Source organism: Rathayibacter sp. AY2B3, assembly GCF_002931755.1.
Lineage (GTDB): Bacteria > Actinomycetota > Actinomycetes > Actinomycetales > Microbacteriaceae > Rathayibacter.
Map to the genome: position 1 here is coordinate 1 of NZ_PSUG01000022.1, position 53,905 is coordinate 53,905.

A 53,905-nucleotide genomic window follows, 5' to 3' on the forward strand; every position below is an offset into this window, starting at 1 on the left:
GCCGGCGGTGCCGTCCCGTGATGGGCCGACCCCTCACGGGTCTGCACCGCCGGCCCTCCCCCACCTCCCGACCGCGACATGCTGACTTGTAAACATGCCTACAAGTCAGCACGCGCGGCCGGTGTGGGTCACAGGCACCAGTCCTCGGACCAACCGGAGGGCGGGACTACAGCGTGCGCCTCGCCGGTCCAGTGGAGGTAGTAGAGCGTGCTGCCGTAGTCGTGATCCCCCGCGGTGACGTCCATCTGGCGGTTCTCCACGTCCGGCTCCGCGCTGTTCCACCGGGTCGAGACGTCCACCGCGCGGAGTTCCCCGGAGTCGGTCACGAGCGTCTGGCAGACGGGGCACCGGAGCGCTTCGTACGTCTCGCCGTCGTCGGTCACCGTCTCGATCAGCAGCTCGGGGGCCGCTGCCCACACCTGCTGGTGCAGCTCCTCGATCGTGGCGAGCAGCGCCTCCGCGCGGCTCCCCGGCGTCTCCTGCGTGGTGGTGGCGTCGAGTTCGGTATCGACAGTCATCGGCGTGGACTGCATGATGTGGCGCTCCCTTGTCTGATCGTTTTTTTGTGCCTCTCCGGCGGGAAGAACCGTTTGAGTGGAGGCGTCGCAGTGACGCCTATTCCGGGCGAGATAAGGGAGCCTGCGACCGCGCCCGGAATAGGTTGCACGGAGACGACGGAGCGAAATAGGTTTGTACCGCGGAGAGGAACAAAAAACCTCGAAGCAGTGCCGCGCAGCGGCTCCCGGTCGCCGCAGGCGATGTGCGCGAAGCGCACCCCGCGCCTCGAGCGGAACACCGGGGAGGGTGAGGGGCCGGCCCCTCACGGGACGGCACCGCCGGCCCTCCCCCGCCGAGAGCTGAGAGCCGCTGTCGGCGCCGGATGGGACGATGGAGGCATGTGGGAGCTGGCACACCGGACGCGCGCGGAATCGGCATCAACGGTGGTGCGCAGTAGCGCGGCGACGAGCGCCGCGGCGATCGTGGAAGTGCGCGCAGCGATCCCGGAGGATCACGTCATCCTCTACGTGCTCCGCGTCAAGAACTGAGCGGGCGCTCTACTCCGCGGCGCTGCGGCGGGGTGCGCGTTGGGTGGTTGTGGTGACGACGGCGGTCGCGCGGGTGAGGTTGGGGCCGATGGCGTCGGCTTCGAGGACGCGGCCGGTGCGGCGGTTCTCTCCTTCGCCCCAGGCGACGGTGCGCTCGTAGCCGACGACGATCACGGCGTCTCCCTTGTGGAGGGAGGCGAGGACGTGCTCGCCGAGTTCGAACTTCGCTTCCACGTAGTGCGTGGTCGGGGCGTCGTGCGGGGTCCACTCCCCCGCGCGGTATTCGCCGGTGTTCTCGATGACGCGCAGCTTCACGATCTGGACGCGGCCCGCCTGCACGGCCTCGGGGTCGGCGGCGAGGTTGCCGGTGATCGTCCTGGTGCTCATCTGTCGTCTCCTGCTCGTTCGGTTCGTGGGTCGTCCCGTCGACGTCGACGGGGATGCGCTTGGGGTGTTCTGCTCTGGTGCTTCGGTCTCGATACCCCAGGACGTGAGAGCGTCGCGTCGGGTGACCTCGACGGACGGCTCGGACAGCGCCCTGCGCTGTTCGAGCTCGGCGCGCGTCACGGCGTAGGCCGGGAGACGCCGCTCGTCGCCGTAGGCGAGGCGGTAGTACCGATCGGCCTCGTTCTCCGCCCAGTCGACCTCGCCCTGCCGGTCCGCGCGCCCGGCGAGATACCCTGCCCGGTACTCGTCGCTCTCGACGTTCGGGCCGGTCACGCTGCGTGCTTCTCGATGAGGTCCGGGCGGAAGCCCGACCAGTGGTCCTCGTCGCTCGCGACGACCACCGGGGCGGCGGAGTAGCCCAGCTCCTCCGTGACGTAGGCGAGCGCTGCGGGGTTCGTCGTGACGTCGACAGTCGTGTACTCGATGCCCTTCGCGTCGAGGGCTCGGTAGGTCGCGGTGCACTGCACGCACGAGGGCTTCGAGTAGACGGTCAGAGCCATGAGGAATCTTCCAGATAGAACTCCATGTGCGCTTCGAACTCCTCGCGCTTCTCCTCGGCGCAGTGCGCGTGGATCCACCACCCGGCCGCGTCGCGGTCACCGGCCTTGTCGAGCATCTGCGCGATCACGTTGACCTTCTCGCAGGAGAGAGTGGGCGAGACGGTCATCGCCACGCGGAAATTCGCGAGGGCCGCGGTGTAGGTAGCGCCCGCGGTGAGGAACGCGGTCACCGCCTCGTCGTAGGCGGCCGCAGCCGCGAGATAGATTGTCACGGCGTCGGCCTTCGGCTGCTCGGTCATCGCTTCGCTCCTTCCGGGGTGTGCGCGTCGCCCTCGTCGTCGTCGGTCGCGTGCTCCGCGATCCACAGGTCGGCGGCCTCGTCTCGTCCGAATGCTCGCAGGAGTCCGGCCAACGCGTCGACCTCGCAGCAGCTCATCCGGACGGCCAGATCGTCGGCGGTGTCCCCGTGGGAGAACACGGACACGAACTCGGCCACCGCCTCCGGGAGGGTCGGTGTCTGCGGTTCGGTGGTGGCGGTGTCGGTCATGGTGAAGTCCTCTCGTCGTCGGGTCCCGGGCGGTGGTCCTGCCCTGCCCCTCCCCCTCGTTTTTTTGCCGTGATTCTCAATCAGATTTGTCAAGCCAGCGGGGGTGGTCTGGCCGGATCGTTCTTCCTTCTCTCCCAGCGTTTTTTTGCCTGGAAGGCACGTAGTGCCGAGCAGGGTCGGAGGTGGGAGCGCAACCCGGAGGGCGGCGGAGGAGAGGTTGTCGGCGCGATGGGAGGGAGCGCAGCGACCGCGTGCCGAGAACCTCGGAGGAGCCGGCCGCGCAGCGGCTTGCGTGGACGCCGGAGGCCCGTACGCTGCCGAAGGCTTCCAGGCAAAAATTCGCGCAGCGCACGACACCGCGCCGGCCTGAGGTCGGCGTCCGCTTGTTCGCGATCTGATGCGCGGAATTGCGGCCGCTCGAAACGGTCCCGACGCTGGACGTCCTAGCGACCGCTCTGCAAGGCAGAGTACAGTTGCTCTACACCACAGAGTGATCGGAGCATCATGTCGCTGACTCGCACGCCCTTAGAAGAACGGGTCCGAGACGCGCGGCACGTGTCATCACTTCCGCTGATCGTCTCCGGCGTCGGAGTGGTAACAGCCGGACTGCTGCCCCTGGCCGGTTCGACGCTGTTCACCGTCGGCTTCCTGATTCCTGCCTTCACGAGCATCGCTCTCTGGATCGTGCTGAGGGCTACTGCTGCTCACGCAGGTGTGGGAATGGGGCGCGAGCGCATGGGGCCGATCGCGGCCGTCATCGCCGCAATCTCGATCTTGACGTTTCTGCCCACGATGTTCGCCGGTCCGGCCTTTCTTGTTGAGTTCGTCGGTCCGGCGTTTCTTGTCGGGGTGCTCCTGTTCGCGATCGGTTGGCGACTCGAAAATCGCAGCCAGTGGCTTGCTGGCCTCGGGGTGGCAGTAGTTTCCCCCTTCCTCTTCAACAGCTTCTTGCAGGACGCTGCCCCCGAGAGCGGGTTGATCCTGGGTGCTTCCTACGGTTCCACGCCTTTGTCAATCGATGGCGTCGTTCTCACGATCGCCGGCATCACCCTCGTCGTTCTGGGTATTACTGCTTTCCGGCAGGAGACGGGACGTGCCCGTGGCACCAGGCGCTGAGGAGTCGACCGACGACGAGTTCGCGTCCTTGGACGATGCCGTCCACCAACGAACGCGTCTTGCGATTTTGACCATCCTTCACGAGGCCGGCGAAGCCGACTTCCGGTTCCTGCGCACCACCCTCGACCTCACCGACGGCAACCTTGGACGACACCTCGAAGTCCTACTCAGGGCCGGTCACATCACCACACGACGGGGCTACGACGGCCGCCGAGCCAAGAACTGGGTCGCTCTCACTCCTCAGGGCACCGCCGCCCTCAGCATCGAAGTCGAAGCACTGCGCGCGATTGTCGCGCGCGTCGATCGCGCGCAGAATCCCTGACCAGGATTACCCCGCAGCGAGGTGGTTCACCACGAGTGACGGTTGCCGATGCCCTCCCACGGATTCCCGCCAGCACCGAGACCACGAGCCGCCGACCCATCTGCGATCGTCCCTGACGCGAACGCGGCGGGCTCTGCGCCTGTGGGGTGATAGCTGGTCTGGTCGCGGAAAATTGCCCAGATGACGTTGATGCGGCGTCGGGCGAGTGCGATCAGTGCCTGCTTGTGCGACTTGCCCTCGCCACGTTTTCGCTCGTAAAACGAGCGAGAGACCGGGCAGTTCCTCGACGCGATGAACGCCGCTTGGAAGCAGGCGTTCAACAGCCGCCGGTCGTAGCGCCGTGGCCGGTGGTGGTTGCCGGAGATCTTCCCGGAGTCGCGCGGCACGGGAGCGAGGCCCGCGAAGCTGGCCAGCCGGTCGGGCGTCTCGAATGCGGCGAGGTCAGTACCGGTTGCGGCGAGGAAGTCCGCGGCGAGCCTGCGCCCGAATCCGGGGAGCGACACGAGCAGATCCGCAGAACTGCTGTCCTGTAGAACGGCGTCGATCTCGGCCTCGAGCTCGGCGAGTTCGTCGCGGATGCGGAGCAGATCGCGGGCGGACCGGCTCACCAGCCGGGCCGCGGCATCCTCCCCCGCGACGACCGAGGTCTGCTCGCGCGCGGCTTCCACCGCCGTCTTAGCGACGGCCGCGGACTTCCAACAGCCCTGCCCCTTCAACCACGACGCCAGACGGCTCTCCCCCGTCCGCCTGATCGCGGACGGCGTCGCGTACCGGGTGAGCAGCACCAGAGGTCCCCTGGTCGTCGCGTAGTTGAACGCTCCCTCGAGTGACGGGAAGTAGTGGACCAGGATGGCGCGTAGCCGATTTACGGCGCGGGTGCGGTCGTGCACCAGGTCCTCGCGCCGGGCTGAGAGCAGGCGCAGCTCCGCGGTGACGTCGTCGGCCTGCCGCATCAGCGTCACGTCTCGTCGGGTCCGGGCCTGGTCGGCGATGATGACCGCGTCCTTCGCGTCCGTCTTTGCCTCGCCTCGGTAGGCGCCCGAGGCGTGATGAACGACCCGGCCCGAGATGTAGAACAGCGGCTGCGCGTGGGAGCTGAGCAGCGTCTGCAGCAGCCCCGTTCCGCCGTGGTTGAGGTCCGTCGCCCACGCGACGTCGGTGCCACCCGGCAAGGAGGCGACGTCGCCCATCAGGGTCAGGATCGCTGACTCTCGGTTCTTGAAGCGCTGCGAGAGCAGCTTGGTTCCGTTGCCGTCGATGACGACGCAGTGGTGTTCGGTCTTGCCGGCGTCGATACCGGCCCAGAGTTGGGGCACGCAGGGTCCTTCCGTTGAGGGGTGCGGTGCGCCGTGAACGACCGTGCCGGCATGTCCTTACGGGGCGATCTGGTCGCGTTTCTCAATGAGCGGTCCTGCCGTTGCGGGGTCCCGGGCGGCCAATCACGGCATGCCATCAGGCGGCTGAAGGCGGTCAGCCATACCCAGGACCCCTGGCGCGTTCCGGAGCCTACAACTGCCCCGCATCCACGGAAATAACGGTAAGGAAGGCGGTTCTCCGCCTTAGCAACCGGAGGGCGCAGTGCAACCCGGAGGGCGGCGGTGGAGAGAGTTTCGGCGCGATGTGAGGGAGCGCAGCGACCGCGTGCCGAAAGTCTCGGAGGAGCCGGTGGCGCAGCCACTTGAACGGAGCCCGTAGGTAGCTACGACCGCAGCGAAGCGGAGGGAGCCGCCGAAGGCTTCACGGCAAAGAAACGTGAGCCCAACGGGCGAACATCAGCGGCCGGCACAGCCGGCCGAACCTCTGGGCGGCGCTCCGTCGCTGCTGCGCGAGTGCAGCTCGCGCCCCGGAACGGGATACCGGGGAGCGTGAGGGGTTATCCCTCACGGGGCGGCAACGCCGACCCTCCCCCACCGTCGACCGCGACATGCTGACTTGTAAACATGCCTACAAGTCAGCACGTGCTGTGGGGACTCGAACCTCCGTCACCAGAGTTGCCGAGCCGTGGGTTCGAACAGCGCCGCCGCCACCGCGCAGGTCCCCCGGAAGATAGCGGCGCCGACGCGCAGTAGCTCGTGGGTCATCCGATCCCGCGTCTGCCGGCTGCTCCCAATCACGGGGTCACCGCGGATGGCGAGTGACGGCCTGGGAGGGCCGGACGGCCCGGTATGCATGTAGGGAAGTTGACTTGATTACATGCTTACTTGTCATCAGCTTTGCGTCCCTCGTACTGGGCGAGGAGGAGTTGAAAGGCTTCCGCAGCGAGCACCTGTACGGGGACGCCCTGCTCGGCCGCCAGGATCTTCACCGCTCGGATCGACTCCTGGGGGAGTCGAACGGAGAACACGGCGAGCTGGGTCGGCGGCACGAAGGTGCCTTCGCCCACCTGGGCTCTCTTCGGTCGAGCTGCGCGGCCCGCGGCCGCAAAGCGGTTCTCGCTCACTTGACGATTCCCTTCAACTCCGCGAGCACGTTTCGGTACTGGCCAGGATCGGTGATCGGCAGGCCGTACGCCATCGCGAGAGCCTGCGCCTGCGGGATCTCGCTCGTCAGGACGGGGACGCCGAACGGTTCGAGCGCGTCGCGGATCTGCCCAGCGGCGACCGTGCGCTTGACCACTCGGGTGAGGAGGGTGAAGGCCGGCGCGTCCGTGAGAGCTTGAACCTGCTCGATGAGGTTGACCGTCTCCGCGTACTGGGAGAAGTCGCCGCTGGTGGGTTGGATCGGGATCAGGATCAGGTCAGCGGCTCGAGCTGCTGACGTCGTGATACCCAGATCGCCCGGGGGAGTGTCGATGAGCACGTTCTGGTGGCTGCTGCTCAACCAGGGCTGCTTGTGGATCGTGTTGCGAGGCAGCCCGGTCGCGTCCCAACCGAGGGTGTTGGCCCAGTCGAGCGCGCTGCCCTGCGGGTCGCCGTCGACAATGAGCACGCTCTCCCCGGTTTCGCGAAGCGCTGCTGCGAGATGGATGACGGTCGAGGTCTTGCCCGACCCGCCTTTCAGGTTCACTACCGCTGTAATCATGTTGACAAGACTACCAGTCTGCATGCTGACATGTAAACATGCTGACGTACTGACTTGGGGGATGTGCGGTTACTGGGGCCGTCGCTCGACGGCGGACGCCCAGACCCACAGTCGGCGGCTGGCGTCGCGGTCCTGCCACTCGACCATGACGGCTCGGGCGGTCCAGGCGATGGCGTAACCCTCGACGCGAACGGGGTTGCCGGGGTAGCGGACCCAAGCCCAGACGGGCAGGGGAGTGGCGGCCCAGGTGGGCCGCTGCCGGGTCTTGTCTAGCTCGTCGTCGGTCAGGCCGATGGGGTGGCCGCGGCCGGCCGTCTCTTCGATGCGTCGATCGATCTGGGCGCCGACATGGCGCTCGTAGCGTCGGTTCGTTCCCACGCCGCCAGTAGAACATATGTTCGAACGCGCGTGCGGTCGACGTCATGCGGCGGTCGAGGACCACCAGAGCGAGCCGGGGGCGAGCATGCCGGTGCGTCCCCAGTGCAGCGCCTCGCGGTGATCGCCGCGGCCGGCGGCGTCGCGGGGGTAGAGCGGCCAGACGCGCTCGCCAGCGGTGCTGTCCTCGAACAGGGGTCGGCTCGACACGTGTCGGCGTCGCGGTCGTTGCCTGGGGGAGGAGGACCGGTGAGCGAGCTCGGCTTGCCACCAGGCCCAGACTTCGCGCTCGACGTCGTAGCGGTGCGCTCGATCCGTCAAGACTCCGTCGACACCGATCGCGCGAGCGGCGGCGGTTCGGAGGTCGCGCTTGGCCTGGGTCCAGCCGTTGGTGTGCTTGACGATCAGGCGGTGGGTGCGCAGGCGGGAGAGGGCTGTGGCGGCGGTGCGGGTGGTCACTCCCAGCAGTGTGGCGGCGGCGTCGACGGCGAGGGTTCCTTCTCGGCGCAGCAGCGCGTACGCCTTCCCTGCCAGGTGTCCGAGGCCGGCGCGGGTGAAGAGGTCGTGCCGAGTGTCCGTGAGGTCCGCCTCGAGCGTGGTGAGCAGCATGGTTCGTTCAGTGAAAAGCGGCCCGGGGGGGCGGGGGTTATTAGTGGTTGTGACCGGACCTTGCAGTGAGCCTGTGGAAAAGTGCTCGGACAGTCGCCATTCGCTGGCGTTCGATCCGTCAGCGCGGACGACGAGCTGCACGTAGCCGTCCTCGCGCAGGCTCCGCAGGGCGCTGGCGGCCGTGGTGCGTCCCAGGCCCGCCAGGAGGGCCAGGTCGCGGATGGACGCGGCGACGGTGCGCTTGCCGGTGTGCAGGGTGAGGTAGGCCAGGGCGGTGAGGATCGTCTTCTCCGACGTCGCTCGCTCGGTCCTGCCCCACCGGCCCGGGCTCACCCGGAACCGGTCGAGGAGGCCGCTGACGGCGCCGACGATGCTGCCCAGCTCCGCCAGGTCGCTCATTTCGCGCTCGGGCGGGAGAACGGCGTGCAGCGCCGCGTACTGGCGGGCCTTCTCCCACTGCCGCGCCAGTCGCTCCGCGGCCTCGTCGCGGGCGCGGGGCCGGCGGTGGCCGCGGCCGGTGTTCTTGGTCCGGTAGTGCTCCATCCCGGGCGCGCTTCGGGCGGCGTGCTCGACGTCGGTCAGGGACCAGCCGGCGTGAGCAGCGGAGAGCAGGCACATGAACGCGGTCCACGATGGATTCGCGCCGCCGCCGGCCGTGGCCATGTGGGCGGCGCCGGCAGCGCTCAGCGTCCGGTGCGTGTGGTGTGCGGTGGCGGTGGGTACTGGGGGAGTGGCGTCGACGCGCTGCGGCGGACGGGACGCTTCCAGCGCGACCGTGACGGCATCGATGGCGGCCGCGGTGACGTTCGTGTCCAGCAGCTCCTCTGCGCGGCCGCGGAGGACCCTCGAGAAGCTGCCGTCGCGGTGCGGGGAGAGCGGCGGCCGGGCGGCGCCGGTGCGCGGGTTGCGGAGCATCCCGTGGTCGAGGGTGCGGAAGTTTGCTCGAGCGGCGATCGCCAATCGGGCCACCTGCTCGGCTGGGGCGGCTTCCGCGAGAGCGACCCACAGGTGGCGACCTCCGGTGCCGGAGGACTGGCAGACGACGTGAGCGACCTGGTGCGCGTCGAGGACGGCGGAAAGCGCGTCGCAGTCGTCCGCGGCCTGCTCCATGAGGTCGGCGTCGACGCCGCGGGAGTCCTTGCCGTCGAAGTCGAAGCACAGCAGCCGGAACGCTCCGGCGTCGTCGGTGAGGTAGATCGCCCACGGGGCGGCCGGCGCGACGGGGGAGACGGGGAACGCGGCCGGATAGGCGTTCTCGTCCAGGCGCCCGTAGGCATCCGGGCGCATCGTGCGCACCGCGGCACGGGGGCTCAGTCGGCGCGTCAGTGCCCAGGGCGCCGAGAAGGAGTCAACTTCGGCATTTTGGGCGTGCGCAGACACAGCAATGTGGCTTACGATGAGGTCACTTCTCCTCCCTCGGGGGGGATGGATGAGGCCCGGCCTGAGAAACCGGTCCTGATCAACTGCTTCACACCTGTCGCCCTGGTAAGCCTTTGGTGTGAAGCGAGAGCTTCTAGGCCCGTCGCGTGAGCGGCGGGCCTAATGCGTTAAGTGGTGGTGATCGGCGGCTCCGATCGGGACGCGGTGACCCGCGGGAGCGCGCCGTACTTCGCGAGCAGCTCGCTGTAGAGCATGTCGACGTAGAGCGAGACGGTCACGCCGCTGGCGGCGGCAGCCTCGGAGACGGCATCACGGTTGGTGGGCAGCACGCGGGCGTTGAGTTGCACCGCCGCCGCTCCATCGTTCCGTCGTCTTCTTCCCATGCGGCTCATCATGGTGTGAGTGCTAGCAGTATTCGGGGAGTGGTGCGGCGTGTCGAGTGTCATGGTCGTGGTCGCTGTCCCCTCTGCCTGCATCCAACGTGGGTGAGGCTGCCCGCTGGTCTGCGGCACTCTCGACCTCTGACTAACGTAATCGATACTTCACCGTAGCCGTTAACACCTGTCAGCCGGCCGCGGGGCGAGCGATGCTGGCGATTGCGTTGGAGACGGCCGTCATGTGGCGGGCGCCATCCGAAGCGACCGTGTTGGTTAGGTAGGCCACGACGAGCTGCGTGTCCGGGTCGGCCCAGGCGACGCAGACGTTGGACCCGTTGTGTCCGAACGTTCGCGGGCCGGCTATCGATCCGAGCGGCGGGTAGAGGTTGGGGGTGCGACCGCCGAGCTGGAATCCATGCGCCCAGAGGATCGGCGTGTGGGCGAAGCCGTCGACGTCGGCCTCGGTGGAGCTGGCGATCGTCGCCTGGGACAGGATCTCCGGTGAGACAACCTGCGTGTCATCGCGGCCCCGGCCATCGTTGAGCAGCATTTCGTAGAACCTGGCGACGTCGCGAGCGGTCGTTGAGATTCCGGCGCTCGGGATCACGGCCATGCGGACGGCACGGCTGTTCAAGGCCCCCATGGCGAGAGGTACGGAGCTGCGGATGGAGACGCATCGGGAGAGGTCGTGTTCAGCGACGCCCAGCATGGTGTTGGTGGCGCCGAGCGGAGTGAGCAGCACGTCGTTCATGACGTCGCGGAGAGGACGCCTGGTCACTCGTTGAATCACCTCGCCCAGGATGAAGCCGTAGGTGAACACCTGGTAGGAGGGAACGGTGCCCGGCACCGTCCTGAGGCGAGCGCTCTCGAGGTTACGGATCGAGCTGCGCCAGTCGGTCATCGCCAGGGCGTCCCCGATCAGTCCGCGCGAGGTCGAGAACCCCGCACGATGGTGGAGGACCTGGCGGAGAGTGATCGATCCTTTCCCGTGACGAGCGAACTCCGGCCAGTAGTAAGAGACTGCGGCGTCGATGTCGAGGAGCCCGTCTGCGGCCAACTGGTGCACGAGGATGCTCAGGTAGGGCTTGCTGACTGACCAGGACCAGAAGAGTCCATCGGGTGCGTACCCCTGGGAGTGGTCGAGAAGGACGTCACCGCCCCTGAGGACGACGAGCTGCGCGGACCCTCCTCGCTGACGAACGAGGTTGACCACGGGGGACAGCGACTGATTCACCCACACCCCCGGTTCTCGTGCCCGGAACTGGTCGGGGCCTGCTGAAACTAACAGTGCTCTCTACGAGCGGCTACCGTGGTCAGCATGGCTGCGAGAACAGGTAACGGCGCGTCCGAGTATTCGATGCGCGTTCACGCAGCGATCAAGACCTTGATGGCCAGAGCCGGTCTTTCGAACGTCGACTTCGCGACGCGCACGGGAATGACGCTGACCTACTTCTACGCGCGGATGCGCGGCGACGCGATGTTCGACACGAACGATCTGGAGCGCTTCGCGCAGGTTTTGGGAGTCAAGGTCGCCACCATCTTCACGATGGCGGAGGAGTTCGGCGAGCCCACCGCGGACGTTGACGAGGTGGTCGTGCTCACGAACGGTGTCGAGTTCGCCCGACGACTGAGCGTCCTCCTCCCGGCCGGCACGAGTGCGAGTGATGACGTCGCGGGGATCCCGGCGGCACGGCTGTCCGAGATGCTCGGCGCCACCGCGCGGTTCGGCGTGACTCGGAGCGAGCTCACTCGCCTCACCACTCACTTCCAGGTCCCTGAGGCGTTCTTGACGGAGCTGACGACCTCGGAGGACACCGCAATGATCGAAGCTGACCTCGAGCTGCGCCGAGCGCTCGCATCCAAGGGTGTCGAGCCGCTGGCGGCCCGGTCCCTCGGGGGAAACCTTTCCCCTGCTGCCATCCGCGGCATCGCCGCGTCGATCCGCGAGCTACGCGAATAGTGGCTGTATCTGGGAGGGGGAACTGTGGACGATCCGTGGCTCGTAACTGAGCAGATTCGCCAGACCGCCGAACGCGCCTTCAAGGAAATTTTCACTGAGAATTACCCCGGTGAACTGTCGACCGAAGAAGCCATCATCCGTCGCGCTCAAGAAGTGCTTGGTGCTGATATTGAGGTGTATCAGGGCGGAGACGAGTCGTGGGAGAACTATCTCGCCCTGACTCTTACCGAGACAATCGCCGCGCTGCTTCCTACCAAGTACATGATCCTCATCCGCAGCGACAAGAAAGCCTACTATCGGCTGTTCAATGTGTTCCACGAACTGGCTCACATCCTGTTGGGGCATCCTCCGAGTGAAGTCGAGCTCCCTCACGGTCTTAGCCTCGACAGCATGGGGCTGACGAGCGCAACGAACGCGGTACGTCACGCTAAGCAGTTTGTTTTCGATGGCGACGATTCCTCTCGGACGCATCGGATCCGCGAAGGCGAAGCTGAAGAATTCGCGCGTCTCATGGTGTCGCTCGTCATGTACCCGCGATACCGGTCGGGTGAGAGGAAGTTCGGCTAAGTGAGTCCGATCGAGAGCTTCTTCTTCACCGCCTCCTTCCTCGCCGTCACCGCCTACTTCTTGGGCTGGTTCATCGCCATCCTCGCCCGCCGACGTCCGCCGACGCGCCCATGGGTGGCAGCAGGCTTCGGGTCGGTGGGGCTGCTCGCACTGGGCGGCTTCCCGTGGCTGACGCTCGATGAGGCAGACAGCCTGTTCGGAGGAACGAACGTCTACTACTGCGTGATGCTCGTCGCCGCCTGCACGGCGATGTGGCTTCTCGTGGAGGCCGTGATCGACGTCGGCCGAGTGCGCCTCTGGTCGGTCGTCCTGCTCGTGGCGTGGATCGCGGCGTACGTGGCCGCGTTCATCGCGATCGACCGCCCGGCCACCTCGCCCAAGTTCTCGCATGAAGAAGTCGATCAGCTCCCGATGATTCTGTGCAGCGGGATCTACTTCCTCGGGCTGATGGTGCTGTTCGTGCGACTGATCGTGAAAGTCGCGAGGTTCCCCCGTCGCGCGTACTGGCCGTTCACTGTCGGCGGCGCGCTCATCATCGCCGGAGCCGCGGGCGAACTGGCCGGAATGCTGGTAGCGCGATACGTGCCCGACTCTGCCGCGACGACGAATGTCCTCTATCTCGCCTTCACCCCGGGATTCTTCGGTGGGATCCTGCTCTTCACCGCCGGCCTGTGCAGCTTCCCCGCTCGGCGTACGATTAGGGACGTCGCCGTCGACCTGAGCTCCCGAAAGCTCGTCACGATGCTGGCAGAGCGAGAAATCGCCGCCCCGCCCGTCTCATATGTGAGAGAAGGAACCGCGAGCGAGAAGAAGCTCGTGCGACTGATGACGCTACAGGTGCGCGTCACCGACGCGGTGATGGTCGGCGCAATGAAATTGAGCAACAACGAGAACGGTGTCGTTCGTCGCGCAGAGCGACTGATCGACGGTGAATTGCTAGCAGCAGGTATGGGATGGAACGAATGAACAAGTTGATCGTTGGAGCAGCAGCAGCAGGAGGCGTCGCCGTGGCCGGCGCTATCGGCTCGATCTTCGCCGCTCGCCAGGTCGTGCTTCCCGTCGATCCGCCTCAGATCCCGATCCTGCGCCAGGACGGGAAGACGATGACGCTGGCCGTTGACGGCAAGACCATCGCCCCCGGCATCCTCGGAATCTTCCGCACCGACCGCACGGGTCACGCGACACTCAGCCGCCCGATCCACACCGACCCGGTGACCGGTGCGACCACCCGGCGCATCGAATCGACCTGGGGCGCAAGCTTCGCCGGAGAGAAGGCCGTCATCTGCGAGGGCGACGTCTTCGCCGGACCGGAGGCGGTCGACCCTGACTTCGTGGAGGTCCTGGTCCCCGGGCCTCTAGGTGACTGCCCCGCCTGGCAGTTCGGGCCGGACGAGAACCCGGAGGGCACGTGGGCGATCCACGTGCACGGCATCCGCACCAAGCGGATCCACGCGCTGCGCAGCGTGCCGGCGATGACCGCGCTCGGCTACACGTCCCTCGTCGTCTCCTTCCGCGGCGACGGCGACGGCCCCGCGGTGCCTCACAGCGCGTCCATGCTCGGTCAGCGCGAGTGGGCCGACGTCGCCGCGGCGATCGACTACGCAGCCGCCCACGGCGCGCGGAAGATCGTCCTCATCGGCTGGTCCCTCGGTGGCGGTGTGGCGCTGCTCGCAGCGGAGCGCACGAGCCGCCGGGATCTGCTCTCCGGCCTCGTGCTCGTCGGGCCGGCGCTGAACTGGAAGACGGCGATCGAGCAAGGCGCCGTCGAGATGGGATTGCCTCGTCAGGTCGCGATCCTCGGCCTCGTGGGCCTGCGCAGCAAGCTCGCGAGCCGTCTCGTCGGTCTTCCGGAGCCGGTGGACTTCGACGCGCTGGACTGGGTGCGCGAGCCGCGAGCCGCCGCGCTGGGCTGCCCGATCCTCCTGTTCCACTCGGCCGGCGACACGACCTTGCCGATGGATGTCTCCCAGCGGTTCGCGAAGCTGAATGCGCCGGCCGTGGAAGTGGTCGAGACCGCAGCGACCGCCCACAACACGGAGTACAACGTCGACCCGGAGGTCTTCGACTCGACCATCGCTCGGTGGATTTCCGAGCACCAGTAACGAAACCGCTAGCACTGACATAGTGTTAACGCCATGGAAGCCCTTCCTGGCGTATCGCGAGCGGACCGTGCACTCACTGACGATGGCCGCACCGCTGATCGACGGTGGTCGGCCGTTGTCCACTTCTTCCACCTGGGCAACAGCCACCCCGTCGACTGCGCGTGCCAGCGGTGCGTGGCGACTCGCGAGCCGTCCATGGCCGATGAGGAGCTGGACGCGCGAACAGGGCTGGTGCGGCACTACCCGGTAGTGGAAATCGAGCAAGCCGCCGATGACGCGATCCTGCGGGCGGTGGCCTTGGAGACGTACTGGTTCGGCCGAGACGTCATCGCCGCCGGCTACGGGCTTCGCGCCGCGGAACGGTTCGAGGACGTCGCGGTGACCTCTCCTGACGGGGATCAGTTCGGCGTCGAAGGATGGCTCGCGGGGGATGCCTTCGAGCTCCAGTTCGCGACAGGGCTACGGGCGGTCGCGGACGAAAGCAAACTTCTGGCCCACAGATGCGTGGCGCTTCTTGAGCGCATCCCAGCAGGAACAGGGAACGCCGCGTGCGTCAGATAGCCCGCGGCGGCTCCGCGAGGTCGATCTGGCCCTTCTGATATGCCCGACTGACCTCGTGCAGGCGGTCGATCGCGTCCCAGTCGACCTTGTACGTCACGGTCTTGCGGTGTCGAACACCCGGCGCTGGCCTTCCAACGATCGCGCCAGCCTCCTCCAGGAGGTTGAGGTGACCGAAGAGGGTCACCTTGTTACGGGCCTCGGGAACCGCCTCAAGAATCTCCGACACCGTGGCCCCGTGAAGGCGCGCCGTCTCCTGCGACAGGAAGTGCAGCACGCGATTGCCGATTTCACTGGTCGTGGCACGCATGTGCATCACCTCCCTGGACGGCGGAGGGATCGGAGACGACATGAGTTCCATTGTGGCGCACTGGCCGTTTCCCCTTCACGCACGGGAGCCCGGTCGGCTTGAACCAAGCAAACTCATAAAGCTACCTAAGTTTACGTTACAGGAAACCAAAAAAACCTTATAGTGGTCGTAGCGCGCAACCGGGACGACCGGTTGCGGCACGAGCCGTAGGGGACACACATGAGGACGCCGAGTAAGGCAGCGCTGGTCGTCGCGTTCGCGCTCATCACCACCGGCTGCACCAGCTCGAGCACCGATGCCGCGTCACCCTCCACCGAGTCGGCAGCTCCCGAGACGCGCTCCGCTGAGGCACCGACCTCACCCGAGACGGCGCCGGCCGAGAGCACACCGCCGGCCGCCGCCGAACTCTCCGACGTGGAGCCGCAGCCGGAGCCGACTGTCGAGGGCGACACTGTGGCGATCGCGGTGGCAGCGACTACCGCCTTCTGCCGCCCCGCCCTGGACTACGACACCTGGATCGCTGAGCTGTACCCGTTCCTCAGCCAGCAGGCCGCGGTGGCCTACGAGACCGTCGACCCGGCCAACGTGCCCTGCACGACCCTCACCGGCGCAGCATCGGTCCGGGACGGGGACGGCGCCTTCACGATGCGCATCCTGGTTCCCACGGATGCGGGGGAGTACTCCGTGTACGTCCACCGCACCGTCGAGACCGGTCCATGGGCTGTCGAGCAGATCACCCCCCTGGCGTCGGAGTAGCCCGGTGGCGAAGGGGGGAATGGGGGTTCTCGCGGCGGTCCTGGCACCGCTTCTCGCGATCGCACTGCTGCTGTGGCTGCTGTTCTTCGGCGCCGCTGAGGACGCGGCCGCGGCGTGCCTGCCTGGCGGCGGGCCGGTGAACGTGTCCGCGATCCCCGCGGACGCGAAGGTCGGCGCCTACGGGCACGACCAGCTCGTGAACGCGGCACTCATCGTCAACGCGGGAGCCGCGAAGGGCCTCGGCGCCGATGGGCAGACCCTCGGCGTGCAGACGGCGATCGGGGAGTCCTCCTTGGTGAACATCAACTACGGGGACGGTGCTATCAACCCGGACGGGTCGGTCGCTGACTCGATCGGCCTGTTCCAGCAGCAGTCGAGCTGGGGCACCGTCGAGCAGCGCATGGACCCGACGACCTCGGCCGGCTTCTTCTACGACCGCCTCGTAGCCGTCGAGGGCTGGCAGTCGATGGAGCCCTCCATCGCGATCAACAAGGTCCAGCGCAACGCCGACCCGAACCACTACACGAAGTACCGCGCCGACGCCGTAGCGATCATGACCTACCTCAACAGCCTCGGCAGCAGCACGACCGCACCCACGACGTCGGCGGCGCCGGTGAGTGCCCCGTCGACGCCGATCGGCACTGCGCCCGCCTCCCCGGCGCCGGTCGGTGGATGCGTCGCCGTGTCCGGCGATGCGCAGGCTCTCGCAGCGAACCTCGTCGCGGCGATGGACGCAGGCAACCTGACCCTTCTCGAGGACCGGTACGCGCAGCAGATCCGCGACATGGCCGCGGGCACCCCGAAGGAGAACTGCGCGATCGACGTCCGCATTCTCCAGATCATCACGATCGCCCTGAACACGTTCGGGAAGATCGGCGTCTCCGACCTCAACCGCCAGTGCACGGGCTCGCTCCTGGGCGCCGGCACGGGTTCCTCGCACTGGATGAACGGCGGCGGCAACGCCGTGGACTTCTACAGCTTCGCCGGCACCGCCACGACCGGCTGCGACCCCAACGCCCTCCAGCTCCTTGACGTCCTGGACCCGCAGGTGCCGCAGGGCTCGCGTGCGGGCCAGATCCAGTGCCGGTCGAGCACCTATCAGCACATCACCCAGTTCGGTGACACCCCGAACCACCTGCACTTCGACGTCGCCTACGCCGACGGCCCCCTCACCACCGGATAACCGGACCCTTTCGACGTCGCGACCGCGGCGCCGATCACCCCGCACCACCCAACACAGAAAACGGAGCACACCATGTCTGCACTGCTCGCAGCAACGACCGACATCCTCACCACCGCGGGCGCGCTCGGCGCGGTCGTGCCGGACCCGGGCCCCGGCGGCATGCCCCCCGGATTCGAGGCCTTCACCACAGTCATGGGCTGGGCCAAGTGGGTCGGCCTCGGCGTCGCCGTCGTCGGCCTCATCATCCTCGGCGTCACCATGACCGTCTCCGCCCGCCGCGGCGAGGGCGGCGAAATCGGCGGCTGGCTCGGCCGGCTCCTCGTGGGTGTGATCGTCATCTCCGCCGCGTTCACGATCGTCGGGTTCCTGATGGGCGCGTAGCGTCCCCGGGAAACCGACACCACCAACAGAAAGGCAAGGGACGTCATGAACGACTCCGAACCGCGTAACCCGTTCACCAAGAAGGGCTTCATCGTCGGAGCCGTCATCGTCGGCGCACTCGCCCTCTCGGCCATCGTGCTCGGCGTGACGTCCCTCGGGACCGGGGGAGGCGGCACCACGACCGCCGCCCCCGGGACCCCCACCCCGACCTCCACCGTCTCGGCCGACGCCGAAAGCGTGTGCGGACTCTCCGGCTACGAGGAGAGCGGCACCCTCACCGCACCGCCGACGACGGAGTGGACCATCGTCGGCACCATGGCCGCTCCCAGCTCCGCTGAGGCCGGCCCCGGGGAGACCGACAGTGACGGGGTACGCACCTGCTACGCGCACACCGTCGAAGGCGCTCTCTTCGCTGTCTCGAACCTGTGGGCGATGGGCTCGGATGCTCGACTCGCGCCGCTCGCAGTGGAGCAGCTCACGGCACCGGGACCCGGCCGCGATGCCGCTATCGCCGCCGACACGCAGCAGAGCAACACCGGCACCAGCGTGCAGATCGCGGGATTCAAGGTGCTGTCCTACGACGGAGAGAACGCAACGATCGACACCGCATTCGAGCTGAACACGGGCTCGCTGATCAGCTTCCCGTCCGCGGTGAAGTGGATCGACGGCGACTGGAAGCTCGTCGTCACCGACGAAGGACAGCCGCCCTTCCGCCCCACCACGCTGCAGAACCTCGGCGGCTACATCGTCTGGGCGGGTGTCCAGTGATCGCAACCGCCACAACCGGCGGTGGAGAGGCATGCCTCCCCATCGACGTTCCCTGCTGGACCGGCGTCGCTGTCGGCAACGTCGTCTCGAAGGCGTCGAACGATGCCTTGCAGCAGTTCGTCAACAACATCTTGGAGGGCTACGGCAAGGCCATCGCCTCTCTCGGTACCGTCTGGATGAACGTCCCCTCCCCGGTCACGGTCGTGGACCAGGGCGGCGGCGTCAACGGTGGCGGCACTCCGCCGCTGCCGGAGGCGTTCGAGACGATTCTCGGCTACGTGACGTGGGTCTCTGCGGGCCTGGCAGTCATGTCCCTGATCGTTGCTGGCGTGATGATGGCGAGCCGTCGCCGGCACGGCGACGGTGAAGCTCACATGGGCCGCATCGGCGTCATCCTCTTGGCCGTACTGCTCCTCTCCTCCGCGTCGGCGCTCGTGACCGGGTTCCTGCCGCTGGCGATGCACCTGAACGAGTCCTCGAGCGTCGTCGGCTGGGTGCAGGGGCAGTTGCAGTGGTACACCGGCGGACTCGCGATCCTCGCGATCCTCGTCGCCGCCGCCCGGATGGTGTGGACGCAACGCGCGATGCCGCTGCGCGAGCTCGCCGGCTCCGTGCTGACTCTGATCGCCGTGGCCGGCGCAGGGCTGGTCGTCATCCGCCTGGCGACCCAGGCGGGCGATGCGTTCTCGATCTGGATCCTCAACAACTCGACCGACTGCGACGTGTCCCAGCAGGGCGAGAGCAACTGCTTCGGCACCAACGTCTTCGCGATGATCAGCCTCACTGCGACCTCCGGCATCGGCCTGATCGGTCTCTTCCTGCTGGGCATGCTCGCCGTGTTCATGACCTACGTGCAGATCGCGCTGATGGTGTTCCGCGGCGCGATGCTCGTCGTCCTCGCCGGCATCTTCCCGCTCGCCGCGTCGTTCACGAACACCGAGATGGGTCGGCAGTGGTTCAAGAAGGCGATGGCCTGGACTATCGCCTTCATCCTCTACAAGCCCGCCGCGGCGATCGTCTACGCGATCGCCTTCCGGATGACCGGCACCGACCTGTTCAAGTCGGACGGCACCGGGCTCTTCCAGATCGTCACCGGCCTGGCCCTGATGCTCATCGCTCTCGTGGCTCTGCCTGCGCTGATGCGCTTCCTCGTCCCGGCCGTCTCCTCGGTCGGCGGCGGAGGCGCGGCAGGTCTGCTCCTGGGCGCTGCGGCAGTCTCGGCCGCTGGTGACGTCGCGACGGGTGCGATCCGCGCGAGCAGCAACGGAGGCGGCGGCGGCGGGAACGGCGGCGGTGGAGGCGGCAACAGTTCGTCCACGGACGGACCGTCCGGCAGCACGTCGACGCCGGGCTCGCCGACGTCGTCGCCGGCCGCTGACCCGTCTGGGTCGGCGTCGACGGCCGGCAGCGGCGCAGGTGCTGGTGCCGGAAGCGCGGCGACCAGCGGCGCGGGAGCCGCTGCGTCGAGCGGCGCCGGGGCCGGGGCAGCCGCGAGCGGCGCCGCGGCCGCGGCCGGATCGATCGGCGCCGGTATCGCCGTCGCAACGAAGGCCGCGGAGGGCGCGAAGCACGCCGCGCAGGCCGTGAAGGCCGGCACCGACGAGGCGACCGGCAGCAACGAGAGCGGGAGCTAACCCATGACCAGCACAGCAACCGATCCGATCAAGGCCCGCACCTACGGCAACTGGCGAAAGCCTCAGACCGCCGGCCTCGGCGGGCTGGGACAGCTCGCCACCCTCGTGATGTTCGTGGGCATCGTCGCCTCGATCATCGCGTCCATGTTCTCCGGCCTAGGTCCCGCACTCATCGTCGCCGCCATCTTCGGCGGCATCCTCCTGACCGTCTCGGTCAAGGACAAGCACGGGCAGAGCGCCCTCGGAAGGATGGTGGTCCGCGTGAACTGGTGGCGTACCAAGAGCAAGGGAGCAAACATCTACCGCTCCGGCCCGATCGGCCGCGCGAAGTGGGGCACCTTCCAGCTCCCAGGCCTGGCCGCGCCCTCGCAGCTCACCGAGCACGAGGACTCCCACGGTCGCCGGTTCGCTCTGATCAGCACCCCGATGACGAAGCACTTCACCGTCGTGCTGGCGACGGAGCCGGACGGCGCCGCGCTGGTGGATCAGGAGCAGATCAACAACCAGGTCGCGGAATACGGCATCTGGCTCGCCAACCTCGGAGACGAGCCCGGCATCGAAGCCGCGTCGGTCACCGTCGAGACGGCGCCCGACACGGGCACGCGCTTGCGCGGTGAGGTCGAGGGGTCGATGGACCCGGACGCGCCGCTGTTCGCGCGAGCGATGCTCCAGGAGGTCGTTGAGACCTACCCGGTCGGGTCGGCCACGATCCACGCCTACATCGCGCTCACGTTCACGGCGACCGCGCGGATCAACGGGAAGCGCCGCAATGCCAAGGAGGTCGCCGCGGACCTCTCCGCCCGCATCCCCGGCCTGACGTCTTCTCTCGCGGCGACGGGGGCGGGCGCGGCGCGGCCCCTGAGCGCGCAGGAGTTGTGCGAAGTCATCCGCACCGCGTACGACCCCGCCGCGGCGCTCCTGATCGATCAGGCGCGCGCAGAGGGCGAGACGGCGGACCTGTCCTGGACCGACGTCGGCCCTGCGGGTGCCGAAGCGCACTGGGACTCCTACCGTCACGACGGAGCGGTGTCGACGTCGTGGACCATGACCGCGCCCCCGCGCGGCGTCGTCCAGTCGAACATCCTCGCTCGCCTGCTCGCGCCGCACCGTGACATCGCCCGTAAGCGCGTCACCCTGCTCTACCGGCCCATCGATCCCGCCCGCGCCGCAGCGCTCGTGGAGGCGGACCTGAACGCCGCCCAGTTCAACTCCTCCGCGTCCACCAAGCCCACGGCCCGCTCGACGCTCTCGACCCGCTCGGCGCAGGCCACGGCCGCGGAGGAAGCCTCCGGCGCCGGGCTGATGAACTTCGGCCTGATCGTCACCGCGACCACGCTGCAGCGTGGTCAGGAGCCCGAAGCGCGCGCCGCGATCGACTCCCTCACCTCGGCCGCCCGCCTGCGGATGCGGCCGGCGTTCGGCTCGCAGGACTCCGCCTTCGCCGCCGCGCTCCCGCTGGGGCTGGTCCTGCCTCGGCACCTGCGCATTCCCAACGAGATGCGGGAAATCCTGTGACGCACCCCGCCACCACCAGGACGGCACTGGACACACGTCCGGTGCCGTCCCGGGTTAACCCTCAGCCCTCACCCGTCTTTGTCGCCGTTCCGACCCTTCTTGGAGGCCCCCAGTGAGCAGCACCACCAAGTTCTTCTCCCGCCACCGCGACACCGAGCCCGTCGACGTCCCCGCCGACGTCGACGGGGACGAGCTGCCGACCGGTGCCGTCGACGTCGACCAGAGCGAAGAGGCCGGCGACGTCGACGCGCTCGACTCCGCCACGCCCACGGGCGCGGTCGGAGCCCCGACGACGGCGCAGGCCGCGGCGACGTCGACGGACGCTCGCGCCCGTTCACGCCGCGTGCGGAAGGCTGAGGAGGAGGCCGCCGCAGCTCGCGCCGCCAGCTCTCCTCTCGCCCGCGAGAAGCCCTCGAAGCGGTCGCGGAAGAAGCGGGCGATCCCGCACCAGGGCGGCAGACAGAACATTGAGAAGGAGTCGGCGCCGAAGCGCCCGATGCGGCCGACGTCGACGGGATGGCTCGGCCGCGGCGGCGGACAGGCCGTCTCGATTCAGCCCGCCGATGAGTTCCGCGCAACGACCGTTCAGGTGTGCGGGCTGTACCCGTTCTCGGTCGGAACGGGCACGCCCATGATCGGCGTGCCGCTGGGGAAGAACCTCACCACCGGGGCCTCCGTGTTGTGCGACCCGATCAGCTGGTTCCAGCGGGCGCAGCTCATCTCCAACCCGTCGATGTTCGTCCTCGGCAAGCCGGGTCTGGGAAAGTCCTCGCTGACCCGCCGCATGGCGACCGGGCTCGCCGGGTACGGCACGATTCCGCTGGTCCTCGGGGATTTGAAGCCTGACTACGTGGATCTGATCCGCGCGATGGAGGGACAGGTCATCACCCTCGGCCGTGACCGCGGCTACCTGAACATCCTCGACCCCGGCGAGGCGACCAGCGCGGCGAAGCGCCTGCGCGACGACGCCGACCAGGCGCTCGAGCAAGCCGCGGAGCTCGACGCGCGCGGCGGCGACTCCAAGGAGCTGCGCCTGCGTGCGGTGAAGGCGCAGCGCCTCGCTGCTCAGGTGCTCGCGGACGCTCACGGCCGCCGGCACACGATGATCGCAGCGCTCCTGACGATCCTCCGCTCTCAGCCGCCCACGGACCGGGAGGAGACGATCATCGACCGGGCGCTCAAGTACCTGGACGAGCACCACGAGGGCATCCCCGTCCTCGCGGACCTGCTCGCCGTGATCCAGGCCGCGCCGGACGAGATTCGACAGGTCGCGCTCGACCGCAACGACCTCAAGCGGTACAAGGAAATCACCGAGAACCTCGAAGCGTCGCTCATCGGCCTCACCTCCGGTGGCCGGCTGGGCGAGATCTTCTCCCGCCAGACCACCACCCCGATGCGGCGGGACCGGCCCGTGGTCTACGACGTGTCCTCGATCGATGACTCCGAAGGTGACCTCCAGGCGGCGATCCTCCTCGCGTGCTGGTCCGCCGGGTTCGGGACGGTCAACGTCGCCGCGGCGCTGGCCGATGCGGGGATCGAGCCCCGCCGGCACTACTTCGTGATCCTGGACGAGCTGTGGCGGGCGCTGCGCGCGGGAAAGGGCATGGTCGATCGCGTCGACGCGCTCACCCGCCTCAACCGTGCCCGCGGTGTCGGCCTCGCGATGATCAGCCACACCATGTCCGACCTCCTCGCGCTCTCCAGCGAAGAGGACCGGATGAAGGCCCGCGGATTCGTGGAGCGCTCCGGCATGGTCATCTGCGGCGGCCTTCCCGGTGCGGAGATGCCTCTGCTCACGTCGGCGGTGCCGCTGTCCGCGAAGGAGCAGGAGATGCTCACGAGCTGGCAGGACCCGCCCGCCTGGGATGGCGTCTCCGGGAAGGAAGCGGACCCGCCCGGCCGTGGCCTGTTCCTGATCAAGGTGGGCGGCCGTCCCGGCATCCCCGTCCGCGTCCACCTGACCGCGGCGGAGAAGGACGTCAACGACACCAACAAGCTCTGGCACACCACGAGCCGCGCAGGCCGCGCGAACGAGCCCCTGGCGACCGATCCGGTCATGGTGGAGATTCTGCCGTGAGCGTCCTCGTCGCCCTCGGTGCGAGCTGCGTCGCGCTCGGCGCGGCCGGCGCCGCGATCGTCAGCGTGATCGCCGCCCGCCGCCGGGGGGGCGGCGGAGCGCGATCGGTTTCTACTCACGGGCTGTTGGACCGGGGTCGCCCTCATGGCGGGCTTCGTCGCCTGGGACAGTGGGACCGGGTGATCGCATGAGCTGCGCGTCGACGGTCGTCTACGACGGCTACCTCTGGGGCTGCTCGATGACGACGACGCTCCCGCACACCGACCACATGACGGACCTGCCGGTCGAGTACGCCGACAACGGCCAGGCCCTCCTCACCTGGGGCACCAGCCGGCAGGCGACCAGCGACGACACGACGGCCCCCTACGACGGGCCGATCTACGAGCGGTGCGAGCCGCGCCGGTTCCTGCCGGTATCCGTTCCGCTGCTCGAGCGGGCGACGTCGTGATCGCCGCCCGCACCGGGGGCGCGCTGCTGCGGGGTCCGCTCGGCCAGATCGGCGCGGTCGCCGGGCTGCTGGCGGTCGCGGTCCTCGTGGCCACGGCCGCCACCCTCGCGTTCACCGCACAGGTGCAGCACGCGATCCCCGCTCAGACCACTCTCACCAGCCCCGCACCGACCGAAGGAGCCGCACCATGAGCCTCACGAACAACCGCCGGAAAGAGCCCGGGAAGGCCAGTAACGGCTTCGGAGTCGCGTTCGCGGCCGGCGGTGTCCTGATCATCGCTCTGACCATCTACATCGCGGTCCGCGTCGGGTCCCAGGTCGACGGCGTGAATCCCGACATGGACACCGACCCGTCGAACTTTTTCTCCGTCGTGGTCGACGTGTTCTGCGGCCGACTCGTCTGGCCAGGCACCGCGACGCTCATCGTCGCCGGGATCGGCGCCGTGGTCGTGTTCTTCGGCACCCTGTTCCTGATCGCGAAGAACGGCGGGAAGAAGAACCGGACCCCGATCGACTGGACCGCCCGCCACACCGCGACCTCCGCGGAGATGAGCCACATGCGCGGGAAGGAGGCGAAGGAGAAGTCGGCCCGACTGGGCGTGACCGACTCGTTCGGTGTCCCTCTGGGTGACCTGCTCAGCGACGGTCGACCTCTCTACGCCTCGTTCGAGGACATGGTGCTGCTGCTCGCCGGCCCCCGCGTGGGCAAGTCGACCTCGTTCGTCATCCCCGCGATCACGGGCGCTCCCGGGTCCGTGGTCACGACCTCGAACAAGCGCGACGTGCTCGACGCGACCCGCGACCTCCGCGCAGCACGGGGGCAGGTGTGGGTGTTCGACCCGCAGCGCGTCGCGGTTGAGCCGCCGTCGTGGTGGTGGAACCCGCTCTCCTACGTCACCGACGACACCAAGGCCGCGAAGCTCGCGCAGCACTTCGCGTCCGGATCCAGCGAGGTCGGCGCCCGCTCGGATGCGCACTTCGAGCCGTCCGGTCGCGAGCTGCTGGCAGGCTTCTTGCTCGCCGCGGCCCTCGATGGCCGACCGATCACGGACGTCTACGAGTGGACGACGAAACCCGGCGACGAGACGGCCGGAGACATCCTGGCCTCGAGCGATTTCCCGCTGATGGCCAAGAGCTTGCAGGGCGCGACGCGGTTGGAGCACCGGGAGCGCGGATCGGTGTACTCCACTGCCCGGCGCATGGCGTCCTGCTTGAAGGACTCCGGCACCCGCCAGTGGGTGAACCGCACCAGCGAGAACGACACCCGGCCGGAATTCGATCCGGCCGCCTTCGTCCGCTCCACCGGGACGCTCTACAGCCTGTCCAAGGAGGGCGCCGGCAGCGCAGGCCCCCTCGTCCTCGCCCTCACCGCCGCAACGGTCGAGGCCGCGGAGGAGCTGGCCGCGGTGTCGCCCGGCGGCCGGATGCAGACCCCGATGCTCGGCGTCCTCGACGAGGCGGCGAACGTCTGCCGCTGGCGCGACCTCCCCGACCTCTACAGCCACTACGGCTCGCGGGGGATCCCGATCATGTCGGTGTTCCAGTCCTGGTCACAGGGCGTAAGCGTGTTCGGGAAGGAGGGCATGGACAAGCTGTGGTCGGCCGCGAACGCGAAGATCTACGCCGGCGGAATCTCGGAGACGGGGTTCCTGCGGATGGTGTCGGAGCTGATCGGCACCTACGACCGCGAGACGACCTCCGCGAGCATGAACAAGGGCGTGCGCTCGACCACCAGCGCGTTGAAGCGCGAACTGATCCTCGACGTCGCGGAGCTCGCGAACCTCCCCACGCCCAAGAAGGGGCGCAAGATCGGGCGGGCGATCCTGATGTCCTCGGGCTCGCGTGCCGCGATCCTGCGCACGGTGCCGTGGTTCGACGGCCCCAAGCCGCTCGTGGCCGCGATCAACGCCTCCATCGCGAACCACCGACCTGGCGCAGCGCCGACACCGACGCCGCCGCCGGCCCCGGAGCAGGGACACGGCTTCACGCCGGTGACGGACTCATGAGCGATGACTTCTACGGGGGCGTGGACGACGAGGCCGCGCCTGCGTCAGCGGCCGACGAGGCGACGAGTGCCCCGGAGAGCGAAGAGCCCACGACGCATTTCGGGTCGGCGGATGAGTTCGTGCGCAAGCAGCTCATCGGCACCTACCGGCGCCGAGTGATGGCGCAGGGCTCCGGTGCAGGTCTGCGGTGGAAAGCAGCCTGGTGGGAGTCCAAGGAAGCACAACAGCGCATCGAGGCGCTGTGGCGGGCCTGGGAGGCCGCACGCGCCGACCCGAAAGCCGGGATGAGTGCGTGGTGGATCAACCACTGCGATCCGCACATGAGCGTCCTACTCTCTGCGGACGGGCCGTTCGCTGACTCGACGGACGAGAACCGGCTCGGTGAACCGCTGCCTTACACGGCACCGGTAGAAGGCACTTTCCCGTCCGATCTACAACCGCCGCTGTACACGCAGCGCCCATCCAGAGAAAACGCCTGAGAGGCGCTCTGAGGACGTAAGAAGGGGAGCACCGTCCGGTGCTCCCCTTCTTCGTTCTCGACGCTCCGGCTAGCGGCTCAGGTCCGCGCGATCGGCGCCCTGCCCCTGGCCACGACCGCGCCGCGTCTGAGGGACGGTGCTCATCGGAGCCTTCGACGTCACCGCGGCGCTGGGCGGGGTGGCGTGCGCGCTGTCGGCGCTCATCCGCGCCTCGATGACGTGCGGGGGGACTCCCTTGGCTTCCATCGCCTGAATGGTCGACTGTCGACGCTCGGCACTGTCGTAAGCGATCTCTCCGGCCTCACGCGACGCTGACGCGCGCGGATCCGTCGCGGGCGGCGCCGACTCCGTGGACGGGCCTCCGGTGCCCTGTGCGGCCTCCTGGCGCTCTGCGGGGGCGTCGTCGCGGAAGAGCTGTGCCTGAGCGCGCGCGTCGGAGGCCAGCTCGCGCAGCTCGTCAGGAGTCGCGTTGGCGGTGCCACCGGCGGCCGCGTCGCGGTCGTAGTCGCTCGCGCGCGCTTCGAGCTGCGCAGCCATCTCCGCGCGCCCGTTGTCGACGTCGGACGCACCGGGGGTTTCTCGAGCGGCCTCCTGGTTGCGGGCGTCGTTCGCGCGGTCGAGGCGGTCGGCTTCCGCGATCAGTAGTTGTGCCTCCGTAACCTCCGCTCCCGCTCGAGCACGCTCGGGAGCTACCGTGTCCTTCCACTCCTCGACCAGCGCGGCTCGTGCAGCAGCGACGGCCGCGGGGTCCGCAGTGCGGAACTCTCCGTCGTTCCAGTCGATCGACGTCTGCACGCGGTAGTCCTGGAACCCGGCCGGGTCGGTGTCGCGCTTCCACTCCTCGGCCGCGGAGAGTTCGAGGGTGCCGGCGTCGCCCGCGAGCGCCGCGCGGTAGTCGGTGATCAGAGCGCGCTCCGCGTTCACGTCCGGCTCTGCGCGGCCGCGTATGTCCATGGTGAGACGGTCGTCGTCGTGGCGGTGGTAGTGCTCCGGCGCGGAGTTGGTGGCCCATTCCCTCGCCCGGTCCAGCTCCGACTTCGCCTGACCGGCGGCGTCGCGCAGCACGGCGGTGTCGACGCCGTAGCGCTCGAACACTTCGCGCTGAACGACGGCCGACGCGCGCTCCGCGATCGGGTCGTGGTTCTTCCACGCCTGCGCCGTCTCCGCGACCTTCGAGATGTCTTGGATGCTCGCCTTCTCCCACCAGTCGGGCCGGTCCACGACCTGCAACGTTGCGCGTGCAGCGCCGCGCTCGGCGTCGAAACGGGCCGACAGCTCGCGCGCCTGCGCGGCGGAGCGTGCCTGCGCGTCGCGGGCCAGCTCCTCGCGCAGCCGGGCGAACTTCTCGCCCATCTGCATCGCGATCGTCAACGCGATCCGGACGTTCTGACCGACCTCCTGGCCTACCTCGTCGTCGTCACTCATGACTTCCTCCCCTTGCCTTGGTGAATCGTCTATCGGCCACGGTCGCCGCGGTCCTGGTCAGGTCCCTGCCGAGACTGTCGGGCGCGGTCCGCGAGCATCGCTTCCTCGCGCTCCCGGTCAGCCTTGGTGAGCTTCGTGGGCACGGGACTGCCCGACCCGAAGTTGGTCTGGGACAGCCGGCGAACGTCTTTGAGCTCCTCCGGGAGCGCCTGCCAGGCCCGCTCGTTCTCCGCGACCTTCTCGGCCTTCACGACGCCCTGGTAGCCATCGCGAACAGCGGACAACTGACCCCGCAACGTCTGTGACAGCTCGCGCATCCGTCGCGCATCACCGGCTGCCTTGTGAGCCGACGCGACCGCGTGCGTCAAGCGCGCGAACTGGTTCAGCAGCAGCAGCTCCGCGGCTGCATTCTTCTTGTTCCCCGCCGCGGCCATGATCAGTGCGGAGTACGCCGCCGTCGAGGGCATCATCGCGGGCCGCGGGCGCGTCTCGTGCGCCCGAAGGTGCGCCGAGCGGGCGAGCGATCGCGCAGCGTCAGCGAGCGGTCCCGGGGTGGGCTCCATTCGACGGGACCACGCCGCGTAGGCGCCGGCCGTCTCGCGAGCGACGTGCGCCCACGTGGCCTTGTCGGAGGGGTCCACGGACCTGATGTAGTCGTGCAGACGGTCCATGTCCGCGGCGTACGCCTCGAACAGCTCGGGGGCCGGCTCTGCCGTCTCCCGGCCAGGGTTGACCGGCGTGTACTTCCAGGGATTCTTTGCTGTCGCGCGCCATTCGGACGCCGCATCCGACGCCGACTCCGGCTGGTCCGGCCAGCCCTTCCGTAGCTCCGGCAACGTCAGGTCGCGCGCGAGCCGGCCGCCGCCGTGCCAGATCGCCTTCTCACCGTTCGTCGGCCGCAGCGCGACCGAATAGCCGGCGATCACATCATCACGGCCCGTCGCGAAACGAGGCCGCACCAGCACCCCGCCCTGACGCAGACGGCGAACGAACTCGCTCTCATCCTGCGACGCGGACGAGGCCGCGCGCACCGCGCGCTCGAGGCGCTGCATGTCCGGCTCGACGTGCCCGCGACGTGCAGCGGACTCACGCGCTCCCGGCCGCACACCGCGCTCCGGGAACTCGCGCTCCGGCGCCTGGTAGACCTGCAACCCGTACTCGCGCTCCAGCTCACGGCTGATCGTCTGCGACCGCTCGTAGTCCTTGTGCACCGACGCTTTCGTGCCGTCCTCGCGCACCAGCGACACGGCGATGTGCACGTGGTCGTTGCCGTGCTTCGACAGGCCATGACGCACCGCGACCCACCGGCAATCGGCCTTGCCGATGTCCTCGCCAGCGAAGCCCATCCGCTGCACGAAGTCGGTCGAGATTCGGCCCCACTGCTCGTCTGTGAGCTGGCCCTCCTCCGCCGCCAGCGACAGCGAGCAATGCCACACATCCGCCGCCACGCGATCCTTCACGATCGCACCGGCCGAGTCCCGAACCGCCTCGCCGTTCTCGTCGGTGCGCACCTTGTTGCGCGTCACCTCGACGCCGAACAGCTCCCGCGGTCGGTCCAGATCCGCAGCGATCGCCGCAGCCGCAGCGCCATCCAGAATCTCATGCCCGTACTCAGCCATGATCGCGGAATCCCCCGCGATCAGGTGCTGCTCCTCGTGCTCGTTCGTCTTACCGGGACCAACGAGGTAGCCCATCAGTCCACGCATGCGCGTGCCGCGCGTGATGTTCGTTCTCACCGTCCACCGAGCCGGTCTGCCGTCGCCTCGATCAGGCGTCGCACCCGCCGGTACTCCTCCGCAGCCTCAACAGCCTCGGCCGGGAACTGGCCCGTGCTGTTCGCGAACCGCGCGAGCTGGTTCATGTTGTCCGACGTCTTCTGCAACAGCTTCGACGCCCGGAACAGCTCAGCAACCACCAACCGCCACTCCGTGTCCGTGCGCACCTGGGCGTTCATCGCGGACTCGAACAGCAGCCGCGGCACCGTCACTTCCAGCACCTCGGCACGGGCGCGCAGGTGCGCGTCCTCCTCGGGCGTGACCGACACCTCGTACCGCTTCGACCGCGCAGCGACACCCGGCACGTTCGCGCGGCGGCGCCGGCCGAACAACCGACCCTCTCGTGACGACTCCGACACGACCCTCACCGTCCTTCCGGCCCAGCGCAGCGAACCCGCCCCCAGGCGGGGACCATACGACCAGTATGCGCCGACCCGGCCGCGCAGCGGAAGGGGCGCGAGCGGTTTACCACGGGTAAACCTATAGCTTGCTCCACAAACCATCTTCGCACCGAGCGCGACTTGGGTGTAACTCGGGTCCGAAGGACACCCGAGCGTCTCGGCTGGCGAAGCCGAACCCGAGACGCTTGAGTCCGCGCCTTCCGCATGACGGCGGCGGCGGCTAGCCTTTCCGCATGAGCGACCACACGAGGAACCCTGACGACGCCGCCGACGCCGCCCGCCGACTGCTCGAACAGAGCGTCGAGAAGCGCGTCGAGGCGGTCCGCACGATCGTCTCCGCAGCCAACGACACCGACACCGCACGCGCCGCCCTCAGCGACGCGCAGAACCGACACAGCAAGGCGTGGGCGGACGCCCTCGCCGCCGGATGGTCGGAGAAGGAACTCCGCGCAGCAGGAGTGCCGCGACCCGAGCAGACTCGCGCTCGCGTCACCCGCGCGCGACGCACAACGTCGGCGGAGGGAATTCCCGCCGATTCGACCGAGAGCGACAGCTCTGCGTCCATCGAGAACGCTGCATGACCGACGACGAGTCCTCCGCGCTCCACGGTCAGGTCCGCGCCTGGGCGGAAGGGTCCAACCCGCTCGCGGCCGCCGTCGAACTGCTGATCCGATCGGGCCTCGTGTACGCCGGAGCACCGTGGGTGAAGACCGACAACGCCTGGCACACGAGCGCAATCGACTTCGACCGCCTCGGCTACGAAATCGGAGCGCTCAGCGGAGGCGAACAGCGCGTCGCGCGGATCGCGTCGTCGCTCGGTCAGGGTGTCCCTGTCGACCTCCGCGAGGACGTCGCCGGGCTCGACCTCGAACACACGCGACTGGTCCTCGCGGCGATCGCGCACGCCGCCGGACTCGGAGAGCCCGGCACGACGATCCAGACCGTCGACGGAGTGCCGACAATCGTCCCCCATGACGCTCTGGCGTCGTGGCCGAACGAGTAGGTCGATCGCGCACGACGACCGCCCTCGTCGAGTAGCAAGCCCCCGCTCGAGCAGTCACGCTCGCGGGGGCTTCTGCCTTCCCGCGACGTGCGCGCAGGCTGCGGTCCGGCCGTCCATCCGACGCTTCACTCTTGCCTGCGCCGGCCGACCGTCAAGAGCGCTGCGCGTCCCTCCGGGATGCCCCTCCGGGGCACTCCTGACGGCCACCCGCCTCCGGCATCGCGCCGCTTATCGGATGGATGGCCTCAGAGAATGCTCCCCTCGGGAAGAGTTCCGATCAGCGGCCCCTGCCGGACGCTCACCGGAGCGCTACATCGCGTAGGTGATGACGACGGATGAGAGCTTCCGCGACGTTCACGTCCACCGACGACGTGTGCACGGCCCTCCTCGCCTTCGTCGGTTCGATCGCCGCCGGCGGACACTCCGAGTCGATCGCTATTCCCGCGCTGCGCGTGGATGGGCAGGTCATGGAAGTACGGATGACGGTGAACGCCAACAGCGCGTTCGTCGTCGTCCCAGTCGATGCCGACGCGCAAGACGAGCGCGCCCTTCTGGCAGCCTCAAAGTCGGTAGTCAGCGAGCTGCGCAAGCGAAGCGCGGCCAGCCGTCAGGATGCCGAGCGGCGCTGACAGGAGTTGCTCGACTCGCTCCGCTCACGCTCACCGTCTCGGCACTTCGTGTCTAAAGTGGCGGTGCGGTTGAGAAGTGGGGACCTCGACGCCGCGCGCGGCAGACCGACGAGGGGTCGTCGGTGTCGCTCTGCTCTCGGCCGCGTCACACAGCGCGGCCGAGAGCACCACTCGCCGGCTGCTGCTCAGGGCCGTCAACCCTCCTCCCGTGGGCACAGTCGGCACCTATGGTCGGGCATGTACGGAGTGCCGTTCGCTCCGGCCCCAGTGCTCCCGGCTCGGATGCGGCTCGGCCCCTGAGCCGGGAGTAGCGGCCCGGCCCCGCGTCGGGGGATGCCGGGTCGGGCCGCTTCCCAGGGGAAGAAGCCGCACCCGAGCGAAACGACACCAGGCGTAACGTGCGGTGGTTATGCTCCGCGCATGATCGACTTCAGCTCCGCCGAGATGGCGACAGTCGAGTACGTCGAGGACCAGTGGCGCCTCACGATTCTCGACGGGACCGGCACCACGTTGGCCGAGACCGGGCTTCCGCTTTTCGGCCCCGAGAACTTCTTCGTTCGCGCCAGCTCTGACCGGCCGGCGGGCCTGGATTACGTGGGGCCGTTCTTGAACAAGCGCGGCCTGTACTACACCCAGTGGACCGGTCGCGGCCGAGACGGATGGAGCACACAGCTCCACTACTGACGAGCACACGTTGCGCGGGCAGACGTCCAGGATGATGAGCACATGTCGCGCAACACTGAGCCGTTGGCCGGTCAAATGGTCTGGCTCGTCCGCTGGATCCAATCGCGTGACGGCTGGTCGCACGAGACCATCAGCGGCGCTTTTCAGGAGCGCACCGACACGTGCTGGCGCGTCTGGGTGAACGAGGAGCTGCGCGAACTTCCCTCACAGGACTGGTCCCCCTACAAGCCGTGACGCCGACGGTGGTCCACGCTCAGCTGTGGTCAGTGACGGATCGCGGAAGCGCGCCAGCCTTCGTCCTTGACCCAGCGGAACCCAATCCAGCAAGTCTGCGGCTCCGGCGCGTCTGCGGCCGCGTCCAGGGCGACCCGAAACGTGGCAGGTGTCGCGCCGTCGATGATCGTGAACTCCGAATCGCGGTCCGCGAGCGCCCCGCACGCATCGCGCAAGCCTGCACTGTCTGACTCGGTGTTCGCGGGAAGAAGCTTCGCGATCGCCGGATCATCGTTCAACACGGGCACGAGCTCGTACACCAGCTCCTGGCCACTCCCCGACGGCGGCACCGCTCCCGACGTCGAGTCATCGAGCGACCCGACCGCAAACATGAAGACAGCGACGACGCCGGCCAGCACCGACGTCAGCAGAACGAGTAGGACCACGGTGACGCCACGATGGTGCCGCGGCGGTGAAGGAAGATCCTCCGCCTCGTCGTACGCCCCCACCGCTTCCCCTCCGCCGACAGGTCCTCCCGACCCCGGCTCACCAGAGATACCAGACCTGAACGACCAACCATCACGCACTATCCCCATCGCCCTCCCCCGTTTGGCTGATGCTCGGCAGATCACTCAGGAACCGATGTGTATGATTCCGCATGGATTGAGCGGGGACCTGGACCGCCGATCTTTGGCTTGTGACGCGAGAGCGCCAAGCCCGCCGGCGGGGGTGCGCCGACCCGAACGGCGCGCCCTCAGCCGCGCCACGATGCCAAGCTCGGTTCATCAGCTCGATGGCGTGGCGTCCGATCGGCGTCAGGTCGACCACGACTCGTCTTGGCGTGGCCGTGCCGGCCTGCCAGGGTCATGGCCATGGAGATCACAGATGATGTCGAGCGGGCCGAATGGCTTGGGCTGCGCATGCAGCGAGAGCGAAGCTGGGCACGAGTCGGCTCGGTCGCCGGATACGGGTTCGAGGCGTACGCCCGTGTCCTTCACCCTCGACCTGACGGCGATGACATTTGGGAACGCCAGCGGTGGGCGGACGTTGCTGCTACTGCCGGCAAGGTCATGCACCCGCTCGTCCAGTGGGAACGGCTCCTAGGCAGGGACGAGCCGCGCGGCGGCACAAGTGACGTCGGACGACTCGATCCGCAAGTACTCGCCGCCCTCGCACCCATCCTCAGTTCGGCGACCACTACGCCCGGCGATGCGCTCGCGGCGTACTGGGTCGGTGGGACCGGCCAGAACCTCCTCGGCAGGCCGGTCAGCATTGACCGATACGACTACATACTGGCCGCCACGAGCATGGCGGAGCTTGCCGAACCCGGATGGGGTCCCGAGATTGGCCTCCGCGGCGAGGAAGCGCCGCAACTACTCTGGCCTGAAGATCACGCCTGGGTGCTCGCCACCGAGATCGACTGGGACTCCACCATCGTCGCCGGCTCGCACACGCTCGTAAGCGCGATCCTCACTGACGGCCGATTCGAGGCCTTCCCCGTCGATGAGGACTCCGACCTGTCGTGGAACGGTGACACGATCAACCGTCCCAAAGTCCAGGAACCGTCCTAGGAGAGCGCGAAGGACAGCGATCGCGACGTCAGTGAGTGATTGAGGCCGCCTGCCATCCGCTCCGAGTTCGAGTCGTCGCATCGTTCTACGGTGCAAGCGACGCCTACCGATCGGGAGGCCGAAGGTACGCGGACAGGGTGAAGGCGGGCGGCCCATGGGTCACCCGCCTTCACCCTCGCGGACGCGGAGCGCCTCTTGCGGTGACCCTACGGAGCCAGGATGTAGGACATGCCCACGACGTCCTGCACAGTTCGCGTGTTGTAGACGCCAGGTCCGGCGGCACCGTTCATCTCGGTGATGTTGATGTAGAGGCCGTCAGCGCGCTGCTCGACGGAATCGACCCAGGCGACGTGACCGTAGGTGGGGTCCGCCCCCTGCACGCCGGGCTCGAAGACGACGATGCTGCGAGCCTGAGCATCCAGGACGGTAGTCCAGCCGTTCGCGGCGGCGCTGGTGTCCCAGTCGAGGGCGTTGCCGTAGATGGCGGGACGCAGCCCGGTCGCCTCGAAGAACTTTTCCTTCGCACCCCATGTGCACTGACCGGCAGCGCCGCTGTTCGCTCCCTCGGTAACGCCAGTGGCGCGGCCGGAGTCAGCGACGGCGGTGGTTGTCTGAGTTGTGGTGTCCGCGAAGGCCGGCGCGGCGCCCACGATCGGGACTGCGACGGTGAGTGATGCTGCGAGCAGGCCCGCAGCGATGCGGGACCGGCGGAAGCCGTGTCCCGGGTGGTTCTGACGGTTGGCCGAGCTGGTGTCGAATTCGTTGCTCGTGCTGGTGCGCATGATGTACTCCTTCGTCTCTTCTTGCTTCCCTTGAACACCCTCCACGCTGCCACTCATACGGCTCCCATCACCGAAATGGAGGAAGCGGCCACGTAGCGCCCACCTCCCACCCAGGCGCGAAGCAGCGCCCGCCACGCACTGCGAGCGACCGCACCGGAGGGTGACGGGGGCTCCGTCTAGCTGAGGTACACCCCAACCGGACGTCAGGCACCATGGCCGAAGCGCGTCCGAATAGGGCCGTGTCGGACCTTGTCTGACACTTGCCCCTGCGGCTCTTAGACTTCAACTGGACAAGTAGGGGTCGGAGGCGGCATGTCGGGTCAGAGGGTCGGGTACGTGCGGGTGAGCACGTTGGATCAGAGCACGGTGCGCCAGCTCGACGGCCTGACGCTGGATCGGGTGTTCGAGGACAAGGCCTCCGGCAAGGACGTGAACCGTCCGCAGCTCGAAGAGATGATCGGGTTCGTCCGCGACGGAGACACGGTGCTCGTGCACTCGATGGACCGGCTCGCAAGGAACCTAGAAGACCTCCGCCGGCTCGTGCGCCGACTGACGGACAAGAAGGTCCGGGTCGAGTTCGTCAAGGAACAGCTCACCTTCACTGGTGAGGACAGCGCGATGGCGAACCTGCTGCTGAACATGATGGGCGCGTTCGCAGAGTTCGAACGCGAACTCATTCGGGAGCGTCAACGCGAGGGCATCGCTTTGGCCAAGCAGCGCGGCGTCTACCGAGGCCGCGCCCGCTCGCTTACCCTCGCGCAGGTCGCGGAGCTGCGCGAGCGGGCTGGTGCCGGCGTGCCGAAGACGACGTTGGCAAAGAAATATGGCATCAGCCGGGAGACGGTGTACGCCTACCTTCGCGCCTCGACATCGGCGCTACAAGCGTCTGAAGAGTGACGGGGCGCTGACATGGTGAGCACTGTCGGAGTCGTTCATGGCGCGGGAGGAAGCTGATGACAACACAGATGTTCCCTGGCGAGATCGGGTCGATGCCGGAATTGGGTTCGTCCGCGATTGCGACGTTCCGGCCCGCAACAGAGCTTCCGACTCCTGTGCGGTTTGTCGACGGCTTCGATCTCTTCGTTCAGTTCCTGCAACGCCATGGCGTGGACCCAGAGAGCCTTGCTGGTGACGTGTCGGGAGTGTGGCTCTTCCTGGCCAAGCATCCGACCGCCTTGACGACGCCAGAGATTGCCGACGCCGCAGCCCGGTTCGTCGGGAACGTGATCGCGGTGGTGCATCCCGCGGCGACCTGGCGAGTCACCAACGAGCCGGAAATCGGGACGAACGTCCGCTCCATTCCGGTCGCCGCCCTCGTGCGAACCATGGTGCAGCGTCCCGAGCAGCGGGAACCGTTCCTCGAGATGCTGTCCACCTGGGATCAAGAAGACCTCGACGACCGCGAAATCACCGCGCTCGCTCACGATGTCACTCCACCGCCGTTCACGGTTCCACCGGTTCCGTTCCAACGCGCCGCCTTCCCTCCCATCGAGTTCCGCGACGACAACGGCCACGTCATCGAATACGGGCAGCGCTGGCCCGACCACCACCCACCTGACGACGCGTACTCCCGCGTCTCCCACCCAGAACGCTTCGCACCCCTACGCCATGACGTCGACGCCCTGGCCGACTACCTCCACCGCTGGTACTCCGTCGACGTCCGCCACCTCGACCACGACGGGACACAGCAGATCCGGTTGCAGCCTCGCGCCGGAACCCCGATCACCGTCACTGCAACCGACGAATCAGTCCAAGTGGAAGCAGGCGTCTTCTTCCGCGCCACCCTGCCGAACTGCTCCTGCGATGCCTGCGACGAATCAGCAGAAACCGCCGCCGACCGCCTCGAAGAAGCCGTCCTTTCCATCGCCGCGGGCGGCTTCCGCGAGACGTACCCCCTCGGAAGTCGCCGGTGGCTGCACACCCAGCTCCACGCCGTTGACGGCAGCGGCTACACCGGCAGCAGTGGCGCCCCCGACAGAGACCTCACCACCGACGACCTCGAACACGCCACCACGACCCTGCGCCAACTCGACAACGGCTGGTGGCCCGCCTGGCCCCTCCGCACCCCCAACTCGCCAGACCGAACAGGCGACGACGAAACGACGAACGACCGAACCTGACGAGCGGCTCCAACTGCTTCGTTAGACGCCCCGCCACCTGGCTCCCCACCGGACGGGTCGCCACCACCCGTCCTCTGAACCCACGTTCGCGTACGAATCGCATGGCTAGCCTGGCTGAGTGGACTTCATCGGGTTGGCGCCCCAGCACTTTGACACCGCGCTCGGCACGGTACTGACCACAGCCGTGCAGGCGCAGGGCTGGAGCGCACAGAAGGTAGCCGTGTTCGCACGGCTCCGACCGCGCACCGTCCGACGCATCCTGACCGGCAAAACCTCGGCCGGCACCGTACAACTGCACCGCCTCCTGCAAGTCCTGCAACTCGACCATGACGCCACGATGCGCACCGTCTACATCGAAGCGCGAGTCGCGCAGCTGGCCGCGGACACCGAAGCAGCCGAGGACCGCGACCGCCCCCGGGACATGCTCGGATGATGACCGGCAACGACCTCGCCGTTCTTCTCAACCCCTTCGTCATCACCGGGGTCGTCGTCCTCGTCGCGATGATCCTCGGTGGGCCGTGGCTGCGCGAGCGGTACATCTTCCGCGAGCTCAACCGCGACACCGGCGTCACCCGACACCAGCCCACCGCCCTTTTCACCCCAGGCCGGGCCGGCAATCCGCCGCTGGTGTATTTCCTGGAACTGCACTACGCCGAACGCCTCGACACAGTGCTGATGCTGCACCGCGTCGGCGCCATCGCGAGCCTCCACGACGGCTCCATGACCATGCACGACCGCGCCGGACGCCTCCTCACCCACCTCAGCGCGCTCGACGTCGCCTACTATCGCCGCCTCAACGACACAGCCCCGCAACCACCCAACCCGGGATAGACAAGCCGGCCTGGCGCTCGGCCTTCCCTGCCCCGTTTCACGCCCCCTCAGCGGAATCACCACCGGACAGGTCTAACGAGACGGCCCCGCCCGCGCCACGCCGCGGCGGCGCACGCAACTCGCGTGCGACCGGTTGACGACCCCCTACCGGACGCTGGATAGCAGTGGGTAGTTTTACCGTCCGGACGACGATCCCCATATGGGACGCCGTTCTACCTTGCGTTGCGCAACCGCAGACGATCGACGGTGACGCCGACCGCGACGGTGACTGCGGCGGCGACCAAGCCCCATCCGAGCCCGAGCGTGTATGTTCCCCTGCTCGGGTCAGCCCAGTTCTCGATCTCCGGGCGTCTGGCGAAAGCAGCAGCGTTGAGCTGGGTTGCCACGAAGGCGACAACAAGAGTCACCAGCGCAAACACCACCAGCGAAGCCAGAACCCACATCAGGAGCTGCCGACGTCGACTCCGCGCGTTCCCCGGAACAGTCATGTGCTGAGCGTACGAACTGGACCGCCGTGGCGCACTAGCCGCGGTGCAAAACGTCAACGATCAACCGGTCATCCTCCGTCTCTCGACGAAGGAGCAGGGCGTCCGGTGGTCGATCCCGATACGGGACGCGCGCCAGCACTGTGATACCTCGCGCCACGGTGACCGAACGACGTCGGAACCGACGAGGATCCGAGGCGTGAAGAACAGCAGTGACGGTGAGCACTACCTCCTCCTCAGGACAGCCCTCTGGGCAGACGCCACCGACGTCGTTGGAATCTATGGCAGCGAGCAGCGCGCTCGGGAAGCAGCAGGTTCCTCTACGGGACCCGATCAGTGGACGCTCGAGGAGTGGAGAGGAGACGTGCGCCGCAGCAGTCTCCAGCTCCAGGCCGCTACGCGCTCACGCTGACGCAATGGAGTTGCACGGCTACAGTCACGAAGGAGGGTCGCGATGCGGCGACCGCTGGGGAGGTCGCTGTGGGCGAATCGAATGATGGCCGCTTCAAGAAGCTGCCCGATCGGATCGAGCCGGCTCAGCAGACCGTGAGCGTCCCGGCCAGCGAAGACGACTCCACGACGCCACCGCAACCGCCGGCCGGCGTTCCTGACCTCGTGATCGCGACTCGCGTGGCGGACGCCGCCACGATGACCGGCCTTCTCCGCCGTACGGCGGGGCGCGTTGCACTGACGGTCGTCGTCGTCGCGGCCGGCCTCGTCACCGTCCTCGCCGCGCTCAACCTGCGCCTGTAACCAGACCGATCAGCCGTGAGCGAGGACGGCGCGTCCGACAGCGGCGCCTCTCGACTCGCCCACCGAACATTCCGGGGATCCCATGCTCAGAGCACTTTCGTCCACTTCCATGTTCTGGATCGGTGTCGCCGGGATTCTCCTGGGCATCGTCTTCGGCACGATCGTGCCGTTCTGGATCGCCCCCTACCAAGCCAACGGATCACCCACCGTCGAACAGATCATCAGCACCATCCCGGTCCTCACACGAATCGCGGAGGGCATCGGCTACTCGTTCGTCGCAGGAGCCTTCGTCGTTCGCCACTTCGAGAAGCGCGAACTCGTCGACGCTCGACGGTCCGTGCACTTCGTCGGCCGAGCAGCCCGGAAAGACGAGCAGTAGCCCCTCCGAGCAGTCCGCTGAAAGCGTCCCGCGGATCGATCCCCTTACAGGACACTCTCGGTCGCGAGTCGGTAGCTCCTCGTGGTGAGAGCCGCGTCACGCCTACTTTTCTCCCGTGGGAGAACTCAAGGTAACGAGCTCGGCGGCGGTCGAGGCCGCTTCACGTCGCGCCGAGGGGTGGATACGCCGTGGTTGAACGCCTGGACAGTTGGGACCCGAGCAGACTCTCGCCGGACCGGCAGACACCACCCCGCCAACGACGGTTGGTGAGACTGTCGATCGCGCTGGGAGCTCTAGCCGTCGTGGCGGCCGCGGTTCTGTGGGTGGGTGATCTGCTGTTCGGAGTGCATGGCCCTTCCCACTACGTCAGCATCACCAACGACACCGGAGCCTCACTCACCTGGTCCTGCTCCTGGTCCGATCTTCACCTCGCCGCCGGGGAGACAGGTCAGCTGCGAATCCTCGACCAGCCCGACCAGGACTACGGCTGCGTCCCACAAGCAGCGACCCCCTTCGTAGCGGCGGCGCACAACAACGACATCTGCCCGTCACTGACCTCTATGACCGAGGGAAGGCAGTTCACGGCAACCGACTTCGCGAAGACCTACCGCTGCCCGTAGCTGGATACGCGACCGGTGAACGATCCCCTAACGGGACGACCCAAGTCCGATCGAAGGTCAGTAGGCGACGTCAGCGGGCGCTGGCTTCCCGACTCGGCTGTGATCGGGCCGACGGGCTCGGTAGGAAGATCCGGCCAGGAGGACACCTGCAGTCACAGCAGCTAGCGACGTGGCGACGCCGGTAAAGGGCAAGGTGTCCGCGACATCCCACGGGAGAAAGAACGCTCCAGGGTCGGTGAGGGGGTTGATGACCATGAGGAGCCCAACACCAATCAGCGTGACGGGTCGTCCTGGCGAGAGTACGAAGGCGCCGAATATCACGAGCGGGAAGGCGACGGCCCAGACGATCGTTGTGGCGATCCACGTGAAGTCTGACTGTGTGGCGCTGTAGCAACCCTCGTTCAGGCCACCGAGGCACGAGCTCCAGTGCACCAGGAACGCGGCGGCACCAGCAGCCCCGAGCAAGGCGATTGTCCATCCAACCAACTGGCCTGACGTCGCGAGTCGCTTCATGGGCTCAACATAGAACTCGAAGGTGAACCTGAGCTAGATCCACACGGTCGAAGCGAAGGCCACCGCCCCCTCGCCCCGATGAACGATCTCCATACGGAACAAGCGGTCGTTCGACCGTGCCGTGGGCTGCTCAACCGATGATCATGGCGGTACGCAGAGCGAGAACCCAGCTGGTGACGGCGCCGACCACGCCCAAGGCGAGCAACAGCCACCTCCATCGAGCGTGAGAGCGCCTGCTGGCGCGCATCGCTACGACCAGGAGAACAAGGGTCGCGAGGGCGACAGAGCACAGAGCCGGCCACGCGACGTCAAACCCCGTGCACTGAGCCGGAAGGGACTCGTTGCACGCGAACGAGAATCCGTCGAGGAAGACGCCCGCGACGAGGGCGAGGAGAGTGATTGCGCCCGCGATCGCTGCGGAAGCCTTGAGCGACAGCGTCTGCACAACATCACTATCGGACCAACGGGTGAACGGCAGGAGCGCGCTGGACCACTCGGGTCAGATCCGCATCGGTGAACGATCCTCTTACGGGACGGCCATTGCGCTGACCGGGAGACTCTCCGGCTAACGTGGCTACATGCGGCAAATCGTCCATCTTCATCGGAGGGCCGCTCTCTGTGCTGTACCCGTCGGCGTGGTGCTGGGTGCGCTGCTCGGTCTGGGATTGGTCCTTACGGGTAACTCCGACTTCCGCGAACAGGGCGGGTGGGGCGCCTTCGCCTACTTGATTATGGTGGGCGCCATTATCGGTGGGGTCAGTGCCCTGGCTGCCGTCGCCGGAGGATTCGTGGCGATTCTGATCACTCTGCGGTCGGGACGAGCCACCGAGTCGTCCCCGCTGATCAGCCCTATTGGGCCGGCCGTAGGGTCGAGCGTTCCGTGGGTTGTTGCGGCCGGCGTAGCTGCCGTCGTGGGTGATCCGATGACGGCGGGGATCGCTGTCGGTCTCGGTGTCGTGGCGGCTGTAGTCGGCGGGGTGAGTGCTGCACTACTTCTTCGAGGGGTGAAGTACTCGAGCATCACTACTGCGGCTGACGATTCCGGCGCGCTCACGTCGGTTGTGCAGACGAACTCGAAGACCTGAACGTTCACGGTCATCTGCACGAGGTTTGGGACGCAGCGACGAGCTGTGCAGGCGACCGTGAGGAACGACAGGCGCTCGGTGTCGCGTCTGCGTGCACCGATGAACGATCGTCCACCGGGACGGTCGGCGGACTAGCATTTTCAGCATGGGGCGACGCCAGCACACTAAGGCTCTAGTCCGGTTGGCGTGCGCAGCTACGCTCATGGGCGTCGCGCTGTGGGTGACCTGGGCGACGTCGTCCTACTGGCAGCCATGCACGGGCGCTAGATGGAATGAAATGAACCCGTCCTGCGCTGAGGCCATGTCGTCGTACGACCTCATGCCCCTTCTGTATCTCTGGGGTGCCCTCGCTCTCGTCGTTGTAGCTCTGGTGGTCGCACGCCTCGTTCCCTAGGTTCCCGCAGGGGTAGCGACGGTTGCAGCAGTTGTTCTCGCCTGCCCTGTGGCAGACCCCGGATTCTTCTGGGTCGAATGGGGCAGCGCCGACGGCACTCCCGGACACGGCCTCTGGACGGCGTGCTGGATTGCAGCTGCCGGTCTAGCCCTCGTCTACCCGTCACGCACCCGGAACCCGAGTATTCGCACAAACACGCCGGATGGAGCAGCTACTACACCGTCCGTCGCTATCTGATCGTTCGGCCCGGTGCACTCCGGGCTGAACACTGCGACGCGATTCGCTTGCGGTGACGCGCTTGCCAGTGGGTCAGGGCAGGCAGCGGAAGGGACGGCGACGGCGCGCGAGAACGAGCAGTGGCCCAAAACGTCGGACCGTCGAACGATTCCCGCACGAGACGTCTCCCGTAGCGATGCCGGTGAGAGCGGCACACCTAGACTCCTGCGCATGACCGCTTCGTCATCCGTGGACGTGTCGCGGCGCCGACGCCGTTCGGCTCGTCGCCGCCTGTCCTTCTTCGGCGTCCTCGGCGAGCTGCTGATGACCGCAGGGGTCCTCGTTCTGCTGTTCCTCGCCTGGCAGCTGTGGTGGAACGACGCCGTGATCGCGGGCCGGCAGGAAGATCAAGCGGCCGAGCTGCGCCAGAGCTGGGGTGATGACGCCCCGTCCGCTGAGGCGCCGTCCGAGCCGAGTGCTGAGCCGGCCGCCCCCGGCGACCCAGTGATCGCGCCAGTCGCAGCTCTAGACACCACGTTCGGCAACCTCTATATCCCCCGGTACGGCGAGGGGTGGGTGCGCACGATCGCTGAGGGCGTCGACGCGGAGAACGTGCTCGACGTGGGCAGTATCGGCCACTACCCGGGAACGCAGATGCCCGGCGAAGTGGGGAACTTCGCGATCGCCGCGCACCGCTCCGCCGCCGGCGGAGGAATGCACCTCATCGATGAGCTGCAACTGGGTGATGCGATCTACATCGAGACCGCCGACGGCTGGTACACCTACCGGTTCCGGAACCTCGAATACGTGCAGCCCTCCGAAGTGCAGGTCATCGATCCGGTCCCCTGGACGAGCGACGTCGCTCCGACCGACCGCCTCATCACGATGACGAGCTGCAATCCGCTGCTGTCGACCGCGGAGCGGATCATCGCCTACGGCGTCTTCGAGTCGTGGCAGCCCCGCTCCGCCGGAGCGCCCGCCGAGCTCGCCGCGTCCCTCGCGACCTGACGTCCGGCGTGGTCGCCGGCGCCCTGACGAGGGCGGCGAGCCGATTTCGTGCTGCGGCAGACGTTTGCGGGTCGGGTGGACATGTACAGGATGAACCCGCTTTCGAAGGAGCCCGTCATGACTGCCGCCCCTGACCGAGACCCCCTGGACGTCCTGCTGAATGAGTCCAGCCCCCGCACATCGACAGTGACGGACGACGTCGCCGCCGAGCTGGCCGAGCTGCAACAGCTCGCGGCGGCAGAGGCCCGCGTCAGCCGCCACCGCTGGGCCCGTCCTGCGGTCGCCGGAGTCGCTTCGCTGGTACTACTCGGTGGCATGGCGACAGCGGCCGCCGCGGCGACGGGCGCGTGGTCGCCGTGGGCGGAGACGCCGGACGCCTCGATCACCTATTCGCTGCCCAGCGGTGTCCAATGCGAGGAGCGCATGGGAGACGTTCAAGGGACCGATCCGGCGGCCGTCGCCGTAGTCGAGAACTTCTACCAGACGACCGACATCGACGCTCTCCTCAGCGACGGTGCGCTCGAGGAGACCGTCGCGCAACTGCGCACCGAGGACCAATCCTTCATCAACGCTGACGGATCCCGCACGTCGGCCGGCTACGGCACCGAGTTCTACAACGCCGACCGGGAGTACTCGACCGCGGTTGGACGCATCATCAGCAACGCCCTCGACGCCGAACTCACTGCGCAGAACGTCGACGTCGACGCCGCGAACATCAGCATCGCCGGCGAAGCCCACTGCCCCGGAGCGACCTGGTGACCCGCAGGAAGATCGATGAGGCGGAGCAACTCACCGAGGCCCTGCGCGTCGCCTCGCCCGACCTGCTCAAGTACCTACAACGCCGCCTCCCTCTCGAGGACGCCGCCGACGCGCTCGCGGACGTCATGCTCACCGCATGCGCCGTGTCAGCGCCCTCCCCCGCACCGCGGAGGAGTCGAGGATGTGGCTGTTCGGCATCGCCCGGAACGTCCTCTCGAACAGCACTCGCACCGAGAGCAGACGAGCTGACCTCTCCGGCCGGCTCCGCGGCGTCCTCGCGACCGCTCCCACGGAGGGACGCCCAGCCGACGAAGGAGTCGACGTGCGCGACGCGATCGACAGGCTCGCGCCAGAACAGGCCGAACTCGTCCACCTCATCCACTGGGACGGCTTCTCCATCACCGAAGCAGGACACCTCCTCGGCGTCCCCGCGTCCACCGCACGTACCCGCTACCAACGAGCACGAGAAGACCTGCGGTCGACCCTGGCGACATCACCAGCACGCGATGACGACGCCAAGCCCCTCCGAGCGGTCCGCTGAAAGCGTCCCGCAGATCGATCCCCTTACGGGACGCGCGCCATCGAAGTGGCACTTTGTGCCGGACCCATCGCGGGGCTCTGCGGCCAGCGAGGATCCGTGGTGTGAGCATCAGCATCGACGGGGAGCACTACCTACTTCTGCGAAGCGCCTTTTGGGCCGAGACGCCGGATGTCATCGGGATCTACGGCTGCGCCGAGCGGGCCCGGGAAGCGGCCGGGGAAGCAGTGGGCGCGTCGCCCGGTCCCGATCGATGGGTTCTTGAGACGTGGAGCGGAGGTGAGCTGCGCAGCAGCGTTCGGCTCGGATGACGTTCGGGCAGCACGCTGGTGGCTCTACTGTGGCGGTGCGGTCGAGAAGTGGGGACTTCGCCGTGAGCAGCACCCGCAGGCTCAGCGGTGCTGCACCCAGATGTTCGGCTCCACATAGATCCCCTCGTCCGCGTCGCGGTCGACGCGCAGCGTCGAGAGGCCGCCGGGGATGACGTACTCCCCTGACGCCGGCAGGGCGATTCCGGTCCACTCCTCCCACTGGGCGACCGTGCCGGTCATCACCTGCGATCGCGGGGCGACGTCGAGGATGGTCGCTCCCATTCGCACGTGTGTGCGCAGCCACGGGTCCAGCGGCAGCCCGTCCTCTCGGGTCCAGGCCGCGTAGACGTCGATCGGGGTCAGCGGGTAGCGCGGCTTCATCGTCGGGCGCAGCGGCACGATCACGTGGTCGTAGCCGACGGTGATGCTGAGGTCGCGGAACGCGCCGAGCAGCGTCCCGGCGAGGCCGGCGCCGGTGCGGTCCGGGTGCACCTGCGCGGCGCAGACGACGAGGGTCGTCGCCTCGCCCTCCTCCTCGAGTGACCGGCGGAGGGAGTCGCCGTACCCGGCAGGCAGACCCTCCCGGGTGACGTCCCACCGGATCGGCACCGCCCAGCCCGCAGCGACCGGCACGTCTTCATCGAGGACCACGAGCTCGAACCGGGTGAACTGTTCGCGCACCTGCGGCAGGTGCTCCTCCGCGAGGCGGTCGGCAGAGATGAACGCCAGCCACCCCGAGCTGAACAGCGCCTCTACCTGCGCGTCGTCGCGCGCTCGCGCGCTCAACACCTCTGTCGACGTCATGGGCTCAGTCTGCGCGCAGGACGGCCGGCAGAAGATTCCCAAGCGGACGCGACGCGATCACGTCCTACATTCAGCACCCGAAGGCTGCAGAGGGTGAGAGCGAGCCCACCTAGAGTGATCAACGTGCCCTCGCTGACAGACCATGACGCCGAATACCGAGAGGTGCTCATGTCTCCCTTGCGCACCAGTTCCGGCTACCTCCCCAAGATGGGTGGAGGGGTTGAGGTTGACCTTGACGGATTCACGAGCCTCTACGGGTCCGACCCGCTGTACCACTGGATGGGTTTTGACTCGCCACTCATGTTCGCCGCACACAAGGCCGCTGGCGGGATGACCTCGCTCTACCGGCAACTCGGCATTGGAAGCGAGCGATTGGTCCGCCACGTACTCCGCGACCAGCTCGCCCTGTCCGAGGAACAAGTTCGATGGAGCTACGAGTTTCCATACGGGGGTGCAGTACGACTGATCACATTGGATGGCCGTATCGAAATTGACGCCGTGAAGGACACAGCGGCAGCCGAGCGTCTTAGAAATTGGATTACTGAACAGCAAAAGGCCCTCAAGATTTCGGTACCTCTCCGTGGTGCCGTATTAGAAGTCCGTCAAGGCTACAAGAGCGCCGACAGTAAGCGTCAAAATGGAGATTTGGCTTCCTCCGTACAGGCCGTAGCTCACGGATATCTCCCGGTACTTGCCATCATGAGCACGCAAATCAATCAGACTGTTCGAAATCGATATACGTTGGGTCGATGGGCTGTCCTCGCTGGCACGACCGGCACCGCCGACACAATGACATCGACTTTTGCCTTTTTCAAGAATGTTGTGGGTTATGACCTCGCGGCATTTTTTGAGCGCAACGCCTCGGTACTACGCACAGAAACGCACGTGGTCCTCAAACACCTTTTGGAAGCAAAATGACTATTCTTGAACGAGTTGCGCGAGATAGTGTTGCGCGTAACGAGTACATGACTTTTCGCGCCAACGCCGGGGTGGGTCGACATGGTTGGCTGCGTCTTACCCCCGCCTACGGTGTCAAGGTAGTGCGCGAACGGCTCGAGCTACTCGAACCAGGGTCCGTTGTAACAGACCCGTTTAGTGGCACTGGAACCACTCCCCTTGCAGCAGCGGAGTACGGCCACCTGGGGCAATCAGTCGATGTGAATCCATTTCTTGTATGGCTTGGAAATGCGAAAACTCGCGACTATCAAGAGGATATTGAGGCGACTCTTCTTGGGGCAGTTTCAGACGTAGTTGATACCGCTCAGTCTTTTCCTGCACGAGACCGCCTTTGGCAGCCTGATATCTTTCGAATCGAGCGCTGGTGGAGCCCTGGATCCCTCCACGGTCTGCGCACGCTTCGGGCGAGCATCGACACCTACAATGGCGACATTCGCGACCTACTAGAGATATTGCTGTGCCGCACACTCATCGCAAGCAGCTCAGCCGCATTCAATCATCAAAGCATGAGCTTCAAGGATATAGCGCCTGGGACCCGCTTCAAGGCAACTGATGACGATGCAACAATTGCGCTTTTCCTCGCCGGTGCCGCTGACCTAGCTTCATCGGCCTCTTCCACCCTTGCCGGAAGTGCCGCAGTGCGACTTGGAGATTCCCGCACAGGCCTAGCCGACCTTGAACCAGCCGACCTTGTGCTCACGTCACCACCGTATTGCAATCGCATGTCGTATATTCGAGAGCTCAGACCTTATATGTATTGGACGCGCTATCTCGACGCACCCAGTGACGCGGGTGACTTGGACTGGCGCGCCATCGGTGGCACCTGGGGAACGGCGACGAGCAAGCTCGCTTCCTGGGCTGCTGAGCATCCGACGCCGATCGACTCGCAGCTTCTCGCGGTTTGCGAGAACATCTCCCGCGATGGTGGCAAAAGCGGACCCGTCCTCGCGGCGTATGTCCATAAGTACCACTACGACATGTGGCTTCACTTCCAAGCCGCCGCCGGCCACGTCAAGCCTGGTGGAAGCGTCTCCTATATCGTAGGAAACAGCACTTTTTCCGGTCACGAGGTACCTGTGCAGAAATGGTACGCGGACATGCTCTCTGCGCTAGGTTATGTCGATGTAACAGTGCAGACGATTCGAAAGCGCAACAGCAACAAAGCCCTTTACGAATACGACGTTTCTGGACGTCGGCCAAGCTTCAGCTAATGAGCCGTGAAGGCGCGTACAGCGTCATTGGGATCACAGCAGGACAGCAGAACGGCTTGATGGCACCAATCACGAAGTTAATGGAGGTCCTGGCTTGACTTGGCACAGCAGCAATTCCGATGCGCTAGAAAAACAATTGGGCATGCTGATCGACGCGACGCGACGCGAGCGAGATTTGACCTCCGCCCGATCTTCGGCAACTCAGACGCGCGCGGGAGTTTTAGTCGGCGCTGCCGGTTTAGTTGGAACTGCAAGCACCCTATCAACAGATCTTATGTGGATTCCATTGCTCGGTTTTGGAGTTGCGGTTGCCCTAGGGATTTGGGCCTTAGTACCGGACAAAGGCCACGCCGTCCCCACTCAAAATTACCTAGACAATGCTACCTCTTACACTCCTGTTGATCTATTGGAAACTATTCTGCGTAAGGAAATTGAGGCAAACGAAGCTAGTGCGAAAGTTGTTTCAGAACGCTCCTGGCTAACGATCGTTGGCTTTATTGTCTTGGTTTTGGCCTTCGGAATAGCAATCTTGTTTAATATCAACGATGCGTTAACCGAACCTAGTCCGCTAAAAGTTATGATTGTTGAGGAATGATGCCAAAGTCCACCGAGCCTTGCCCGCCTGGCTTTTACAGAACAATCTCTGGGAACTGTGTGCCAAATCCCCCCTTGGTGACCAGACTTGGAGAAAGTAAAAAACCCTCAGACTCGAAGTGATGCGGGCGTAACGGTCTACGCACCTGGGCAATCGCTACGATTCACACAGAACACTGTCGACAAAGCTTCGGGTGACCCACCAGTCGTGGTTTCAGTGTGCGGAGTCCGATGAGCATCAAGGTCAACAGTGAGGGCCAGGTGTTCCTTACTCCGCGTGCCTCGATGCGCTGACTGGCCTCGCACCGTCGACCCCAGTACGGGCGGCGCCGTCCGTAAGCTAGGCGCATGTGCGGTCGTTTCGTCGTTAAGGACAACACCGAGGGCTTGCTCCCGGACCTCTTCACGGGCGGCTTCGCCGGAATGCGGCCGAACTTCAACGTGGCGCCGACGTCGCCAGTGACCGTCGTGCGTGAGCGCGACGGGGAGCGGTCGGCGCCGACCGTGCACTGGGGGTTCGTGCCGGTTTGGGCGAAGGACTTCAAGAAGCAGCGGCCGCAGCCGATCAACGCGCGGATCGAGACGGTCGCGAGCTCGCCCATGTTCCGGAAGGCGTTCGCGACGTCGCGGGTGCTGATCCCGGCGGCCGGCTACTACGAGTGGACGGTCACGGAGACGGGGAAGCAGCCGCACTTCATCTACGAGCCCGACGCGGCCCTCGCGATGGCGGGCATCGTGTCGGCGTGGCCGGATCCGTCGAAGGCGGAGGACGATCCGGAGAAGTGGCGCCTGTCGACGGCGATCATCACCCGCGACTCGCATGTAGCGCCGGGTGAGGTCCACGACCGGATGCCGGCATGCATCACGCCGGACGGGTACGACGACTGGCTCGGCGGACACCTCGACGTCGACGCTCTGATGCAGCTGCTCGACCGGGAGTCGTACGCGGTCGCGCACGACCTCGAGCACTACGAGGTGTCCCGCGACGTGAACAGCGTCCGTAACAACGGACCGCATCTGCTCGATCCGCTCCCTCCCGTAGCGGGAGGCTAGGCGGATGACTCTCGACCCGTCGACGGATGCGCCGGCCGCGGCTGACGGTCACCCGCAGCTCGGGTCCATGCACAAGAACGGTGATCGCCGGTTCGGGATCGCAGGGGCGCGCTCCCAGACTCTTGCGGACCGCGGGACCCCGATGCTGTCGAGCCTGTACCACTCGACGGTCACTGAGCATGTGGGGGCGGTGCGGGTCGGAGACGAGCTGCGGGTGGAGTGGAACGGCACTCAATGGTGGGCGTCGTCACCGGCCGGCGTCGTCGGCCGGCTCTCCTGGTCGAAGAGCCTCCGGATCGACGCGACCCACGTCCTCGAAGGGCGAAGTCCGTACGACGACTCCGGCACTCTGCTGGTGCAGAGCGTCACGGTCGACCGGGAGGGCGCCGTGGTCGACTGTGGCGGCTACGTCGTCCCGGACGGTCACGATCCGGCCGAGTGGTCGACGTCGACGCCGGATGAGTCGGCGCGGGAGCTGCGCATCACGCTGACCCCGAGCGCGCCCGATGCGGTGGCGGCGCAGCCGCCGGCGCCGCGATCCTTTCTCCGTAGGCTCCTCGGGCGCGATCACTGGCGGGCTGCCAGCGGTCGCGGCGGGCGCCGCTGTTGGCGTCGAGCTGGCGTTCGACGTCGGCCAGGATCGCGCGGGCCGCGCTGCACCGGTGCTGGTTAGAGTGCGTCCGTGGTGTTGGTGCTGATGGACGCAGTTGTGATGACCGACTACGGGCAGTTCACGGTGACGCAGACAGGCATGTGGGACGGGGACGCGGACCGGTTCTTCGCCGGTCAGGTCAACGGCTGGGTCGCTGCGGCCGTTCCGGGCGTTGTGCATGTCGTGATGGCGCGACGGTCGGGTGGTTCTGGGGTGCGGGTCGAGCTGTGGGAGCGGGAGCCGGCGCCGAGTGATTGGGACGATGTTGTCGAGGTGTCGGCCGCGTTCCAGGACGGTGATGCCGTCCGGTGGGAAGGGTGGGGCGGCATGTCGGGCGGAGACCTCGCTCTGCCGGCGGGCAGCTATCGCGTGCGGGTGAGCGCTCAGGGCCGTGACGCCGGGAATGCTGACGAGTTCGCGGAGGGGGTGGTCGATCGGTACCTTCTTCAATTCTGGCCAGCTTCGGCAGCGCCCGATGAGGTACTCCGCACACTCAGCGAAAACGCCGAGTACTGGAACGGCGCGTGGGGGCAACGGCAATAGGGAATGCGTGACTGCTAGACATGAGGCGACTACCTTTACCTGCTTGGAGAAACCCTGATGGCGCAGAAGCTCACTCTTATCGATGACCTGGACGGCTCTCCGATCGAGGGTGACGGTGGAACCGTCACGTTCTCGATTGACGGCGCGAACTACGAAATCGATCTGTCGGCAGAGAACACCGCCGAGCTGCGCCGCGTGTTCGAGAAGTACGTCGATGCCGGCCGCCGCGTGCGGCGTGACGGCAACGCCGGCTCCTCGGCTCCTTCGCGCGGGAAGAGTGACCCGGAGCGGTTGAAGGCGATCCGGGAGTGGGCGGCGAAGAACGGCCGCAACGTCTCCGAGCGTGGCCGCATCTCTGCTGAGGTCCAGAAGGCGTACGACGACGCCCACTAGGGCGGCGTTACCGTTGACGCTCGGATGAGCGTCGGACGGGAGGAGTGCCGGTGAGTGTCGTGCGGGAGATGTCGGCCCTGTATCGCGGACCGTGGGGACGCCTGGGCGGCCTGATCACAGCGAACGCGGACGGCAGCGATCGCCAGCGCGTGCGCTCGGCGGTCGCTCGGTCGGTGTTCTCGCGCGGCGGGAAGATGATCCACTACTCTCCCGCCGCCTCGATCTTCGGGGACGGCGACGAGCGCGTCGAGCCGTCGCACGAGCTGCTGGCGTTCGCCGCGCATCAGTACGCGGTGCCAGAGGGGTATCTCACCGGCGCCGATGACAACGAGCTGCGCGACGTCGCCTTGCATCGCGCTCTGAACGCGAAGCACTTGCACGGGACGCCCGTCCCGGATTCGTTCACGGTGACGACGCGCTGCCCGACGCTCGGAGGCGAGTTGGGCGAGGCCGGCCACGCGGCGACGGCGCTGCGCACAGCGGAGCGCCGATCGCTACTTACCGCGATTCCTTACGCGCTGGTCGGTGTCGCGTTCCCTGGCCTGCTGACCTGGGCCATCTTCGCGAACGGCAACGACGGGCAGCACTGGTTCCTCGGACTCTTCTTCCTCGCGTTGACGGTGGCGAGCGTGTCGGCGGTGGCGCGGCGTGTGATCGCCGCTGTGAGGTTCTTCCGCCTGCCGCCGGCTACGGCGGAGCTGTGGTCGGACCTGCTGCTGAAAGAAGCGATCGCGACCTACTTCCACGACCTCTACTCGGAGGGGTACCTCCCGCGGGCGTGGTTTCACGACACCTTCTGCCGAAACCGGCCGATCACTCGACGGGCCTATGAGCGGCTGGGGACAGAGACTCTGACCCGCTCGATCATCACGTTCGAGGCGCTGAACGGCTTCCCGAAGCTGCGTCGAGCTCGACGGCGCCGGGACGGCGACGGGCAGCCGGCGAACTGACTTGTCTACTTGTCATCAAGTAAGCAAGTCGCCCTGGTCCCGCTGCTCGGCGGCACTCCATCGGGGTCAGTCCCAGCCTCAACTGCGAGGGTGAGGGCATGGCGAATCCCCGCACTCCCCTGGCTCGTGCCGCGCTGGTCAGCAACGGCATGGTCTGGTTCGGCCTGTCGCTGATGTTCGCCAGCATCGCGGGCGAGCAGACGTTCGCGGCGTTCGCCGGCCAGTGGTTCAACGTCCTCGGCTGGGTGCTCCTCGTCGCAGTCGCGATCGGGCTGGCCGTCGTCGGTGTGATCGAGAACCGGAACATCCGGGCGGGGAAGACGCACAAGGCGCGTCCCCGCCGCTGACCACCGCTCGAGCGCGGGTGGCCGTTCCACGCGCGTGACGGGGGGTCGAGGGGGCTCTCCCCCTCGTGCGGGCCGGCCCGTTCCGGGTCGGCCCGCACGCACGCTCAGAGCATGTAGAGGTGGTATCCGACCGCCACGCCCTCGCTGAGGGGTCCGAAGGTGTCGGCGTAGTCCTGTGTCTCGTGGCTGTTGGTGATGAGGTCGAGCGCGACGCGCTCCTCGTCGCTCTCGTCGCTCATCTCGTCGGGCTCGTCCTCCCACTCCCGCAGCACGCGGTGTCCGGAGTCGGTGACACGCCAGAGCGCCCAGAATCCGGCGAACGTGCCGACCGTCTCGCGCTTGAAGACGAGGGCCGTGGCGGTGGGCCAGGCGTGGTGAGCGGCGGCGGTGAGCAGGACGCGCACGGCGACGTGAAGGGCGCGGGTGTCGCCAGACTCGGCGGCGACGTTGACGAACACTTGCGCGGCGCGCAGCGCGGGGGTGTGTCCCCACTCATCGACGTCGGGGGCGGGGGTCGTGGTGGTAGTCATGGTGGGCCTTTCTGCAGAGTCGAGGGAGGAGGGCGGGGACCGGCGGCTGCCGGTCCCCGCGGAGCGGGCTAGTTCAGGGCCGCGGCGTCGGCGGCGGTGGTGTCGCCGGTGACGACCTGCTCGACCGGGGAGAGCGCGTAACCCCAGGCCGCGAGCTGGCGGAAGTGAGCGGCGGCGCGGGCGTCGCCGCGGCGCCAGGACTCTTTGCTCGTGTTCGCCTCCTGCCCTGCGAGGACGACGGCCAGCGCGACCAGGCGGGCCTTCGCGGGGTTCGCCTCGACCAGCGGGGCCAGCGCGTCGGCGTGGTAGCCGGAGGGCTGGGTGACGCCGAGGAGGGTGTGAGCGAGCGCGTTGCCGTTGCCCATCCCGCCCGACACCGACGAGCGGTGCGCGGTCAGTCCCAGGGCGATGACGCGCTCGGCGTCCTTCGGGAGGGTCTTCCGGGACAGGAGCGTCGCGATCCAGTCGCGGCGCACCGTCTCGGCGGCGATCCAGGCGCGGTTGTTCGCGAGGAGGATGCGGCGCTCGGCGGACTTCGCGGCCTTCTCTTCCTCCGTCTCGGGTGCGGCGGGCGCGTTGTAGGCGTAGCTGAATCCGTGGGCGGCGGGGTCCTGGATCGCGTAGGAGACGTGGGTGTTGCCGTCGTAGATGGTGCTCACGAGGACGCCCCGCGGCTCGATGGTCGCGATGTGCTCGACGGTGACGCGCTTGCCGTCCTCCGTGCGCAGCGGGTCGATGACGACCCACGCGCTGCCCTCGCCGTCGACCTGATCGCGGGTGAGGAGGGTGAAGCCTGCGGCCTCCTGGTTCGCCTCCTCCACGAGGACGGCGATGTGGCGGGCGCGCGCCTTGCGGTGGCGCTCTGCGGTGTGGGTGAACTGGCTCGGGTTGGT

The 53,905-nt window shown here is 67.2% G+C and carries 70 protein-coding genes (1 of these 70 cut by a window edge); 46 read left to right on the plus strand and 24 right to left on the minus strand.

The genetic code is table 11. The annotated features are described in order from the left end of the window. Positions 1-128: 128 nt before the first annotated feature. Positions 129-518 (minus strand): hypothetical protein, encoded by a 390-nt coding sequence (locus tag C5C24_RS08875; RefSeq protein WP_146078845.1) that lies wholly within the window; start codon positions 516-518, stop codon positions 129-131. Between the two features lie 378 nt (positions 519-896). Between C5C24_RS08875 and C5C24_RS17935 the strand changes: the two genes are divergently transcribed. Then, positions 897-1,046, plus strand: a complete 150-nt coding sequence (locus C5C24_RS17935) for a hypothetical protein (protein ID WP_181072908.1) — start codon at positions 897-899, stop codon at positions 1,044-1,046. Between the two features lie 9 nt (positions 1,047-1,055). Here C5C24_RS17935 and C5C24_RS08880 read toward each other — a convergent pair whose 3' ends face one another. The 4 genes from C5C24_RS08880 to C5C24_RS08895 are packed head-to-tail and all read right to left on the minus strand — an operon-like array spanning position 1,056 to position 2,540. Further along, entirely contained in the window at positions 1,056-1,766 is a 711-nt protein-coding gene (locus C5C24_RS08880; protein ID WP_104227118.1) for a single-stranded DNA-binding protein, read from the minus strand. Continuing rightward, entirely contained in the window at positions 1,763-1,993 is a 231-nt protein-coding gene (gene nrdH, locus C5C24_RS08885) for a glutaredoxin-like protein NrdH (protein WP_104224209.1), read from the minus strand. The genes C5C24_RS08880 and nrdH overlap by 4 nt, the downstream gene beginning before the upstream one ends. Next, the gene (locus tag C5C24_RS08890; RefSeq protein ID WP_104224210.1) at positions 1,984-2,292 is read right to left on the minus strand and encodes a hypothetical protein; all 309 of its coding nucleotides are present in this window, start codon (positions 2,290-2,292) and stop codon (positions 1,984-1,986) included. The genes nrdH and C5C24_RS08890 overlap by 10 nt, the downstream gene beginning before the upstream one ends. After that, positions 2,289-2,540: a hypothetical protein gene (locus C5C24_RS08895; RefSeq protein ID WP_104224211.1), complete on the minus strand. Its 252-nt coding sequence runs from the start codon at positions 2,538-2,540 to the stop codon at positions 2,289-2,291. Before C5C24_RS08895 ends, C5C24_RS08890 begins: the two co-directional genes overlap by 4 nt. A gap of 504 nt (positions 2,541-3,044) precedes the next feature. Here C5C24_RS08895 and C5C24_RS17635 point away from each other — a divergent pair. Both C5C24_RS17635 and C5C24_RS08900 read left to right on the plus strand, forming a co-directional pair. Further along, positions 3,045-3,656: a hypothetical protein gene (locus tag C5C24_RS17635; protein ID WP_146078846.1), complete on the plus strand. Its 612-nt coding sequence runs from the start codon at positions 3,045-3,047 to the stop codon at positions 3,654-3,656. A gap of 28 nt (positions 3,657-3,684) precedes the next feature. After that, on the plus strand, positions 3,685-3,978 hold the full coding sequence (locus tag C5C24_RS08900; RefSeq protein ID WP_258062327.1) for a transcriptional regulator: 294 nt from the start codon (positions 3,685-3,687) through the stop codon (positions 3,976-3,978). 26 nt (positions 3,979-4,004) lie between these two features. On the opposite strand, the gene C5C24_RS08905 is transcribed toward C5C24_RS08900, so the two are convergent. The 7 genes from C5C24_RS08905 to C5C24_RS08935 all read right to left on the minus strand — a co-directional run bounded on the left by C5C24_RS08905 (position 4,005) and on the right by C5C24_RS08935 (position 10,974). Further along, positions 4,005-5,294, minus strand: coding sequence for an IS110 family transposase (locus C5C24_RS08905; protein WP_258059506.1), 1,290 nt, complete (start codon positions 5,292-5,294; stop codon positions 4,005-4,007). Positions 5,295-6,175: 881 nt separating this feature from the next. Further along, positions 6,176-6,361, minus strand: a complete 186-nt coding sequence (locus C5C24_RS08910) for a ribbon-helix-helix domain-containing protein (protein ID WP_104224213.1) — start codon at positions 6,359-6,361, stop codon at positions 6,176-6,178. Between the two features lie 53 nt (positions 6,362-6,414). Then, positions 6,415-6,999, minus strand: a complete 585-nt coding sequence (locus tag C5C24_RS08915; protein ID WP_181072910.1) for an AAA family ATPase — start codon at positions 6,997-6,999, stop codon at positions 6,415-6,417. Positions 7,000-7,068: 69 nt separating this feature from the next. Further along, positions 7,069-7,377, minus strand: coding sequence for a hypothetical protein (locus C5C24_RS08920; RefSeq protein WP_104227116.1), 309 nt, complete (start codon positions 7,375-7,377; stop codon positions 7,069-7,071). A gap of 42 nt (positions 7,378-7,419) precedes the next feature. Continuing rightward, on the minus strand, positions 7,420-9,270 hold the full coding sequence (locus C5C24_RS08925; protein ID WP_181134912.1) for a hypothetical protein: 1,851 nt from the start codon (positions 9,268-9,270) through the stop codon (positions 7,420-7,422). 260 nt (positions 9,271-9,530) lie between these two features. Next, on the minus strand, positions 9,531-9,710 hold the full coding sequence (locus tag C5C24_RS08930) for a hypothetical protein (RefSeq protein ID WP_104224217.1): 180 nt from the start codon (positions 9,708-9,710) through the stop codon (positions 9,531-9,533). Positions 9,711-9,927: 217 nt separating this feature from the next. Beyond that, positions 9,928-10,974 (minus strand): serine hydrolase, encoded by a 1,047-nt coding sequence (locus tag C5C24_RS08935; protein WP_181072912.1) that lies wholly within the window; start codon positions 10,972-10,974, stop codon positions 9,928-9,930. 84 nt (positions 10,975-11,058) lie between these two features. On the opposite strand from C5C24_RS08935, the gene C5C24_RS08940 reads away from it, so the two are divergent. The 5 genes from C5C24_RS08940 to C5C24_RS08960 all read left to right on the plus strand — a co-directional run bounded on the left by C5C24_RS08940 (position 11,059) and on the right by C5C24_RS08960 (position 14,930). Further along, positions 11,059-11,700 carry a helix-turn-helix domain-containing protein gene (locus C5C24_RS08940; protein ID WP_146078848.1) on the plus strand — a complete coding sequence of 214 codons (642 nt, stop codon included), beginning with the start codon at positions 11,059-11,061 and terminating at the stop codon, positions 11,698-11,700. A gap of 24 nt (positions 11,701-11,724) precedes the next feature. Further along, positions 11,725-12,267: an ImmA/IrrE family metallo-endopeptidase gene (locus tag C5C24_RS08945; RefSeq protein ID WP_104224220.1), complete on the plus strand. Its 543-nt coding sequence runs from the start codon at positions 11,725-11,727 to the stop codon at positions 12,265-12,267. Continuing rightward, a complete protein-coding gene (locus C5C24_RS08950; protein ID WP_104227113.1) occupies positions 12,268-13,233 on the plus strand; it encodes a hypothetical protein in 966 nt (321 codons plus the stop codon). Continuing rightward, positions 13,230-14,369, plus strand: a complete 1,140-nt coding sequence (locus C5C24_RS08955) for a S9 family peptidase (protein WP_181072913.1) — start codon at positions 13,230-13,232, stop codon at positions 14,367-14,369. Before C5C24_RS08950 ends, C5C24_RS08955 begins: the two co-directional genes overlap by 4 nt. 195 nt (positions 14,370-14,564) lie before the next feature. Next, positions 14,565-14,930, plus strand: a complete 366-nt coding sequence (locus C5C24_RS08960) for a hypothetical protein (protein ID WP_104227112.1) — start codon at positions 14,565-14,567, stop codon at positions 14,928-14,930. Here C5C24_RS08960 and C5C24_RS08965 read toward each other — a convergent pair. After that, entirely contained in the window at positions 14,923-15,237 is a 315-nt protein-coding gene (locus tag C5C24_RS08965; RefSeq protein ID WP_146078849.1) for a hypothetical protein, read from the minus strand. The genes C5C24_RS08960 and C5C24_RS08965 overlap by 8 nt on opposite strands. Before the next feature lie 219 nt (positions 15,238-15,456). On the opposite strand from C5C24_RS08965, the gene C5C24_RS08970 reads away from it, so the two are divergent. The 11 genes from C5C24_RS08970 to C5C24_RS09025 all read left to right on the plus strand — a co-directional run bounded on the left by C5C24_RS08970 (position 15,457) and on the right by C5C24_RS09025 (position 26,483). Next, the gene (locus C5C24_RS08970) at positions 15,457-15,993 is read left to right on the plus strand and encodes a hypothetical protein (protein ID WP_104227110.1); all 537 of its coding nucleotides are present in this window, start codon (positions 15,457-15,459) and stop codon (positions 15,991-15,993) included. A gap of 19 nt (positions 15,994-16,012) precedes the next feature. Continuing rightward, a complete protein-coding gene (locus C5C24_RS08975) occupies positions 16,013-17,176 on the plus strand; it encodes a hypothetical protein (RefSeq protein WP_104227109.1) in 1,164 nt (387 codons plus the stop codon). A 72-nt stretch (positions 17,177-17,248) separates the two neighbouring features. Further along, positions 17,249-17,557: a hypothetical protein gene (locus C5C24_RS08980; protein ID WP_104224227.1), complete on the plus strand. Its 309-nt coding sequence runs from the start codon at positions 17,249-17,251 to the stop codon at positions 17,555-17,557. 45 nt (positions 17,558-17,602) lie between these two features. Continuing rightward, positions 17,603-18,325: a hypothetical protein gene (locus C5C24_RS08985; RefSeq protein ID WP_104227108.1), complete on the plus strand. Its 723-nt coding sequence runs from the start codon at positions 17,603-17,605 to the stop codon at positions 18,323-18,325. 107 nt (positions 18,326-18,432) lie between these two features. Continuing rightward, positions 18,433-19,959, plus strand: a complete 1,527-nt coding sequence (locus C5C24_RS08990) for a hypothetical protein (RefSeq protein WP_104227107.1) — start codon at positions 18,433-18,435, stop codon at positions 19,957-19,959. Positions 19,960-19,962: 3 nt separating this feature from the next. Then, positions 19,963-21,474: an SCO6880 family protein gene (locus tag C5C24_RS08995; protein WP_181072914.1), complete on the plus strand. Its 1,512-nt coding sequence runs from the start codon at positions 19,963-19,965 to the stop codon at positions 21,472-21,474. A 496-nt stretch (positions 21,475-21,970) separates the two neighbouring features. After that, the gene (locus tag C5C24_RS09005; protein ID WP_243616529.1) at positions 21,971-23,551 is read left to right on the plus strand and encodes an ATP/GTP-binding protein; all 1,581 of its coding nucleotides are present in this window, start codon (positions 21,971-21,973) and stop codon (positions 23,549-23,551) included. Positions 23,552-23,738: 187 nt separating this feature from the next. Beyond that, positions 23,739-23,999, plus strand: coding sequence for a hypothetical protein (locus C5C24_RS09010; protein WP_104227105.1), 261 nt, complete (start codon positions 23,739-23,741; stop codon positions 23,997-23,999). Beyond that, positions 23,996-24,190 carry a hypothetical protein gene (locus C5C24_RS09015; protein ID WP_104227104.1) on the plus strand — a complete coding sequence of 65 codons (195 nt, stop codon included), beginning with the start codon at positions 23,996-23,998 and terminating at the stop codon, positions 24,188-24,190. Before C5C24_RS09010 ends, C5C24_RS09015 begins: the two co-directional genes overlap by 4 nt. Beyond that, the gene (locus C5C24_RS09020) at positions 24,187-26,004 is read left to right on the plus strand and encodes a type IV secretory system conjugative DNA transfer family protein (protein ID WP_104227103.1); all 1,818 of its coding nucleotides are present in this window, start codon (positions 24,187-24,189) and stop codon (positions 26,002-26,004) included. The genes C5C24_RS09015 and C5C24_RS09020 overlap by 4 nt, the downstream gene beginning before the upstream one ends. After that, positions 26,001-26,483: a DUF4913 domain-containing protein gene (locus C5C24_RS09025; RefSeq protein WP_104227102.1), complete on the plus strand. Its 483-nt coding sequence runs from the start codon at positions 26,001-26,003 to the stop codon at positions 26,481-26,483. Before C5C24_RS09020 ends, C5C24_RS09025 begins: the two co-directional genes overlap by 4 nt. 69 nt (positions 26,484-26,552) lie before the next feature. Here C5C24_RS09025 and C5C24_RS09030 read toward each other — a convergent pair whose 3' ends face one another. The 3 genes from C5C24_RS09030 to C5C24_RS09040 are packed head-to-tail and all read right to left on the minus strand — an operon-like array spanning position 26,553 to position 30,015. Next, positions 26,553-27,908: a hypothetical protein gene (locus tag C5C24_RS09030; RefSeq protein WP_104227101.1), complete on the minus strand. Its 1,356-nt coding sequence runs from the start codon at positions 27,906-27,908 to the stop codon at positions 26,553-26,555. 29 nt (positions 27,909-27,937) lie between these two features. Then, positions 27,938-29,644: a relaxase/mobilization nuclease domain-containing protein gene (locus C5C24_RS09035; RefSeq protein ID WP_146079000.1), complete on the minus strand. Its 1,707-nt coding sequence runs from the start codon at positions 29,642-29,644 to the stop codon at positions 27,938-27,940. After that, positions 29,641-30,015 (minus strand): plasmid mobilization relaxosome protein MobC, encoded by a 375-nt coding sequence (locus C5C24_RS09040; RefSeq protein WP_258062948.1) that lies wholly within the window; start codon positions 30,013-30,015, stop codon positions 29,641-29,643. Before C5C24_RS09040 ends, C5C24_RS09035 begins: the two co-directional genes overlap by 4 nt. A 302-nt stretch (positions 30,016-30,317) precedes the next feature. On the opposite strand from C5C24_RS09040, the gene C5C24_RS09045 reads away from it, so the two are divergent. From C5C24_RS09045 to C5C24_RS09065, 5 genes are all read left to right on the plus strand, one after another. Next, entirely contained in the window at positions 30,318-30,665 is a 348-nt protein-coding gene (locus C5C24_RS09045) for a hypothetical protein (protein ID WP_104227099.1), read from the plus strand. Further along, on the plus strand, positions 30,662-31,087 hold the full coding sequence (locus C5C24_RS09050) for a hypothetical protein (protein WP_104227098.1): 426 nt from the start codon (positions 30,662-30,664) through the stop codon (positions 31,085-31,087). The genes C5C24_RS09045 and C5C24_RS09050 overlap by 4 nt, the downstream gene beginning before the upstream one ends. Positions 31,088-31,422: 335 nt before the next feature. Continuing rightward, positions 31,423-31,716, plus strand: a complete 294-nt coding sequence (locus C5C24_RS09055) for a hypothetical protein (RefSeq protein ID WP_104227097.1) — start codon at positions 31,423-31,425, stop codon at positions 31,714-31,716. Positions 31,717-32,136: 420 nt separating this feature from the next. Then, a complete protein-coding gene (locus C5C24_RS09060; protein ID WP_104227096.1) occupies positions 32,137-32,400 on the plus strand; it encodes a hypothetical protein in 264 nt (87 codons plus the stop codon). A 42-nt stretch (positions 32,401-32,442) separates the two neighbouring features. Next, positions 32,443-32,634 carry a hypothetical protein gene (locus tag C5C24_RS09065; protein WP_104227095.1) on the plus strand — a complete coding sequence of 64 codons (192 nt, stop codon included), beginning with the start codon at positions 32,443-32,445 and terminating at the stop codon, positions 32,632-32,634. A gap of 29 nt (positions 32,635-32,663) precedes the next feature. Here the strand turns inward: C5C24_RS09065 and C5C24_RS09070 are convergent, their stop codons facing one another. Next, entirely contained in the window at positions 32,664-33,122 is a 459-nt protein-coding gene (locus C5C24_RS09070; RefSeq protein ID WP_104227094.1) for a hypothetical protein, read from the minus strand. 363 nt (positions 33,123-33,485) lie between these two features. Here C5C24_RS09070 and C5C24_RS09075 point away from each other — a divergent pair, with 363 nt between their 5' ends. Continuing rightward, positions 33,486-34,184, plus strand: coding sequence for a hypothetical protein (locus C5C24_RS09075; RefSeq protein WP_146078502.1), 699 nt, complete (start codon positions 33,486-33,488; stop codon positions 34,182-34,184). 206 nt (positions 34,185-34,390) lie between these two features. Here C5C24_RS09075 and C5C24_RS09080 read toward each other — a convergent pair whose 3' ends face one another. After that, complete coding sequence (locus tag C5C24_RS09080; RefSeq protein WP_219812207.1) at positions 34,391-34,966, minus strand: CHAP domain-containing protein; 576 nt, start codon at positions 34,964-34,966, stop codon at positions 34,391-34,393. Positions 34,967-35,278: 312 nt separating this feature from the next. On the opposite strand from C5C24_RS09080, the gene C5C24_RS09085 reads away from it, so the two are divergent. From C5C24_RS09085 to C5C24_RS09100, 4 genes are all read left to right on the plus strand, one after another. Next, positions 35,279-35,863, plus strand: coding sequence for a recombinase family protein (locus C5C24_RS09085; RefSeq protein WP_104227091.1), 585 nt, complete (start codon positions 35,279-35,281; stop codon positions 35,861-35,863). Between the two features lie 56 nt (positions 35,864-35,919). Then, entirely contained in the window at positions 35,920-37,086 is a 1,167-nt protein-coding gene (locus C5C24_RS09090; protein WP_104227090.1) for a DUF6226 family protein, read from the plus strand. A gap of 118 nt (positions 37,087-37,204) precedes the next feature. Further along, positions 37,205-37,519 (plus strand): helix-turn-helix domain-containing protein, encoded by a 315-nt coding sequence (locus tag C5C24_RS09095; RefSeq protein WP_104227089.1) that lies wholly within the window; start codon positions 37,205-37,207, stop codon positions 37,517-37,519. Then, complete coding sequence (locus C5C24_RS09100; RefSeq protein WP_104227088.1) at positions 37,519-37,917, plus strand: hypothetical protein; 399 nt, start codon at positions 37,519-37,521, stop codon at positions 37,915-37,917. Before C5C24_RS09095 ends, C5C24_RS09100 begins: the two co-directional genes overlap by 1 nt. A 212-nt stretch (positions 37,918-38,129) precedes the next feature. Here the strand turns inward: C5C24_RS09100 and C5C24_RS09105 are convergent, their stop codons facing one another. Further along, the gene (locus tag C5C24_RS09105; protein ID WP_146078850.1) at positions 38,130-38,405 is read right to left on the minus strand and encodes a hypothetical protein; all 276 of its coding nucleotides are present in this window, start codon (positions 38,403-38,405) and stop codon (positions 38,130-38,132) included. Between the two features lie 477 nt (positions 38,406-38,882). On the opposite strand from C5C24_RS09105, the gene C5C24_RS09110 reads away from it, so the two are divergent. From C5C24_RS09110 to C5C24_RS09120, 3 genes are all read left to right on the plus strand, one after another. Then, on the plus strand, positions 38,883-39,155 hold the full coding sequence (locus C5C24_RS09110) for a hypothetical protein (protein ID WP_104227086.1): 273 nt from the start codon (positions 38,883-38,885) through the stop codon (positions 39,153-39,155). 109 nt (positions 39,156-39,264) lie between these two features. Continuing rightward, a complete protein-coding gene (locus C5C24_RS09115; RefSeq protein ID WP_104224259.1) occupies positions 39,265-39,534 on the plus strand; it encodes a hypothetical protein in 270 nt (89 codons plus the stop codon). Positions 39,535-39,878: 344 nt separating this feature from the next. After that, positions 39,879-40,154 carry a hypothetical protein gene (locus C5C24_RS09120; RefSeq protein WP_146078503.1) on the plus strand — a complete coding sequence of 92 codons (276 nt, stop codon included), beginning with the start codon at positions 39,879-39,881 and terminating at the stop codon, positions 40,152-40,154. Positions 40,155-40,211: 57 nt separating this feature from the next. Here the strand turns inward: C5C24_RS09120 and C5C24_RS09125 are convergent, their stop codons facing one another. Together C5C24_RS09125 and C5C24_RS09130 are read right to left on the minus strand one after the other, a co-directional pair. Then, on the minus strand, positions 40,212-40,667 hold the full coding sequence (locus tag C5C24_RS09125; RefSeq protein ID WP_104224249.1) for a hypothetical protein: 456 nt from the start codon (positions 40,665-40,667) through the stop codon (positions 40,212-40,214). A 130-nt stretch (positions 40,668-40,797) separates the two neighbouring features. Beyond that, positions 40,798-41,112 (minus strand): hypothetical protein, encoded by a 315-nt coding sequence (locus C5C24_RS09130; RefSeq protein ID WP_104227084.1) that lies wholly within the window; start codon positions 41,110-41,112, stop codon positions 40,798-40,800. A gap of 133 nt (positions 41,113-41,245) precedes the next feature. Between C5C24_RS09130 and C5C24_RS09135 the strand changes: the two genes are divergently transcribed. From C5C24_RS09135 to C5C24_RS09155, 5 genes are all read left to right on the plus strand, one after another. Next, positions 41,246-41,752: a hypothetical protein gene (locus C5C24_RS09135; protein ID WP_146076974.1), complete on the plus strand. Its 507-nt coding sequence runs from the start codon at positions 41,246-41,248 to the stop codon at positions 41,750-41,752. Positions 41,753-42,593: 841 nt separating this feature from the next. Next, positions 42,594-43,370, plus strand: a complete 777-nt coding sequence (locus tag C5C24_RS09140; protein ID WP_104238310.1) for a class E sortase — start codon at positions 42,594-42,596, stop codon at positions 43,368-43,370. A gap of 81 nt (positions 43,371-43,451) precedes the next feature. Continuing rightward, positions 43,452-44,129 (plus strand): hypothetical protein, encoded by a 678-nt coding sequence (locus C5C24_RS09145; RefSeq protein ID WP_146083499.1) that lies wholly within the window; start codon positions 43,452-43,454, stop codon positions 44,127-44,129. Positions 44,130-44,265: 136 nt separating this feature from the next. Continuing rightward, positions 44,266-44,670 (plus strand): RNA polymerase sigma factor, encoded by a 405-nt coding sequence (locus tag C5C24_RS09150; protein WP_258062788.1) that lies wholly within the window; start codon positions 44,266-44,268, stop codon positions 44,668-44,670. A gap of 101 nt (positions 44,671-44,771) precedes the next feature. Then, positions 44,772-44,978 carry a hypothetical protein gene (locus C5C24_RS09155; RefSeq protein ID WP_104227079.1) on the plus strand — a complete coding sequence of 69 codons (207 nt, stop codon included), beginning with the start codon at positions 44,772-44,774 and terminating at the stop codon, positions 44,976-44,978. A gap of 81 nt (positions 44,979-45,059) precedes the next feature. Here C5C24_RS09155 and C5C24_RS09160 read toward each other — a convergent pair whose 3' ends face one another. Then, positions 45,060-45,782: a hypothetical protein gene (locus C5C24_RS09160; protein ID WP_104227078.1), complete on the minus strand. Its 723-nt coding sequence runs from the start codon at positions 45,780-45,782 to the stop codon at positions 45,060-45,062. 123 nt (positions 45,783-45,905) lie between these two features. Between C5C24_RS09160 and C5C24_RS17640 the strand changes: the two genes are divergently transcribed. The 9 genes from C5C24_RS17640 to C5C24_RS09195 all read left to right on the plus strand — a co-directional run bounded on the left by C5C24_RS17640 (position 45,906) and on the right by C5C24_RS09195 (position 52,482). Next, a complete protein-coding gene (locus C5C24_RS17640) occupies positions 45,906-46,700 on the plus strand; it encodes a hypothetical protein (protein ID WP_146078852.1) in 795 nt (264 codons plus the stop codon). After that, positions 46,697-47,950 carry a DNA methyltransferase gene (locus C5C24_RS09165; RefSeq protein ID WP_104227077.1) on the plus strand — a complete coding sequence of 418 codons (1,254 nt, stop codon included), beginning with the start codon at positions 46,697-46,699 and terminating at the stop codon, positions 47,948-47,950. The genes C5C24_RS17640 and C5C24_RS09165 overlap by 4 nt, the downstream gene beginning before the upstream one ends. Positions 47,951-48,044: 94 nt before the next feature. Further along, positions 48,045-48,545: a hypothetical protein gene (locus C5C24_RS17645; RefSeq protein ID WP_146082822.1), complete on the plus strand. Its 501-nt coding sequence runs from the start codon at positions 48,045-48,047 to the stop codon at positions 48,543-48,545. Positions 48,546-48,892: 347 nt separating this feature from the next. Next, positions 48,893-49,597, plus strand: a complete 705-nt coding sequence (locus C5C24_RS09170) for an SOS response-associated peptidase (RefSeq protein ID WP_104227076.1) — start codon at positions 48,893-48,895, stop codon at positions 49,595-49,597. Between the two features lie 4 nt (positions 49,598-49,601). After that, entirely contained in the window at positions 49,602-50,270 is a 669-nt protein-coding gene (locus C5C24_RS09175; protein ID WP_104227075.1) for a hypothetical protein, read from the plus strand. Positions 50,271-50,279: 9 nt separating this feature from the next. Beyond that, positions 50,280-50,792 carry a hypothetical protein gene (locus tag C5C24_RS09180; protein WP_104227074.1) on the plus strand — a complete coding sequence of 171 codons (513 nt, stop codon included), beginning with the start codon at positions 50,280-50,282 and terminating at the stop codon, positions 50,790-50,792. A 57-nt stretch (positions 50,793-50,849) separates the two neighbouring features. Next, positions 50,850-51,185 carry an Lsr2 family protein gene (locus C5C24_RS09185; RefSeq protein WP_104227073.1) on the plus strand — a complete coding sequence of 112 codons (336 nt, stop codon included), beginning with the start codon at positions 50,850-50,852 and terminating at the stop codon, positions 51,183-51,185. Positions 51,186-51,235: 50 nt separating this feature from the next. Next, entirely contained in the window at positions 51,236-52,135 is a 900-nt protein-coding gene (locus C5C24_RS17940) for a hypothetical protein (protein ID WP_104227072.1), read from the plus strand. 98 nt (positions 52,136-52,233) lie between these two features. Further along, the gene (locus tag C5C24_RS09195) at positions 52,234-52,482 is read left to right on the plus strand and encodes a hypothetical protein (RefSeq protein WP_104227071.1); all 249 of its coding nucleotides are present in this window, start codon (positions 52,234-52,236) and stop codon (positions 52,480-52,482) included. Between the two features lie 104 nt (positions 52,483-52,586). On the opposite strand, the gene C5C24_RS09200 is transcribed toward C5C24_RS09195, so the two are convergent. Beyond that, a complete protein-coding gene (locus C5C24_RS09200; RefSeq protein WP_146078855.1) occupies positions 52,587-53,012 on the minus strand; it encodes a hypothetical protein in 426 nt (141 codons plus the stop codon). Positions 53,013-53,080: 68 nt separating this feature from the next. Next, on the minus strand, positions 53,081-53,905 hold the 3' portion of the coding sequence (locus C5C24_RS09210) for a ParB/RepB/Spo0J family partition protein (RefSeq protein WP_181072906.1). The gene runs 552 nt beyond the window's last position; only the last 825 of its 1,377 coding nucleotides appear in the window; its start codon lies beyond the right edge, outside the window — the gene reads right to left on this strand; the stop codon is at positions 53,081-53,083.

Coding starts and splice junctions, on each gene's coding strand:
- C5C24_RS08875 (WP_146078845.1), bottom strand. CDS start 518: ATGACTGTCGATACCGAACTCGACGCCACCACCACGCAGGAGACGCCG.
- C5C24_RS17935 (WP_181072908.1), top strand. CDS start 897: ATGTGGGAGCTGGCACACCGGACGCGCGCGGAATCGGCATCAACGGTG.
- nrdH (WP_104224209.1), bottom strand. CDS start 1,993: ATGGCTCTGACCGTCTACTCGAAGCCCTCGTGCGTGCAGTGCACCGCG.
- C5C24_RS08890 (WP_104224210.1), bottom strand. CDS start 2,292: ATGACCGAGCAGCCGAAGGCCGACGCCGTGACAATCTATCTCGCGGCT.
- C5C24_RS08895 (WP_104224211.1), bottom strand. CDS start 2,540: ATGACCGACACCGCCACCACCGAACCGCAGACACCGACCCTCCCGGAG.
- C5C24_RS17635 (WP_146078846.1), top strand. CDS start 3,045: ATGTCGCTGACTCGCACGCCCTTAGAAGAACGGGTCCGAGACGCGCGG.
- C5C24_RS08915 (WP_181072910.1), bottom strand. CDS start 6,999: ATGATTACAGCGGTAGTGAACCTGAAAGGCGGGTCGGGCAAGACCTCG.
- C5C24_RS08925 (WP_181134912.1), bottom strand. CDS start 9,270: ATGCGCCCGGATGCCTACGGGCGCCTGGACGAGAACGCCTATCCGGCC.
- C5C24_RS08940 (WP_146078848.1), top strand. CDS start 11,059: ATGGCTGCGAGAACAGGTAACGGCGCGTCCGAGTATTCGATGCGCGTT.
- C5C24_RS08955 (WP_181072913.1), top strand. CDS start 13,230: ATGAACAAGTTGATCGTTGGAGCAGCAGCAGCAGGAGGCGTCGCCGTG.
- C5C24_RS08960 (WP_104227112.1), top strand. CDS start 14,565: ATGGCCGATGAGGAGCTGGACGCGCGAACAGGGCTGGTGCGGCACTAC.
- C5C24_RS08965 (WP_146078849.1), bottom strand. CDS start 15,237: ATGCGTGCCACGACCAGTGAAATCGGCAATCGCGTGCTGCACTTCCTG.
- C5C24_RS08970 (WP_104227110.1), top strand. CDS start 15,457: ATGAGGACGCCGAGTAAGGCAGCGCTGGTCGTCGCGTTCGCGCTCATC.
- C5C24_RS08975 (WP_104227109.1), top strand. CDS start 16,013: ATGGGGGTTCTCGCGGCGGTCCTGGCACCGCTTCTCGCGATCGCACTG.
- C5C24_RS08980 (WP_104224227.1), top strand. CDS start 17,249: ATGTCTGCACTGCTCGCAGCAACGACCGACATCCTCACCACCGCGGGC.
- C5C24_RS08985 (WP_104227108.1), top strand. CDS start 17,603: ATGAACGACTCCGAACCGCGTAACCCGTTCACCAAGAAGGGCTTCATC.
- C5C24_RS08995 (WP_181072914.1), top strand. CDS start 19,963: ATGACCAGCACAGCAACCGATCCGATCAAGGCCCGCACCTACGGCAAC.
- C5C24_RS09005 (WP_243616529.1), top strand. CDS start 21,971: ATGCGGCCGACGTCGACGGGATGGCTCGGCCGCGGCGGCGGACAGGCC.
- C5C24_RS09010 (WP_104227105.1), top strand. CDS start 23,739: ATGAGCTGCGCGTCGACGGTCGTCTACGACGGCTACCTCTGGGGCTGC.
- C5C24_RS09020 (WP_104227103.1), top strand. CDS start 24,187: ATGAGCCTCACGAACAACCGCCGGAAAGAGCCCGGGAAGGCCAGTAAC.
- C5C24_RS09025 (WP_104227102.1), top strand. CDS start 26,001: ATGAGCGATGACTTCTACGGGGGCGTGGACGACGAGGCCGCGCCTGCG.
- C5C24_RS09030 (WP_104227101.1), bottom strand. CDS start 27,908: ATGAGTGACGACGACGAGGTAGGCCAGGAGGTCGGTCAGAACGTCCGG.
- C5C24_RS09045 (WP_104227099.1), top strand. CDS start 30,318: ATGAGCGACCACACGAGGAACCCTGACGACGCCGCCGACGCCGCCCGC.
- C5C24_RS09050 (WP_104227098.1), top strand. CDS start 30,662: ATGACCGACGACGAGTCCTCCGCGCTCCACGGTCAGGTCCGCGCCTGG.
- C5C24_RS09055 (WP_104227097.1), top strand. CDS start 31,423: ATGAGAGCTTCCGCGACGTTCACGTCCACCGACGACGTGTGCACGGCC.
- C5C24_RS09060 (WP_104227096.1), top strand. CDS start 32,137: ATGATCGACTTCAGCTCCGCCGAGATGGCGACAGTCGAGTACGTCGAG.
- C5C24_RS09065 (WP_104227095.1), top strand. CDS start 32,443: ATGTCGCGCAACACTGAGCCGTTGGCCGGTCAAATGGTCTGGCTCGTC.
- C5C24_RS09075 (WP_146078502.1), top strand. CDS start 33,486: ATGGAGATCACAGATGATGTCGAGCGGGCCGAATGGCTTGGGCTGCGC.
- C5C24_RS09080 (WP_219812207.1), bottom strand. CDS start 34,966: ATGCGCACCAGCACGAGCAACGAATTCGACACCAGCTCGGCCAACCGT.
- C5C24_RS09085 (WP_104227091.1), top strand. CDS start 35,279: ATGTCGGGTCAGAGGGTCGGGTACGTGCGGGTGAGCACGTTGGATCAG.
- C5C24_RS09090 (WP_104227090.1), top strand. CDS start 35,920: ATGACAACACAGATGTTCCCTGGCGAGATCGGGTCGATGCCGGAATTG.
- C5C24_RS09100 (WP_104227088.1), top strand. CDS start 37,519: ATGACCGGCAACGACCTCGCCGTTCTTCTCAACCCCTTCGTCATCACC.
- C5C24_RS09105 (WP_146078850.1), bottom strand. CDS start 38,405: ATGACTGTTCCGGGGAACGCGCGGAGTCGACGTCGGCAGCTCCTGATG.
- C5C24_RS09115 (WP_104224259.1), top strand. CDS start 39,265: ATGTTCTGGATCGGTGTCGCCGGGATTCTCCTGGGCATCGTCTTCGGC.
- C5C24_RS09125 (WP_104224249.1), bottom strand. CDS start 40,667: ATGAAGCGACTCGCGACGTCAGGCCAGTTGGTTGGATGGACAATCGCC.
- C5C24_RS09135 (WP_146076974.1), top strand. CDS start 41,246: ATGCGGCAAATCGTCCATCTTCATCGGAGGGCCGCTCTCTGTGCTGTA.
- C5C24_RS09140 (WP_104238310.1), top strand. CDS start 42,594: ATGACCGCTTCGTCATCCGTGGACGTGTCGCGGCGCCGACGCCGTTCG.
- C5C24_RS09145 (WP_146083499.1), top strand. CDS start 43,452: ATGTACAGGATGAACCCGCTTTCGAAGGAGCCCGTCATGACTGCCGCC.
- C5C24_RS09150 (WP_258062788.1), top strand. CDS start 44,266: ATGCGCCGTGTCAGCGCCCTCCCCCGCACCGCGGAGGAGTCGAGGATG.
- C5C24_RS09160 (WP_104227078.1), bottom strand. CDS start 45,782: ATGACGTCGACAGAGGTGTTGAGCGCGCGAGCGCGCGACGACGCGCAG.
- C5C24_RS09165 (WP_104227077.1), top strand. CDS start 46,697: ATGACTATTCTTGAACGAGTTGCGCGAGATAGTGTTGCGCGTAACGAG.
- C5C24_RS09170 (WP_104227076.1), top strand. CDS start 48,893: ATGTGCGGTCGTTTCGTCGTTAAGGACAACACCGAGGGCTTGCTCCCG.
- C5C24_RS09175 (WP_104227075.1), top strand. CDS start 49,602: ATGACTCTCGACCCGTCGACGGATGCGCCGGCCGCGGCTGACGGTCAC.
- C5C24_RS09185 (WP_104227073.1), top strand. CDS start 50,850: ATGGCGCAGAAGCTCACTCTTATCGATGACCTGGACGGCTCTCCGATC.
- C5C24_RS09195 (WP_104227071.1), top strand. CDS start 52,234: ATGGCGAATCCCCGCACTCCCCTGGCTCGTGCCGCGCTGGTCAGCAAC.
- C5C24_RS09200 (WP_146078855.1), bottom strand. CDS start 53,012: ATGACTACCACCACGACCCCCGCCCCCGACGTCGATGAGTGGGGACAC.